The sequence below is a fragment of the Stenotrophomonas sp. NPDC077421 genome, from assembly GCF_049545505.1.
Classification (GTDB): domain Bacteria; phylum Pseudomonadota; class Gammaproteobacteria; order Xanthomonadales; family Xanthomonadaceae; genus Stenotrophomonas; species Stenotrophomonas nematodicola.
Map to the genome: position 1 here is coordinate 1 of NZ_JBMWDP010000015.1, position 56,185 is coordinate 56,185.

The window sequence follows — 56,185 nt, forward strand, 5'->3', positions numbered from 1 at the left end:
CAGCTCTACAACGGCGAGGTCGCCCCGCCCTTCGGCGGCGGCCTGGACGACACCGCCCAGCACCCCGGCGTGCTCAGCGGCCTGCACACCCAGTCCCACGATGGCAGCGGCACCCAGCAGTGGGTGATCGACGACACCACCGGCCAGCTGCGCACGCGCCTGCACACCTCGTTGGCCGACAGCCGGCTGGAGCTGGGCTACCTGATCGACCACAGCGACACCCGCCGGGGCGCGCTGCGCGGCCAGGGCTTCGAGCTGGCTACCCACGGCTGGGGCAACGTGCATGCCGGCCAGGGCCTGCTGCTGTCCACCAGCGCCCGCCAGGACGCCACCTCCACGGTGCTGGACAGCCATGAGGCCATCGAGCAGCTGCGCGGTGCCGAGCGGGCGCTGGAGGCCATGCACGACACCCTGCAGAAGCAGGACGTGCCGCCGCTGGGCGCACTCACCAGCACCGCCCAGCTGCGCGCCAGGATCGACCCGAGCGCCGAGGGCAAATACGGCGGACAGGTCAACGGCCAGTCCGGCATGAAGCCCGGCAGCGGCCGCACCCCGGGCCAGGACCCGGTGGAGCGCTTCGCCGCGCCGCTGCTGCTGGCCGACTCGCCGGACCGCATCGTCTGGACCACCCCGGCCAGCGCGGTGGCCTACGCCGGCCAGAACCTGCAGATGACCGTGCAGCAGGACCTGCAGGTCAGCGCCGGAGAAACCGTGTCGGCCGTGGCCGGCGAGCATGTGGCGCTGTTTGCGCAGGCCGGGCCGGTCAAGGTGATTGCCGCCAACGGCCCGGTGAGTCTGCAGTCCAACACCGGCGAGCTGGAGCTGCTGGCCGACCAGGCCATCACCGTGACCGCCACCGACGACCGCATCGACATCCTGGCCCAGCAGAAGGTGGTGCTGCAGGCCGGCAACAGCGCGATCACGCTGGAAGGCGGCAACATCACTTTCAGCTGCCCAGGCACGTTTACCGTCAAGGCCGGGCAGCATCCGTTCATGGGTGGGGAAAGCGGTGAGGCCGGTATCGAATCGCTTCCGCAGGGACTGGTCCAGTTGAAGGGCCGCGCCCCGTTCTCGGTCTAGGGAAAGACAGCATGCTCATCAGTTACCCGATCCTCCCCGCCAATGGCGGCAATCAGAACGAGCAGCAGAAACTCGACGCCATGCTGGCGCTGGCACAAGCGGACCGCGGCCTGTATCCGGTGACCACCGGCAACCGCTGGCATGGCGGCATCCATCTGACCCCAGGCGACCAGCCGATCCGTGCGGTGGCCGATGGTGTGATCGTCGCGTACCGGCTGGCGCCGGAGACCCGTGACTATCCGGGTCTGGGCAACTACGACACCAGTTTTGTGTTGATAAAACACGAGACCGACTCGGGCGAGAACACCCGCGTGGTGTTCCATTCGCTTTACATGCACCTGCAGCCCAAGGGCGTAATGACCCCGGCGCGACGCCAGTTGCTGCTTCCCTTCCTGCGCGACGCCGCCGTCGGCACCGATGCCGTACGCGCGCCGGACAATACGCGTGTTTCGCGCAAGGACGTGATCGGCTTCGGCGGCCAGTTGTATGGGCAGTCCACCGTACATTTCGAAATTTTCGCCAGCGAGGCCGACTTCCGTGCCGCCGATACCGGCTTCTGGCGCGACCGCACTGCTATCGCGGCAGGCACCCACGGCTCACCAGATGTCTATGGCGACAGCTACTTCATCATTCCCGCCTCGCGCACTTTCAGCGCGCGTCACCCGCGCGCGACGGCTCCGCACCGTCTGACGTTCCCTGCGTTCCGCAATACCCATTACGACCTGGACGTCGGTCAGGAGGGTCAGAACGCCACCCGTCTGCTGGTGAAAGTCGCCTTCGGTGGCGGCAACCGCGTCTCCACCACGTACGCGCTGGATGACCAGGGCGAGGTGGTCGCCCAGGTGGGCCAGCCTGTGCAGCAGGCCGGCTATGAGTACGAGATGTACCGCATCGCGAACCTTCTGTACGACGACTGTACCAGCGCAGGCTTCGACTACCTGCGTTTCGGTCGCCTGCTGGGCGCGGACACCACCACCCACGTAGAGAACTGGCAGCTGGTCCGCTATGCAGATGCCAGCGCGGGTTACATCAATCTGGCCGATCCCGCCCAACAGATCAGCGTTCTCTCCGATGCTGATTTTCCGCTGCACTGGCGTGCGGTGGTGGAGGGCGACGCGGCCAGCCCGGAAGATGGCATTGCCAATGTCGATCGCCTGACCGAGCTGCTCGGCCTGGCCACTCCGTCGCCGGTCCCATCGCTGTCGGCACCTGCGGAGTTTGCCGCCCGGGCCAATGCGGCCGGCGCGGCCGAGCAGCTTCGCCACCTGATCTGCAAACACCCCAGCGAATGGGACGCCAGCGATCTGGAGGCCCGCTACGCCGTGTATCGTCAGCCAGGCGCGGTGTTGCACACCGATGAGTCCTGGCAGAACTTCAAGACCCACGTGGAAGCGCTCGCCTTCTGGCCGCAGAGCGGGCTGCCGGAACGCCAGGTCTGGCACTTCCACCCGCTTCAGTTCATCCACCACTACCGCAAGTGCCTGTGGCTCAGCCGCGACGAGCTCAAGAAGGTCTACCCCGACAGCAAGTACCCGATCACCGCGCTGGCTACCGAAGGCCGTGGACGAACACCGGACAGCATCCGGGACGACTACCGCGTCCAGATCAACCAGGTCACACGCAAGTATCTGGTCACCACCCAGATCCGGATGGCGCACTTCTTCGGCCAGGGCGCCGTGGAATCGATGTATCTGGCGCTGATGCTGGAAGGCTCGGCGAACTACTCGCGCAACCCGCGGCACCAGAGTTTCCAGCCGGAAACCAATGGTTTCTACGCGCCAGCGCAGCCCAATTACCTGTTCTACCTGGAAAACCGGCTGGGCAACATCACCACCGGCGATGGCCCCAAGTACCGCGGTCGGGGCATGAAGCAGCTCACCGGCCGGGAAAACTACTCCAAGTACTGGGTGTATCGCGGCTGGCTGGATGCGAGCACATTCACCTCGCCGTGGTGGAACCCGGCGCGGCCCGCACGGGCGCCGACCATCAATGATCCGCAACGCCTGTCCACCGACGCCTACGCCGCCATCGATGCCGGCGGCTGGTACTGGGAGGCTGGCTCGGCGCAGAATCAGTTCCGCACCATCAACAATGCCATCACCGGCAACGTCATCGACCGCGCCAGCGTGCGTACCGTTGCCGTCGCCATCAACGGGGTCAACCGCAGCACGGGCGATCCCAATGGCCTGGCCGAACGACTTCGGGAAACCGAATCGGCGGGCCGTGTACTTACGGATCAGATATGACCCTTACCCGCTCCCTGCAGCTCACTGCGTTGTTCCTGCTGACCGCCTGCAGCACGGTGGGCAGCGCCCTGGAACCGGTCGCGTCCAAAGCGCCCGCGTACACGCTCTCGGCCAACACCGGCCTGGGTGCGGGGCAACCCGATACGGTGTGCCGGAACGTGCAGGTAAAGCGTCGGACCGTCGGCGTGTACTGCCGATCCAGCAGCACGGCCCTGCTGCAGGAGCTCGGAGTGTCGGTCACCCCGGCAGACCCCGGCGACGCCAGCCCCGCGCGCAACGTGGATTTCGCCACAGGCATGAGCCAGTACAGCGGTACGCCGCGCAGGCTGCATGGCCGCGATGGATTCACCGCGGAGGTCGACTGCGACACCGGCACAGGCGAGGTATACCGCGCCACGGGGACCTGCCTTGCCGCCGTCTCGTTCGATGACGCCCGCCGGTTCCACTACACGCAATTGACCCTGCGCGATGAAGCCGCCGGCAAACAGATCCTGTCGCCGGACGACGCGCTTGCCATTGCCGACGCACTGGATTGACCTGCGCCTGACCATGCCGGCGCAGGTGTGCGGCAGGTGAACGGATCCCAGTCTGTCCTATCGGGTACTAGGCGATGAAATATGTTTCGTGGGCGCTGCTCGCACTGGTCGCCAGCACCGCCGCCGCGTGCGCGCGGACGCCCGCCGGCGCCATCCGGATCAAGGGCGACCATTTCGTCTACCCGTCGCAGCAGGCCGAAGCGAGCATCGGGCTGGGGCCGTCGCTGGACGCCTGGAACGTCAGCTGCGACAAGCGCCACGCATTGGTATGGGGCCGCGCATGGGACCAGATCCAGCCGGGCGACGCACCCTACTCCAACCTCTATCTGCTTGACCTCGACAAGGGTGAGATCGTTGCCCATGTCACTGTCAGCAGTGGCCCCTACGAAACAGAATTCAGCCAGGACCAGACCCTGGTCCGCATTGACGAGCGGATTCTGCGCCAGGCCGACGGCACGGAGGTCGATCCTCCGCCGGCGTTTCACCCGGAAACGTGCGCGCCATTCGCGGGCAAGAACAGCGCGTGAAATGTCACGTCGCAACGCGCCGCTGTACCGGGCCACGGCAGCCTGGTCTGGCCACCGATGCGGTGCTGGCCATCATCGACGTCTTGGAACAAGGCAAAACACCCGGATCAATGGACTGACCATGAGACTGCGTACCCCCCTGCTGCCGGCGCTCGCCTGCGTTGCGCTGCTGGCCGCCTGCAAGGGCCCGCCGACCGACCCTGCGACACCGGCACCGCTCCCGGCTGCAGGCGCGGCAACGCCGTCGGCGCCCGCCGCGACCCCCCTGGTCCATCTCGCCGAGATCGACGCCGCCACGCTCCAGGCGCTGGGCGTGAGCGCCCCGCTGAAGACTGTGCACTTCCGCGACAGGGACGGCGAAGGCCTGCTGGTGCTGGACCGGATCGACAGCCAGGCGCCCGATGCCGACAGCGGCGAGGCGATGGACGTGGCGCTGCTGACCGCCACGCTCTACCGGCGTGCCGACACCGCCACGTCGTTCGTCGAGCGCTGGCGCAGCGAACACCGCACCGAGTGCCCGGGTCTTGACCTGGAAGCCGCCTATTTCCTCGACAACGCCGAGGCCACCGACCTCGACGGCGATGGTGTGGCCGAACTGACCCTGCCCAGCCACGCCTTCTGCGGCGGCGGTGTGGACCCGCATCAGATCGTGATCGAGCTGCGACGCGGCGATGATCGCTACCGGGTCGAGGGCGAGTCGCTGGTGGTCATCGATGGCGAAGCGCCGTTTGGCGGTGAACGTGCCGACAGCCCGTCCTACGCCGCCGCACCGGCAGCGTTCCGCCAGCACCTGGATACGGTCTGGCAGGCGGTGCACACCCTGCCCGGCCGCGAATCGGACGGCGGGCCGTAGCCCGTGCCGCGCCCTGCGCTGTCAGCCGATCACGATGTAGTCGCTGACCAGCGCCGTGCCCTTGTGCGGACCCGGTGCCAGGTGGACGTAGCGCCCGCCGACCTGGTCGATGGCGATGCAGTCGTCCACGTCCAGCACCGCGTCGGTGTGCGGCTTGAACCAGGCCGCATCGCGCAGCGCCTTGGCTTTCTGACGTGCCTGCGCGGTATCGGTGGCTACCAGCAACCGGTAATCGTGCGCCTCGCCCAGCGAGCGTGCGACGTAGCCACCGAGATTGATGAAGAACAGCCGCGGTGCATCCGCTGCCGGTGCCGCCTCGACAAAGGTCACCTTGTAGCCGTCTACGCCATCCACCGCGAGCCAGCCATCGATGTGCAGACCCTTGGCTGCGCCGAACCAGTCCTGGCGCAGCTGCGGGTAGGCGTCTTCGATGCGCGCAACGTTGGCGAAGGCCACGTCGTGGACCTCGATGCGGGCGCGGTCATGGCGGCCGCCCAGCATGAATACATGCAACATGTCCGATCTGCTCCTGCGTCCCACCCTCGCGGCGGGCGGCCATTGTACCTGCGCTGTGGACCCGCCCCCGCGCGGCGCGTCATCGTGTCGCGCCCGCCCACGACACGAAACTCGCGGCGGCAGTGGTATCGTCGGCGCCCGAACCTGCAGGAGCCATCCCCATGCCATCCCTCGCCCGTCGCGCCGCCCTTCCGCTGCTTGCGCTGTGCAGCGCCGCGGCACTGAGCGCCTGCGTCAGCTCCCCCGGCCCGGCCATCACCGGTCCCGGCCTCTGCGATGCCAGTGGCCTGGGCTGGTCGGTCGGCCACGTCGCCGATGAAGCCACCCTGCGCCGCCTGCTGCGTGAGAGCGGCGCGGGCCTGATCAATCCGATCGGCCCGGCCACCATCACCTCCAAAGACCTGCGCAAGGACCGCCTGCGGGTGTTCATCGACAAGGACAACATCATCACTGCAGCACGCTGCGAGTGATGCGCCCGCTGCGGGCGCTCAGTGGCGCCCGCAGTCGTGCCCGCCCCAGTGCGCCCCGCGCGGAGTCTGACCAATGCCGGGGTTGAAGGCGTTGCTGGGGTCCAGCGTGCGGTAGAACGCTGCCAGCGGCGGTTTGGCCGGGTAGAGATGGCCCACGTTGTGCTCGGCCGGATACTCGGCCCCGCGCTGGTCCAGCAGCGCCCACATCGCATGTTCGATCGCCAGCGGATCTTCGCCCTTGCGCACGATGTAGTCCTGGTGGAATACATGGCACAGGAAGTGCCCGTAGTAGAGCTTGCCGGCCAGGCGTGCATCGAGGTCCGGCGGCAGCTGCTCCACCCAGTGGCGATCGTCGCGACGCAGCGCAACGTCCAGGGCCACGATGTCCTCGACGTCACGTCGGTGGACCTCGCGGTACCGCACGGCGGCGCCCGCCACGGCGAAGCGATGCAGGAAGGCCTTGCGCCCCTCCTCGGCCGTGCACTGGAAGTAATCGCCCTCCCCGCTCGCAAAGTGATCGCGCAGGAAGGTCGCGGTCGCCGCGGCATCCACCGCCGACACCTTGAGCAGCAGATGGTGCTCGTAGCGCGCACGGAACTGCCCCATGCGCGCCGGCAGGTGGCCAGGCAGGCAGCGCATGACCAGTTGGATCGCGCGGTCGGTGACGCCGCGCAGGCCCAGGCTTTCGAACCAGCCATCGATGCGGCTCTTCAACGCGAATGCGGCGGGCACCCGCCCCGTGCCGAAGCGGTCGATCAGCAGGAAGGTGTCCTTGCCATAGCGCTCGCCGATGTCATACGCCTCGCGGTGCAGATATTCGCCGGAGATGGGCAGGCGCTCGAACGCGGTCAACAGGTGGCGCCGGATCGCCGTGAGATCCTCCATCGCATTGCTGCCGATGTAGAACACTTCGCCCGCCTCGCGCGCGAAGGTGTCCAGGCGCACCGCGAAGACCGCCAGCTTGCCGGCCGAACCGGAGGCTTCGTAGTGACGCGAGGGATCGGCATTGTAGCGTGCGGGGGTGGCAGCATCGACCTGACGGACCTGCTCGGCGTAGCGCGGGTCCGACGCGGCGCGATCGCCACCGTTGTCGACGTCGCCCGGCGAGTAGTCGCCGCGTTGCAGCCGTTCCAGAATCTGCTCGGGGGTGTCTCCCAGCGCGATGCCAAGATGGTTGACCAGGTGCAGTTGCCCATCCGCGTCGACCTGGGCGAACAGCGCCATTTCGGTGTAGGCCGGTCCGCGGCGGACCAGCGAGCCGCCGGAATTGTTGCAGACACCGCCCAGCACCGATGCCCCGATGCACGATGACCCGATCACCGAGTGCGGTTCGCGGTCCAGCGGCGCCAGCGCCTGCTCCAGCCGATCCAGCGTGGCACCGGGCAGGCAGACCACCTGGCGCCCGTCGTTGAGCAGCTGGATGCCGGTGAGCCGCAGCGTGTTGACGATCACCACCGGGCGGTCGTAGTCCGCGCCATCGGGCGTGGAGCCGCCGGTCAGGCCGGTGTTGGCCGCCTGCATGATGACGATGGCGTTGGCCGCCACGATTGCCTGCAGGGCGCGCCATTGTTCGAGCAGCGTGCCGGGACGCACCACCGCCAGTACCGGCCCGTCGCCGAAGCGATAGCCCTTGCGGAAGCGCCGGGTCGGCTTGTCGCCGCACAGCACGTGCGCATCGCCGACGATGCCGCGCAGCTGCGCCAGCAGCGCCGCCGTGTTCCCGGGCGCGCCGCTCACGGGGCGACCGCGAGGTGACGGGTGGCGTCCACCAGCGAATCGCGACTGATGTCGGCGATGGTTCTGGCGCCGGTCAGCGTCATCGCCACGCGCATTTCCCTGGCGACCAGGTCCAGCAGGTTGGCCACGCCGGCCTCGCCGTGCGCCGCCAGCGCGTACACGAACGCGCGGCCGAGCAGCACGCTGTCAGCGCCCAGCGCGATCATGCGGACCACATCCAGGCCGTTGCGGATGCCAGAATCGGCCAGGATCTTCAGCTCGCCCTTGACCGCGTCGGCGATGGCCGGCAACGCCCGTGCGGTGGACAGCACGCCATCCAGCTGGCGTCCGCCGTGGTTGGAGACCACGATGCCGTCGGCACCGAAGCGCACCGCATCCCGCGCGTCCTCTGCATCGAGAATGCCCTTGATCACCATCGGCCCGGTCCAGAACTCACGGATCCATTCCAGGTCCTTCCAGGAAATGGAGGGATCGAAATTGTTGGCCAGCCAGCCGATGTAGTCGGCCAGGCCGGTGGGATGGCCGCGGTAGGTGGAAATGTTGCCCAGATCATGGGGGCGGCCAAGCAGACCCACATCCCATGCCCATCGCGGATGGGTGGCGGCCTGCAGCATGCGCCGTGCCGGCGCGTGGGGGCCACTCATGCCCGAGTGCGCATCACGGTAGCGCGCACCGGGCGTCGGCATGTCCACCGTGAATACCAGCGTGGTCACGCCTGCCGCCTTGGCCCGCTCCAGCGCGTTGCGCATGAAACCGCGGTCCTTGAGCACGTAGAGCTGGAACCACATGGGCCGGTCGATGGCCGGCGCCACCTCTTCGATCGGGCACACCGACACCGTGGACAGGGTGAACGGAATGCCGCGGCTGGCCGCCGCCTTCGCCGCCTGCACCTCGCCGCGGCGTGCGTACATGCCGGTCAGGCCAACCGGGGCCAGCGCCACCGGCATCGCCAGCCGCTCGCCGAACAACTCGGTCTCCAGGCTCAGCTCGGCCATGTTGCGCAGCACGCGCTGGCGGAGGGCGACGTCGGCCAGGTCGGCGACATTGCGTTTGAGGGTGTGCTCGGCATACGCGCCGCCATCGATGTAATGGAACAGGAACGGCGGCAGCCGCCGCTGGGCGGCCGCGCGGTAATCGGTGGAGGCGGAGATGATCATGGGTCAACCGTGGGAAGAAGGAAGCCGCGACGCGCGTGTGCGCCGGGCTTCGTTGTCGTCGAGCGTGCGCAGTGAGGTGTGCACGAATTCCAGGTGCGCGTGCGCGGCAGCGCGCGCACGTTCGGGATCGCCGGAGAGCACGCCCTCCATCATTTCGCGGTGCTGGACCGACAGCGGCTCGAACGTGCGTGGCGAGGTGTAGAGCTTTTCGCGGCTCTGGGAGATGTTGGTCTGCAGCAGTTCGAACAGGCCGCGCATGACCTGCAGCAGTACCAGGTTGTGCGAGGCCTCGGCGATGGCCAGGTGGAAGGCGGCATCGGCACGCGCCTCGCCGGCGGGATCATCCTTGCCGTGTGCGTCCATCATGGTGTCGAATGCCTGGCGGATCTTCGCGCGGTCCGCGTCGGTCGCGCGCAGGGCTGCGTGCCATGCCGTGGCGCCTTCCAGTGCGTGGCGGATCTCCAGCACGTCGAAGCGGTACTCCGGGTCGCCCTGGAACAGCGGCAGGTAGGGCATCAGCGGTTCGTCGATGGCCTGTCGCGCGCGTGCGGCCGGCTCGGCCACGAAGGTGCCGCCGCCCACGCGCGCGGTCAGCAGCCCCTGGCTGGACAGCTGCGCGATCGCTTCGCGCAGCGCGGTGCGCGACACCCCCAGCTGCACCGACAGCGGGCGCTCGGCCGGCAACCGGTCGCCGGGCTGCAGGTTCTCGGTCTGGATCAGGTCGCGCAACTGCGCGGCCACCTTGTCGGAGAGGCGTTCGTTCTTCATGCCGCCATTGTCGCCCGCGTGGCGGGCAATGGGGTTGATGCCGGGAGCCGGTGCCGCGCGCATGGGGTCAGGGAATCATCCAGGTCAGCCAGTACGCCTGCAGCGTGGTGATGATGCCCACCATCACGGTGAAGATCAGGCTGTGCTTGACCGTGAAGCGGAACAGATCCGATTCCCTGCCGGCCAGACCAACCGCCGCGCAGGCGATGGCGATCGATTGCGGGGAGATCATCTTGCCGGTCACCCCGCCGGTGGTGTTGGCCGCCACCAGCAGCACCTCGGACACGCCGATCTGCTGCGCCGTGGTTGCCTGCAGCGCCGAGAACAGCGCGTTGGACGAAGTGTCCGAACCGGTCAGGAACACGCCCAGCCAGCCCAGGAACGGCGAGAAGAAGGTGAACGCCTTGCCGGTGTGCGCCAGGGCCAGGGCCAGCGTCGCCGACAGCCCCGAGTAGTTGGCGATGAAGGCGAACGCCAGCACCATGCCGATGGAGTAGATCGGCACTTTCAGTTCATTGGCGGTTTCGGCGAAGGTGCGCAGGGCTGCGGCCGGACGCATCTTCAGCAGCACGATGGCCAGCACCGCGCCGAGCATGATCGCCGTGCCGGTGGCCGACACCGCATCGAACGTGTAGACCGCGCCATAGGCGGTGGGGGCCGGCACGATCGGCGGCATCTTCTGCACCAGTTGATCCAGTGATGGCACGGGCAGTTTGAGCACCCAGTGGTCCAGCGCCCCGCCGGCGGCGAACAGCGCCTTGAACGGCTTGATGCTCCACACCGTCACCATCGCGGTCAGGATCAGGAACGGCGACCATGCCTTCAGTATCTGCCCGCGGCTGTACTGCGGTGCTTCCAGTGCCTGGGCGGCAGCCTGCGCGCTGGCCTCGGTGTCGAAGCGGAAGATGCGCACCGGCGTCCAGCGGCGCAGGAACAGGGTCAGACACACCAGCGAGGCCAGCGAGGCCGTGATGTCCGGCAGTTCGGGACCGATGAAGTTGGAGGTCAGGTACTGGGCGATGGCGAAAGAGCCACCGGCCACCAGAACCGCCGGCCAGGTCTCCTTCACGCCGCGCCAGCCATCCATGATCGCCATGATCCAGAACAGCACGATGATGGTCAGGAACGGCAGCTGGCGACCGGCCATCTGACCGATTTCGAACGCATCCAGGCCGGTCACCTGCCCCGCCACGATGATCGGAATGCCCATCGCGCCGAACGCCACCGGCGCGGTGTTGACGATCAGGCACAGTCCGGCCGCGTACAGCGGCTTGAAGCCGAGCCCGACCAGCAGTGCGGCGGTGATCGCCACCGGCGCGCCGAAACCGGCGGCGCCTTCCAGAAACGCGCCGAAGGCGAAGCCGACCATGAGCATCTGCAGCCGCTGGTCCTCGGTCACCGACAGGATCGACGCACGGATGATGTCGAACTGCCCGGTCTTGACCGACACCTTGTACAGGAACACCGCCCCCAGGATGATCCAGGCGATGGGCCACAGCCCGTAGATGAACCCGTAGGCGCCGGCGGCGACGGCCTGCTGCAGCGGCATCCGGTAGAACAGCAGCGCCACCCCCAGGGCAATGGCCACGGTCAGCGTGCCGGCCAGCCAGCCTTTCATGCGCAGCACGGCCAGGGCAACGAAGAAGAAGGCGATCGGCAGCAGCGCGATCAGGCTGGACACCCAGAGGTTGCCAGCGGGGTCATACAGTTGTGGCCAGGCCTGCATCGACGGATCTCATCAAGAACGGACAGGGGTCCGCGCGGTCACCACCGCGCGAACCGGGGAAATCCACGAGTGTCATGCGCCCGATTAATGGTCCTACCACTTATCCGGCGATCTCTCGGAACTGTCCGCATTGAAGCGTCAAATGCGCGACCGGCCTATTAGACCATAGGTTTACGCTGGTATATTGGTCCTACCATTATCAACGTCCGCACTCACTGGCCGGACCCTTCAGCTCGACCCCGTTGCCATCGGGATCGCGCACGTAGAGCGAGCGCCCGTCGCCTTCGGCACCGAAGTTGCTTTCCACGGGCCCCTCGACCGCCACATCGTGCATCTCCAGGTGGGCGCGCAGGGTGGCCTCGTTGAACGGGTCCACGCGCAGGCACAGGTGATCGACATTGCGCCCCTTCGCCCCGGCGGCGGGTCCACCCGGTCTGCCAAGCGCGCCGTCAATGCTGACCAGATCGATCATCGACGCCCCGGCGCGCAGATGGACCATGCCCAGCGAGGGGCGCTCGCGCGCCACCGTGCAGCCCAGCACGTCGCAGTAGAAGCGCAGCGCCCGCGGCAGATCGGACACGCGCAGTACCACATGATCGATGCGTTGGATCTCGAACGGTCGCATGCGCTGACTCCTCACCAGATAGGCCTCAAGAATGACGTGGGCACCGTGAGGGTGGCCTCGACAATCGAAGAACGCGCCGATAGCGACACAACACGACGCCTGCAGCCTGCGTACACAGAACCTTGACGCACGTGCTGGCAACGGCCGCCGGCCGAACACATCGTGCAGGCAGGTGCCGGCGTGGACGATATGCAGACAATCAATTGGGCGGATCGCGGACAGAACCTGACGATCGACCTCCAGAGCGACATCACACGCGGATGCATCGGCGTATCACGCATGTCGTCGGTACAGGTCGGCAGCGGGGCATTCACCCTGTGGCTGCAGGTGCGTGGCTGCAGCCGGATGGAGTCCAGCGAGGGTCGCTTCCACCTGCACGCCGGACACTGGATCGTGCTGGACCGCAACTCGCAGCCGCGCCTTCAGGCCGACCGTCGCGGCCTCTGCATCGGCGTGGCATTGCAGGGCAACGCGCTTGAGCTGCTGAACGCCGATGCGTGCCGGCTCTATCCCGGCTGTGGCGCGATGACCCGGTGCGACCTGCAGATTGCCATTCGTCTCTGGCGTCAGCTGGTCCGCAGACCTGCGCACGATCGCGTCAGTGGCGATGCGATGTTGCGGGCGCTGCTGCGCCACGTCGTCCATCTGCAGCGATCGATGGGGCTGCAGGAAGATCGCTGTCCGGGCCGCTCGCTGCATCGCAGGCGCCATGTTCTGGGCCGGCTGTGCCGCGCTCATCTGACGCTGCAGGGAAACGTCGACCGGGTAGTCAGCATCGGGGAGCTGGCGGAATTGTCCAGCCTGTCCTACTGGTACTTCTCCAAGGCTTACCAGGGCGTGTTCGGCGAGAGCCCGCAGGCCGCTGGCGTGCGGCTGCGCATGGAGCGCGCCGCCGAACTGCTGCTGGACAGCGACCTGATCGTCGGTGAGGTGGGAGCGGCCTGCGGATTCGAAAGCGGTTGCAGCTTCGCGCGGGCCTTCCGCGCGCACTTCGGCGTCACGGCATCGGCGTACCGCTGTCAGATGCGCGCGTTGCGCACTAAAGCTCAAGTCGCACATATCCACCGCGCATCGCGTACAGGCTGAGCGGAAACGAAACAGTAACGTTTGGATCGCGCTTTTCGCACACCCGGATCCCCTGGAGAGATTGATGCTCAACCTGACGTTGCCCGTCGTACGCCCCGCAAAGCTGCTGCCCGTCGCGATCTGCGCTGCCCTTGTTCCGGCCGTGGCGTCCGCCGATGAACCCACCACACTTGACCAGGTCAAGGTCACCGGTTCACGCCTTCGGGCCGCCGATGCCGAGACCCGCCAGCCGATCCTCGTGGTCAGCCGCGACGACATCGCACGACAGGGCTTCACCAGCGTCGCCGATGTCCTCCAGAACCTCAGCTCGGCCGGTGCACCGGCGATCTCCCGCGCCGACGCGTTGGCCTCCGGCGAAAACGTCGGTGGCTACTATGTGAACATCCGCAATCTGGGGGCGGCGCGCACGCTGGTCCTCCTCAATGGACGCCGCCTGGGCGCCACCACCGCCGGGCTGCAGGATCTGGGTCAGATTCCGATGAGCATGGTCCAGCGCATCGAGGTGCTGAAGGACGGTGCGTCGGCGGTCTACGGCTCCGACGCGATTGCCGCGGTGGTCAACGTCATCACCGATGCCGGCTTCGACGGCCTGGAGGTGAATGTGTCGAGTGGCCAGTTCAGTCAGGGGGACGGCGGCAATCAGCAGCTCTCCCTGCGTATGGGCGCACAAGGCCCGCACAGCGGCATCACCGTCGCGTTGGAGCATGCCAAGGACGACCCGGTCTGGGCAAAGGACCGCTGGTTCAGCCGCGATGGCAATGCCGGCCCCGACTATCGCGGATCGGGCTGGAGCGCGATCGGCAGGAACGGATCGCACTGCAACCCCTGCAGCAGTACGCCTGGTGATGGCATCACGCCGGCCTGGTGGACCCTGAAAGACGGCGGCGACCCGGCCCGTCCGGGCGACTATCGCCGCACCGATGACAGCGACCGGGTCAATGCCAACGAGCAGATGATGGTGCAGACCGGCGTCGAACGCCGTTCGCTGTTCGCCACGGGCTGGTACGACCTCAGCGATACCGTCCGGCTGGAAGGCGAGGCAATGTACAACCAGCGCATCACCGACCAGCAGGTTGCCGGCTACCCGCTGCAGTACACCCTTCCCGCCGACAGCCCGTTCAACCCCTATGGCGTCGACACGACGTTCAACCGGCGCCTGTGGGAGGTCCCGCGCACCACGCGCAGCGACCTGCAGACCTTCCGCGTGAGCGGTGCATTGAAGGGCAGCGTGCAGCTGGCCGGACGTGTCGTCGACTGGGACGTGGGCGGGCTGCACAACCGGAACCAGCTGAACAAGACCGGCCACGGCGATGCCAGCTATCTGGCGATGGCGCGTGCGCTGAGCCCGGACTGCGGAACTGCCAAGGACATCCACTGCACGCCGTGGAATCCATTGTTGCCTGCGGGGGCCAGCGGCCCGGGCTCGCTCTCCGCCCCGGGCCTGCAGAACTTCCTGTTCCCGTTCTTCACCGATACCGGAACCACCTCCACCACCAGCTACACCGCCAACCTGGTCAGCACCCTGTTCGACCTGCCGGCCGGCGAAGTCGGCGTTGCGGTGGGCTATGAGCATCGGCGCGAGCAGGGCCGTTTCGTGCCCGATGCATTCAGGCAGTCCGGTGAGAGCACCGGCCTCGCCGCCACCACGACCCAGGGCCGCTATTCGCTCGACGAGTTCTATGCCGAGCTGAATGTGCCGATCCTGAAGGACCTGCCCTTCGCCCGTGAACTGAGCTTGAGCCTGGCAGCTCGTCATTCGGATTACAGCAATTTCGGGCAGACCCTGAATACCAAGTTCGGCCTGACCTGGCGCCCGCTGGAAGAGCTGCTGGTGCGTGGCACGGTCGCCACCGGCTTCCGCGCGCCGACCATCGACGACCTGCACGGAGGTGCCGGCTCCAGCTTCGAGTCGTACACCGATCCCTGCGGTGTCGGCGCGACCAACAGCGTCAACGGCAACGCGGCGTGCAACGCCGCCGGCGTTCCCATCGGCTACACACAGCAGGGCCAAGGGGGCAAGGACTGCACCGGTTACCCCTGCCAGACACCGGACGTATTCACCAACCAGTCCAACCCCAACCTGAAACCGGAAACCTCGACCAGCCGTACCGTGGGTCTGGTCTGGAGTCCGCGCTGGGTGGAAGGTCTCGACATCTCGCTGGACTGGTACCAGTACAGGATCGACAACCTGATCATCCAGGACAGCGTGGACCGCATCCTGCGCGACTGCTACGTCCTCGGGAACGCCAGCCGGTGCGACGGCATCTCGCGCGCCCCCGATGGACACATCGACGGCATCGTCTACGGCCTCGCCAACCTCGGCAGGCTGGAGACCGAGGGTTACGACCTCGGGGTCAACTACCGCCTCCCGGAACTGGCGGTCGGCCAGATCCGGCTGGACTGGCAGAGCAGCTATGTCAGCCGGTACGACGAACAGGGCAACAACGCCGCCGGCGAGACCATCATGATCGGGATGGTCGGTACGCCGGGCATCTTCCGCGTGCGCTCCACGCTCGGCGTGGATTGGGAGAAGGGCGACTGGGGACTGCGCTACGGAGTACGGTACTACTCCGGCATGAAAGAGAGCTGCGTCCCCAATCGCCCGTGTACGGCGCCCGACCACCATGCCAACGGGGAACCGGATGCCATCCGTAAAGTAGGCAGCAACACCTTCCATGACCTGCAGGTGCGCTGGAGTGCGCCGTGGAACGCGACCGTATCGCTGGGCGCCAACAACCTGTTCAATCACCGGGGGCCGATCATGTTCTCCAGTCCGGAAAGCGCGTTCCCCTACTACGGCGGGTTCGATATCGGGCGCATGGTGTACATGAAGTATCAGCAGCGGTTCTGATGGACCGTGTCGTACCCAACGGGGTCGCCTGCCGGCCCCGTTCCGACCCATCGCGGACGGGCGACTCGATCAACTGGACGTGAGGCGTGCCGTCACGGTGTCGGTTCGATCTTCCTGGCGATCCTGCGGAACACCGCCAACACGATCAGGCACAGCAGGGTCACCCCGATGGCGATCACGTACTCGCCGATGCCCACCGCGATCCCGATCGCGGCGGCCATGATCAGCGAACTGGCTGTCGTCAGCCCGCTGACCTGATCCTCGTGCGAACCACGCAGGATGGTACCGGCCGCGACGAAGCCCACGCAGGCCACCACTGCTTCGATCAGACGCACCGGATCGACCTGCAGCAGGTCGCGATAACGCTCCTGCTGGAAGTGCTCGGCGATGCTGTCACCCAAGCCAACGATCAGCGCCGCCGCACCGGCGATCAGCATGTGCGTGCGCAGCCCGGCCGCATGCCGGCCCATCTCGCGCTCGATGCCGATCAGCCCGCCGAACAGCATCGCCGCAGCGATGCGCAACAGAATCGACAGATCTTGTTCCAGTCCCATCATTGACGTCGCCCGGCAGTAGAGATGCCGAGCGTTGCAGAGGATGGCGTCTGGGGACCGTGAAGCCGCCCGCATGCCCCGCCGCACCGGCCGTCAGGCCGCCTACTGGGCCAGGTAGCCACCATCGATGGCGTAGTAGGTCCCCGTAGCGAAGGAGGCATCGTCGCTGGCCAGCCAGGCCACCAGCGCTGCCACTTCGTCGGCCTTGCCCAGCCGGCCCAGCGCGTGTTTGGCCTCCAGCGCCTTGCGCACTGCCGGGTCCATCTTGTCCAGCAACGGTGTGGCGATGAAGCCGGGGCCGACCGCATTGACCCGGATACGGTCGGCGGCATGCTCCCACGCGGCGGTCTGGGTCAGCCCGACCACGCCGTGCTTGGCCGCTACGTAAGCGGCCGAGTTGTTGAAACCGACCTGCCCCAGGATCGAGGCCATGTTGATGATGCTGCCGCCCTTCCCCGCCGCACGCATCGCCTGGATCTGCGCCCGCTGGCACAGGAAGACACTGGTGAGATTGACGTCGATGACCCGCTTCCAGCCGTCCACGGGGTAGTCGCCACTGAGCGCCGACGGGCCGCCGATGCCCGCGTTGTTGATTGCGATGTCCAGCCCACCCAGGGCCTCCACAGTCCGGTGCACCGCCGCCTCCACGGCCGCTTCATCGGTCACGTCCAACGCGATCCCGATGGCATTGACATCCTTGCGACGCAGCGCTTCGGCGGTTTTCTCGACCGCATCCGCCTTCAGGTCCCAGACCGCCACCGCTGCACCGGAGGCAGCCAGCAGTTCGGCCGCGGCCAGGCCGATACCGGAGACGCCGCCGGTCACAATGGCCACCTTGCCCTTGAGCTTGTAATCGATCATCACGTTGTACCTCGGGTTGGAAAACAGCGGCAGGCCGTGCCTGCATGACATCCACCCTACGCCCCGGCTGCGTTACAGAACGTGCACGCAGGCACCCGCAACAATGCTTCCCATCGCTGCAACGCACTGCCCCCTATGCTGGCGGTCGTACGTCCACATCTCGTCTGTTCACGCTGCCCGATGGCAGCGCCCTCCCCCAAGGCATGCACATGACATCTTCCACCGACGGCCCCCTGTTCACCCCCACCCGACTGGGCGCGATCGAGGCGCGCAACCGCATCGCGATGGCCCCGCTGACGCGCAACCGCGCCATCGACGGCCGCGTGCCCAACCCGCTGGCCATCGAGTACTACCAGCAGCGCGCCAGCGCCGGCCTGATCATTGCCGAGGCCACCCAGATCAGCCCGATGGGTCAGGGCTACCTGGACACCCCCGGCATCTACAGCCAGGCACAGATCGAGGCCTGGCGCGGCGTGACCGCCGCCGTGCATGCGCGCGGTGGCCGGATCGTGCTGCAGCTCTGGCACGTCGGCCGCATCTCACATACCAGCCTGCTGCCTGATGGGCAGGCGCCGGTAGCCCCCAGCGCGCTCACCGCCAACGCCAAGACGTTCACCGCCAACGGGTTTGAGGATGTGTCGGCACCGCGCGCTCTGGCGCTCGATGAGATTCCCGGCATCATCCAGGACTACCGCCAGGCGGCGCGCAATGCGATCACCGCCGGCTTCGACGGCGTGGAAGTGCATGCGGCCAACGGTTACCTGATCGACCAGTTCCTGCGCGATGGCAGCAACCAGCGTACCGACGCCTACGGCGGCAGCATCGAGAACCGCACCCGCCTGCTGGATGAGGTGGTGCGCGCGGTGGCGGCCGAGATCGGCGCCGAGCGTACCGGCGTACGCCTGTCGCCGGTCACCCCCGCCAACGACGCACACGACAGCCAGCCGCAGCCGCTGTTCGAGCGCGCGGTCGAACGCCTGGACGCGATTGGCGGGCTGGCCTTCATCCATGTCATCGAAGGCGCCACCGGCGGTCCGCGCGACAACATCGCCTTTGATTACGCAACGCTGCGTGCGAAGTTCCGTGGCCCGTGGATCGCCAACAACGGCTATACCAAGGACACCGCCTCGGCGGCGATCGCATCCGGGTACGCCGACATGATCGCCTTCGGCCGTGCGTTCATCGCCAACCCGGACCTGGTCGAGCGCCTGCGGCTGGGCGTGGCCCTGTCCGAGCTGGACCCGAACACGCTGTACGGGGGCGGCTCGCAGGGGTACACCGACTACCCGAGCGTGTCCGGCTGATGCGTTGCGCGCGTGGCCCGCTACATGGCGGGCCACGCGTTCGCAGGATCACCACATGGATGTACCTGTCTGGCAGGGCGGCTGCCTCTGCGGCGCCATTCGTTTCGAGGCCCGCGGCATCTCGTCCGCGCACTCCACCCGCGCCTTCTGCGCCCAGTGCGGCAGCACACTGGGCGCGATCGACGACGCGCCGGTGATTGCCCTGCTCACGGGCGCATTCGATGCATCGCACGCGCCGGCACTGGCCCCGCGCGGGCAGTCGTTCGTCGACGGCCAGCCGGACTGGCTGGCCGCGACGCCCGTGGTCAATACACCGGCAGCGAAATGAAGCTGGCCTGCTGCGGCGCGTGCCAGATCTGCTGGGTCGCCTTCTGGTAGTCGCCCGGCTTGGCCAGGTAGATGTTCGGCACGAAGGTCTGCGGGTTGCGGTCGTACAGCGGAAAGAGGCTGGACTGCACCTGCACCATCACCCGGTGGCCCGGCTGGAACACGTGGTTGGCGGTGGGCAGCCCGAACCGGTAGTCGAGCACCTGGTTGGCGGCAATCGCCTGGGGCGTGCTGAAGCTCTCGCGGTAACGGCCGCGGAAGATCGCCATCGACACCGCCAGCTCGTAGCCCCCCATTTCCGGCGTGGACGGGGTCTGGTCGGGGTACACATCGATCAGCTTCACCACCCAGTCGCTGTCAGTGCCGCTGGTGGCCGCCTGCAGGTTCACCTGCGGTGCGCCGCCGATGCGCAGCGGTTCGGTCAGCGGTTCACTGATGAAGGTCAGCACGTCGGGACGACCATCGACAAACCGCTGGTCCTTGACCAGCCAGCTGGTCCACATGTCGCGATCGGCGAAGCGCACCGGGCGCGGCACGAACGGGACCGGCTTGGCCGGGTCGGACACGTAGGCTTCATACGTTGCCTCGCCGGGCTGCGGCGCCTCGAAGGACAGTCTGCCGCCGGCACGCAGGTAGAGCGGCCTGTTCTGCGCGGCGGTGCGTGGCCACTGCGGCAGGCGATCCCAGTGGTTCTCGCCGGTGTTGTAGATCAGCACCGGGGGTGTATCGGCCTTGGCCGCGCCATCCACCAGATACTGGTCGAAGAACGGTTTAAGCACGTCGCGGCGGAACTGCAGCGCGGTGTCGCCATCGAACTTCAACGCGCCCAGCGTCGAACCGTCATAGTTGACCTGGCTGTGCCGCCACGGGCCCATCACCAGGTAGTTGAGCGTATTGCCGGTGTCGCGTGGCTCCATCGCCGCATAGCTGTGCACCGCGCCCCACATGTCCTCCTGGTCCCACAGGCCCTGCAGCCACATCGTCGGTACCTTCAACGGCGTCTTGGCCATGCGCGCGTCCAGCGCCTGCTCCTGCCAGAACGCATCGTAGGCCGGGTGCTCGATCAGCTTGTGCCACCACGGCAGCTGATCCAGGCCGTTGGCCGTGGCGTAGTCGCCGGCCGAGCCGGCACGCAGGAACGTGGTGTAGTCGTCGTAGCCGACGCTGGGAATCGTCGGCCCCTTGCCGCGCTTGGCCAGCTGACCGGTGAAGTAGCCGAAATTGACCTGGCGGAAGGCGCCGTAGTTGAGCCAGTCGTCGCCCATCCAGCCGTCGATCATCGGGCTTTGCGGCGCGGCCACCTTCAACGCCGGATGCGGGTCGGTCAAGGCCATCACCACGGTGAACCCTTCGTAGGACGAGCCCAGCATGCCGACCTTGCCATTGCTTTCCGGCACATGCTTGACCAGCCAGTCGATGGTGTCCCACGCATCGGTGGCATGGTCCACCCGGGTTGGATTGAGTGGTCCACGCAGCGGCCGCGTCATCACGTAATCGCCTTCGGAACCGTACTTGCCGCGGATGTCCTGGAACACGCGGATGTAGCCGCCATCGACGAACACCTCGTCGCCCTGCGGCAGGATGTCGCGCATGTGCGGAGAGTCGATCCGTCTGGCACGGTTGGCGGCGTCATATGGCGTGCGCGTCAGCAGGATGGGCGCGTTGTGGGCGCCCTTGGGCACCACGATCACGGTGTACAGCTTCGTACCGTCGCGCATCGGTACCATCACCACGCGCTTGTCGTAGTCGTTGCGGGCCGTCGGCGTCACGAACCCCTTGGCCGGGATATCCGGCGTCATCGGCGAGGTCTGCGCCGACACACTGGCCGCAACCAGGACACTCAACAGCACGACAGGCACGACACGGACACGCATGGGCTCTCTCCCGGCAGGTTGGCGACGAACGTCCGCAGCCTAGCGTCGAGCCGGCCGGGAACGTAAGTGCCGGCGGTCGTCCGGCACCGTCCCCGGCTCGCATTCAGCCGCCAACCGACGTTTCGTGCAAAGCCTGCCAGCGCAGCGCGCCGTCGGCGTCGGCGCGCAACAGCGCCAGCGCCTCGCGCCGCGTGCGGCCCTGCGCGTCGGCCTGGTCTTCCCGGTAGCGCACACCGCAGACATTGCCCGCCACCGCCAGGAAGGCGACGTCGTCCAGCGCGATGCGCAGACCGGGGCGACCACCGTGCATGGCGGCGAAGAACCGGGCAAGGGCCGGCTTGTCCAGGCGCACGCCACCAATGCCGACCATGCTGAAGTCGTCGGTGAAGCGGGCCAGCAGGGTGTCCAGCGCGTCGACCGGCAGACGGGCGTTGAACCAGTCCTCGATCAGCACGTGCAGCGCGCGCACCTCGTCGAAGGCGGCCAGGGCAGAGATAGGGGGACTATTCATGGTGAGCTCGCTGATGCGGAAAGGGACGCCGCCGGCAGCCGCCAGAGGGGCAGCAGCGGCAGCAGGGTCATGCTGCTGGCCAGCAGCAGCGTCAGGGCGAAGGCGCGCTCGGGCAGCACGGCAGACAGCGCGCCGAGCACGCAGGCCAGCAGTGCGGCGGCCAGACAGAAACTCAGTTGGCGGTTGAGGTTCCACAACGCGCTGCCCGGCAGCAGGTCCGTATCCGCCAAGCCCTGGAACGCGAGCGTCTGCGCGCTGCTGCTGCACAGGCTGCCGCCGAGGCCCATCAGCGCGAAGGCCACCACGGGCAGCACCGGATGACCGCTCTGCGCGCCGGTCAGCAGCGCGATGCCGACCGCCTGGCAGCCCATGCCCGCGCTCAACAGCGGCCGCGCCCCGATGCGTGTCAGCCCGTGCCGGGCAGTGGCGATCGCGCAGGCCGAGGCGATGGCCCAGGGCAGCATGAAACCGCCGATGGCCGCAGGACCGTAGCCCTGTCGGTGCAGCAGCAGCGTGGCCACCAGCTGGACGCCGATGAAAGTACCCGGCACCAGCAGATAGACCAGCATCGCCACGCGCAGCCCGGCATGGCGCAGCAGCGACCAGTGGAGCACCGGATGCGTGGTGCGGCGCGCACTGCGGGCGTAGCCGGACAGCACCAGCGCAGCGCCGACCAGCAGCGCGGCGCCGGACATCCGCTGCGCCGGTTCGGCCAGCAGGCTCAGTGCGACCAGCAACAGGCTCAGACCCACGCCGCCCAGCAGCAGCCCGCGCCGGTCCAACGCGGGTGCGGACGCCGGCACCGAAGGGTGGAGCCAGCACGCTGCCAGCACCAGCGCCACCACGGCCAGCGGTACGCTGATCAGCAGCACGCCCCGCCACGAGCCCCACTCCACCAGCAGCCCGCCCAGGGTGGGCGACAGCGCGGGCACCAGCAGCGCCACCGCCATGATGCGGGTGGTCAGGCGCGCGCGATCGGCCGGAGGACATTCGCGGTAGGCCGCCGCCTGCCCCACCGGAATCAACAACCCGCCGCCCAACCCCTGCAGCAGCCGCCAGGCGATCAGCCACGCAATGCTGGGGGCGGTCCCGGCCAGCAGCGCACCCACGGTGAACAGCGCCAGCGACAGGCACAGCACCCGGCGCTCGCCGACGCGCGCGGCCAGCCAGTGGCCAAGCGGAATGACCAGCGTCAGGCCAAGCATGTAGGCGTTGCCGATCCATGCCAGTTGCGACACCGAGGCATGCAGCTCTGCGGCGATGGCCGGATAGGCGACGGTGCCGATGAACATGTTGACCAGGTCCAGCGAGAATCCCAGCAGGTACAGCAGCTCCACCCTGGCTCGATACACCATCACGCACTCCCGGAAACGAGGCGGCAGCATGCGCGTTCAAGCGTGCTGGATAAACAGAACCTTCGATGCAAAACTGTCAAACCGTTTTTGACAGCCAGAGAGCGCGATGGTCAGCCTGGACCGCTTCGATACCTTCAAGGCCGTGGTCGATGCCGGCAGCCTGACCGCAGCGGCCCAACGGTTGGGCCAGAGCAAGGCAGTGGTGAGCTTCAACCTGAAACGGCTGGAGCAGGAGCTGGGCGTGACCCTGCTGGTGCGCAACACGCGCAGCCTGGCACTGACCGAAGCGGGCGAGCGCTTCCACCAGCATTGCACTGCGATGCTCGCCAGCGCCGAGCTGGCCATCGAGGAAGCCCGCAGCGAACAGCAGCATCTGCGTGGCACGCTGCGCCTGACCACCACGCCCGAATATGCGATCGCCCGGGTGGTGCCGCTGCTGGAGCGCTTCCGTGCCCTGCACCCGCAGCTGCGCCTGCATCTGTCGACCTCGCCGGCGCACGCCGACCTGATTCCGGAACGGTTCGACCTGGCGATCCGGTTGGGGCGCATGGCCGATTCCCGGCTGCGCGCCACCCTGCTCGACGAGCATGCGTTGTGCGCGGTGGCCGCGCCGTCGGTGCTGTCCCCGCTGCCGGACGAGGCCGCGCGCGATGATCCGGACTGGGTGCGGACGCTGCCGCGGTTGGGCTATCCGCGCCTGGCGGACCTGCCGTTGATCGCCCCCGATGGCAGCGATCAGATCTTTGCCTGCAACCCAGCCGATGCGGTGGTCACGGTGGACAACGCGTCCACACTGCGCGCCTTCGCGCTGGCCGGGGCCGGGGCGACGGTGCTGCCGAGGTGGTTGATCGACGAGGATCTTGCCTGCGGTCGGCTGCTGCCGATCCTGCGCAGGCACCGCTTCCCGCGCCAGGGCGTCTATGCGGTGTTTCCGGACACGGCCCAGCCCTCGCGGCGGGTGCAGCTGCTGCTGGCGCACCTGCGCCAGCACCTGCCGGAGTGAGCGGCAGGCACGACGCAGCGTCGTGCCTGCCGGTGGTCCTCAGCGTACGACGGTTGCGTCCAGCACGACATCCACGTGCTGCACCGGATCGGTGGCCGAACGCGCCACCTGCACCTGGTAACGGCCGGCGGCGATCTTCCACTGCTTGTCGGCGGTATCGAAGCTGGCCAGGGTCTTCGGCTCGGCCTCGATGCGGATGCGGCGGCGCTCGCCCGGCTGCAGCATCACCTTCTGGAAGCCGATCAGGCGGATCGGGGTGACGCTGCCTTCGGGCAGGGTGAGATACAGCTGCGCCACGTCCGCGCCGGCCACCTTGCCGGTGTTGCGCACGTCCACGGTGGCCACCAGCCGCTGGCCTTCCACGGTCACCGCCAGGTTGTCGTAGCCGAACTGCGTGTAGGACAGGCCGTGGCCGAACGCGAACTGCGGCACCAGACCCTTGGCGGCGAACCACTTGTAGCCCACGTTGGCGCCTTCGATGTCGTAGTCGATGGTGTCGTCGGGCTTCTGCTTGGGCGTGAAGCCCAGTCCGTTCACGTGCGGACGCGGCAACTGGCTGGCATCCACCGGCCAGGTCACCGGCAGGCGGCCGGACGGATTGACCTTGCCGGTCAGCAGCGCGGCGATGCCTTCACCGCCACGGATGCCCGGGTACCAGGCCTGCAGAACGGACGGCACCTGCTGCAGCCACGGCAGCTCGACCGGACCATTGGTTTCCAACACCACCACGGTCTTCGGGTTGGCCTTGGCCACGCCGGCAATCAGCGCGTCCTGGTTGTCAGGCAGCTGCATGTGCGGCAGATCGACCGACTCGGCCGACCACTGCGTGGCAAAGACGATGGCGACGTCGGCAGCGGCGGCAGCGCGCGCGGCAGCGGCCACATCACGCCCATCGACATAGCTGATCTGCGCATCCGGACGCTCTGCACGCAGGGCCTCCAGCGGTGAGGACGGGTGGAAGATCACCGGACCCGGCCAGGTGGTCGGCAGCACGCCTGGCACGGCGTTGGTGCCGCGTGCGGTCCAGCCCACCATCGACGAACCGCCGCCACCGATCACGCCCTTGTCGGCATGGCCACCAATGATCACGATGCGCTGCACGTCCTTGCCCAGCGGCAGCAGGTCGCCGGCATTGCGCAGCAGCACGCTGCCCTCTTCCACGGTGCGCTGCGCGGCCAGGAAGCCGGCCTCGTCGTCGATCGGCTGGTGCTGCGGCGGCAGGTCGAAGTTGCCGTGCGCGAACATGGTGCGCAGGATGCGGGCGACCATGTCGTCCAGGCGTGCCTGCGGCACAACGCCACCGGCCACGGCCAGGCGCAGCGGTTCATCGAAATACACCGCCTTGTCGAACACCTCGCCGGCCGACTGCTGGTCCAGACCGGCCAGGGCCGCCTTGGAACCGCTGTGCACGCCGCCCCAGTCGGACATCACGAAACCGGGGAACTTCCACTCCTGCTTGAGCACCTGGTTCATCAGGTAGTTGTGCTCGCAGCCGTAGATGCCGTTGATGCGGTTGTAGGAGCACATCACCGAACCGGGCTTGCCCGTTTCCAGTGCGATCTCGAAGGCCAGCAGGTCCGACTCGCGCATCGCCTGCTCGCCGATCTCGGCGCTGTGGAAATTGCGCGAGGTTTCCATGTCGTTGAGCGCGAAGTGCTTCATCGTGGAGATGACATGCTGGCTCTGCACGCCACGGATCGACTCGCCGACCAGGCGGCCGGCCAGCAGCGGATCTTCACCGGCGTACTCGAAGTTGCGGCCGTTGCGCGGATCGCGCTGCAGGTTGACGCTGCCGGCCAGCAGGATGTTGAAGCGCTGCTGCCAGGCTTCGCGGCCCATCGTGGCGCCGCCGGCAAAGGCGATCTGCGGGTTCCAGCTCGAGGCGGTGGACGGACCGGACGGCATGGCCGTGGCATGGTCGCCCTTGCGCAGGCCGCCCGGGTTGGTCACGCCGACGCCGGCATCGGCCGACTGCTGCGCCGGAATGCCCAGACGCGGAACGCCGGGCACGAAGCCGGCCGAGCCGACCGCGCCTTCCGGCAACGGGCCACCATCCTTGCCCAGCCCGAAGTAGCTGTGCAGCATCTGGAATTTCTCATCGACGGTCATCTGCGCGACGAGCAGCGCCGCGCGAGCGTCGGCGCTCAGGCCGGTGTCCATCCACGGCTGTTCCCCGCCCACCGGGGCGGCGTAGCCGAGGGTCAGCAGCGTGCCGGCAACGCCCTGCTTGCCGGTATCGGTACGCAGCTTCACCGACGTGCTGGTGGCCGATTCGAAGCCCTGGCTGAAGTACGAACCGGTGGCGGCCGAGTCGAAGCCGGCGGCAGTGGCGCCTTCGGCATCGACCGCGCCCAGCAGCACAGCGGGCGCGCCCAGGCGCGTGGCGTCCACCAGATTTTTGACCGGGGCTGCACCGCTCGCCGCACCCACGCTGCGGGTGTAGAGCGCGACCACATGGGCACCATCGTTCAGGCGCAGGTAGTTCAGGTCGCCGGACGCGCTGTCCAGTTCGGCTTCCACGGGCAGGCGCGAGATCACGATGCTGCCGCGGCGTTCTGCCGCGTCGGCCGCACCGGTCACGAAGCGGTACGAGTAACCCAGCCGGTCAGCCAGGACCTGAAGCGGGTCGGCGGCGGGGCCGGCATCGGCCGCGCGCACCACATTGCCGATGGTCAGGGCGTCCACCTGCAGGGCCTGCAGCTGGTCGGCCAGTACCGTGGCGTCGATGCGCTCGGGCGCCTGTTCCAGGCTCAACACGGTGAAGGCATCGCCAGTGGCGACAGCCTTGGGCAGCGCGGCCAAGGCCGGGGCGGACAGCGAGAGTGCGATGGCGGCCGTCAGGGCCAGGGGCTTTGAAATCGTTTTCATGAGCGGGCGAAACACCTTTGCTTGCGCAATAAATCCAGGGAGTCTTGCCGCAGAAGGGTGCAGCGCCGTACGGGCGGGCCGCGGGCCGCAAGGGCCCGGACCGGGGTGATGCAGGTCAGTGTCGGCTACGCCCGGGCCCCTCCGCCCGACGTGACAGCCGCACTGCCGGAAGCCGCAGCGAAACCGATGCTCCCAGGCGAAGAGTGGGCGAGCCTGTTCATCGCTGTCAACACCGCATTCACATCCGGGGCGGATCGCGTCAGCCCACAGGCTTGATCACCACGGTCTGCGCACTGCCGACCACCCGCCCCTGCAGGTCGCGCGGAAGCAGCGGTGCCAACGGTTCCCCGCCCTCACGGGTGTGCAGGACCGAGCGCGCTTCGCCATCGGCGAAGCAGAACCCTTCGCCCCACTGGCGCAGCGCCACCACCAGCGGAAACAGGGCCTGGCCCTGGTCGGTCAGCGCGTAGTGGAGGTAGCGACCGCCATCGGGAGACGGCTGCTGGACCAGGATGCCGGCATCGGCCAGCGCCTGCAGGCGCTGGCTCAGCATGCTGCGCGACATCCCCAGGCTGCGCTGGAAATCGCTGAAGCGCTGCACGCCATCGAAGGCGTCGCGCACGATCAGCAGCGACCAGCGGTCGCCCACCACGTCCAGCGCACGGGCCACCGGGCAGGTCGGATTGGGAGTGTGCATGGCGGTGCTCCGATTTGATGGTTTCATTTTAGAACCATAAGACCCAGAATCAACTGGTTCTATTTTGAGACCAAAAGATGTCCGCTTCTGCAACCTGTCCCCGTACCGCCTCGCCGCTGATCCTGCTGTTCGCGTGCGCTGCCGGCCTGAGCGTCGCCAATGTCTATTACGCGCAGCCGCTGCTGGACGCGCTCGCCGCCGACCTGGGCATCGGCACCGCCCGGATCGGCGCGGTGATCGCCGCCACCCAGCTGGGGTCCGTGGCCGCATTGCTGTGGCTGGTGCCGCTGGGCGACCGCCTCCGCCGTCATCGGCTGCTGGCCGTCCAGAACGTTGCGCTGGTGATGGCCCTGCTCGGTGTGGCGGTGGCCGGCAGCGCGACGACGCTGCTGCTGGGCATGCTTGCGGTGGGCCTGCTCGGTACGGCCATGACCCAGGGTCTGATCGCCTACGCCGCGGCTGCCGCTTCGCCACACGAACGGGGCCGCGTGGTGGGTGCGGCGCAGGCCGGCGTGGTGATCGGGCTGCTGCTGGCGCGCGTGGTGGCCGGTGCGGTGGCCGACATCGGCGGCTGGCGCGCCGTGTATGGGCTGTCGGCCGGGTTGATGGTGATCACCGGCGTGCTGGTGTGGCTGCGCCTGCCGCGGCTGGCCGTGCCCGCAGCGGTGCCGCGTGTGTCGCTGCCCGCGCTGCTGCGCACGCAGCCGGTCCTGCGCAGGCGCGGCATGCTGGGACTGCTGATGTTCATCGCATTCGGACTGTTCTGGAGCACCGTGGCGCTGCCCTTGAGCGCACCGCCACATGCGCTGGGCCATACCGCCATCGGCGCCTTCGCACTGGTCGGCCTGGTCGGCGCGCTGGCCGCGGCACGCAGCGGCCACTGGAGCGACCAGGGCCACGCCGGGCGCGTGTCGGGCGCGGCGTTGCTGCTGTTGCTGGTCAGCTGGATACCGCTGGCCGCGCTGCCCGTGCACCTGGGCTGGCTGGTGCTTGGCGTGCTGCTGCTGGATCTGGCGGTGCAGGCGCTGCATGTGACCAACCAGAGCCTGATCCTGGCGGCCGCCCCGCAGGCCCAGGCACAGGCGATCGCAGCCTACATGCTGTTCTATGCGGCCGGCAGCGGCATCGGCGCCGTGGCCGGCAGCGCGTTGTATGCCGCGCACGGCTGGAGCGCGGTCTGCGGTGCCGGCGCCGTGGTATCGGGGGGGGCGCTGATGCTGTGGGCGCGCGCCCGGCGCAGTCCATAAGCGCTTCGCGCTACGCTGTACAACGATGAGAACGAGAGCTGTCGTGGATTCCTTCACCCTGATGCGCGCCTTCCGGCGGATCGTCGAACGCGGTGGCCTGGCGCGCGCCGCCGAGGATCTGGGCATGTCGGCGGCCGGTCTGAGCAAGCAGCTGCGCACGCTGGAAAGCCACCTGGGCGTGGTGCTGCTGCAGCGCACGACCCGCCGCATGAGCCTGACCGACACCGGCCATGCCTACTACGCCGAATGCTGTCGCCTGCTCGATGCGCTGGACGCACTGGAGCGCGGCATCGCCGAACAGCATGGCCAGGTCGGCGGCCGCCTGCGGGTCAATGCCCCGCTCTCGTTCGCGGTGAGCACGCTGTCGCCGCTGCTGCCGCGTTTCCTTGCCCTGCATCCGCAACTGGCGCTGGACCTGGTGATGGAAGACCGGGTGGTCGATGCCGTCGGTGAAGGCTTCGATGTGTCGCTGCGGCTGCGCGCGGACCTGGACGACTCCCGCCTGGTCGCGCGCCGGCTGGCCTCGCTGCAGCAGGTGCTGTGCGCGGCACCGGCCTACCTGCGGCACCACCCGGCGCCCACCACCGTCGAACAGTTGCGCGAGCATGCGCTGCTGGCCTACAGCCTGTCCGACTCGCCCGGCAGCTGGCCGTTGCAGGGGCCCGATGGGCGCATCAGCGTCCCTCTGCCAACCCGCGTCAGCGCCAACAACAGCCTGCTGCTGCGCGAGCTGCTGGTGGCCGGGATGGGCATCGGCGCACTGCCCTCGTTCCTGGCGGCGCCCTTGCTCGCCAACGGCCAGCTCCAGCAGGTGCTGCCCGACCACCGGTATCCGCCGCGCGTGGTCCACGCGATCTATCCCACCCAGCGCCACCTGCAACCCAAGGTGCGCGCCTTCATCGATTTCCTGCTTGAGGCACTCCCTCAGGCCGAGGGACTGGATTACTGACACCCGGCGAAAACTGAGCTGCCTGGCCACGGCTGTTTCGCCTGCCGTGCGCTGCCTAACCTGCGTTCTCCCCCGCTGAACCAGGTTCTGCCATGTCTTCTTCCCTTCCCCCCGCCACCGCATCGCGGCCGGTGGTCGAGTTCTTCCACGACGTGGTCTGCGGCTGGTGCTTCGTGCTCGCGCCACGGTTGGCCCGGGTCGCGGCCGAACTGGACATCCAGGTACGGCACCGCAGCTTCGTCCTGCAGGACTCGCGCACGGAGATGATCCGGGTGTTCGGTTCGATGGCCGATGCCAAACGGATCATCCTGACCCATTGGGAGGAGTGCGCCGCGCAGGAGGACATCCCGCGCATCGACGTGGGCGGCATGCGCGCGACCTCGTTCGACTACCCCTCCGGCTGGCAGGGTGCGCTGGCCTGCCAGGCCGCCGCGCTGCTGGGCGGCAACACCGCACACGGCACGATGTTCGATGCCATCCAGTGGGCGCACCTGCACCAGCACCGCAACATCGGCGATGTCGAGGTGCTGCTGGACATCGCCGAAGCGCTGGGCCATGCACGCGGCCGTTTCGCCGGGTACATGCGCGGCCCCGTCGCCCATGAACGCGTGCAGTCCGACCGTGCCCGGGCACGCGATCTCGGCATCCGCTCCATTCCCACCGTGATCGGCGCCGACGCGCTGCGCCTGCAGACCCTGCCATTGCCGCAGCTGCGCCAGGCGTTGGCCGCGCTGGTCCACGCCTGAGTTTTTCCGCCCCACTGCAAGGAGTTTTCCCATGTCGCTTCACCCTCTCGCCGCCGCACTGGGCCTGCTGCTCGGCGCGCTCGCGCTGCCCGCTGGCGCCCACCCGTCGGTGCCGACCGAACGCGTGCCATCCGGGCAACAGGTCGGCATCAGCCCCTGGGGGCCCACCGATGAGATCGGCCGGCTCAACCTGATCACCGACGCCTCGCGTGCGGCGATCCTGTCGCGCGTCACGGGCGGCAAGGTCTATGACCTGGCGACCGACTACTACGTCGGTATGCCCAGCTGGCAGGACGCCGGCGACCCGCACTACCAGTTCTGGATGACCCACACCCCGCAGGGCACGGTCATCGACGATCCGATGGGGGTGGGCGAAACGATGAACAGCACGCGCAGCTACACCGGCACGGCGTTCTCGATGTACAGCCACACCGGTACGCATATCGATGCGCTCAACCACTTCGGCATCCACGGCCGTATCTGGAACGGCTTCGAGGCCAGCCGGCATCTCGGGGACCGCGGCTGGAAAGTGACCGGCGTAGAGAAATTCCCTCCGCTGGTGGCGCGGGGCGTGCTGATCGACGTCGCCGGTGCCAAGGGCGTGGCGATGCTGCCGGACAACTACCGGGTCACCCGCCAGGATCTCCAGCAGGCCCTGCGCCGGCAGAAGATCGACCTGCGCCAGGGCGACATCGTGCTGATCCGCACCGGGCGCATGCAGCTGTTCGACCAGCCCCGGGCCTATATGGCCAACCCGCCGGGCATGAGCCTGGATGCAGCCCGCTTCCTGGTGGAGGACGGCGGGGCGATGGTGGTGGGCGCCGACAACCTCAGCTTCGAGACCTTCCCCTCCGAAGTGGCCGATGACTACGTGCCGTTGCACACCTATCTGCTGGCCCAGCAGGGCGCCCCGATCATCGAGCTGGTCGCGCTGGATGCGCTGGCCCGCGACCGGGTCTACGAGTTCGCCTTCATCGGCGGGCCGCTGAAGATCCGGGGCGGTGACGCCGCGCCGCTGCGCCCCGTCGCGCTGCCGGTGCGCCCGGACGAAATTCATTAGCAATTTGACTCATTGGCGGTAGGATTGTCGGTATCAGCCCTTGACACCGTCCTTCCCGATACTCGCCGCCATGCCCCTGTTCCGTGCCCGCCCGCGCCTGTTCCAGCCCTTCCGGGAGGCCCGCTGATGGGCGCGGCCCGGGCCCTGGAAGACCTGCTGGCCAGCCGCCAGGTCTGGCGCGGGCAGCCGCGCACGGCGCCGGTCGAGGCCCCCCACCCCACCGGCCATCCGGCGCTGGACGCCCGCCTGCCGGGCGGCGGCTGGCCCCCCTCGGCCCTGTCCGAGATCCTGCTGTCCAGCCCGGGCCAGGGCGAGCTGGGGCTGGTCTGGCCGACCCTCGCGCGGCTGAGCCAGCAGCAGGCGGTGGTGCTGGTCGCCCCGCCGTGGCAACCGCATGCCCCGGCCTGGGCCGGCGCCGGGCTGGCGCTGGACCAGGTCCATATCGTCCGGGCCACCCCGCGCGAGGCGCTGTGGGCAGCTGAACAATGCCTGCGCTCGGCCGCCTGTGCGGCCGTGCTGTGCTGGCCACAGGGCGATGACCGTGCCCTGCGCCGGCTGCAGGTGGCCGCCGAAACCGGCCAGTGCCTGGGCTTCGCCTTCCGTGATGCCCGCCAGGCCCGCAATCCGTCCCCGGCCGCCCTGCGCCTGCAGGTCGACGATGGCCAGGTGCAGGTCCTCAAGTGCCGTGGCGGACGGGCACCGGCCCACCCGCTGCCGCTGTCGCTGGCGCATTGAGCCGCCGCCATGCAGTGGGCCTGCCTGTTGCTGCCGCAGTTGGCGCTGGATACCGCGTTGCGCCAGCAGCCCGATCCGTCGCTCGCGCTGGTGCTGGTCAGCGGACCGGCACAGCGGCGCATGCTGCATGCGGTCAGCCCACGCGCGCGGCAGCTCGGGCTGCGCCGCGGCATGCTGCTGTCGGCCGCGCAGGTACTGACCGGCGAGCTGGTCTGCGTCGAGTACGATCCACGCGCCGAACAGGCCACCCGTCAACTGCTGGCCAGTTGGCTGTACGGCATCAGCTCGCAGGTGAGTCTGGATTTTCCGCATGCGCTGGCCCTGGAGGTCGGTGCCAGCCGCGCGCTGTTCGGCGATTGGCCGGCGATTGAGCAGCGCCTGCACGAAGGCCTGCAGGAACTCGGTTTCCGCCATCGTCTGGTGGCCGCGCCCAATCCCTACGCCGCCTGCGTGCTCACCCACCTGCACCCGCGCCTGGGCGTGGACGACAGCCACCTGCTGGCCGCCCTGGACCCGGTGCCGATCGAACGCAGCGGCCTGCCCGCCGATGCCGTCACGGTATTGACCCGCTCGGGCCTGCGTACGCTCGGGGCCGCCTTCGCGGTGCCGCGTGACAGCCTGGCGCGGCGTTTCGCACCGCAGGTGCTGGCCCATCTGGATGCCCTGCGCGGCCTGCAGTCTCCGCTGCTGCGCTACTTCCAGCCCCCCGACCGGTTCGATGCGCGGATCGAGTTCGAGTACGAGATCGACTCCACCCAGGCCCTGCTGTTCCCGCTGCGTCGCCTGACCGCCGACCTGGCCGCCTTCCTGTGCTCGCGCGATGGCGGCGTGCAGCAGTTCGACCTGTGGTTCGAGCACGACGGCCAGCCCGACACCCGCCTGTCGATCGGTCTGCTGGCACCGGAGCGCGACCCGGCGATGCTGTTCGAGCTGGCGCGCAACCGGGTGGATCACCTGGCACTGCCCGCCGGCAGCCGCGGCCTGCGCCTGCAGGCCGAGCGCCTGCCACCGTTCGTACCGGCCGCCCGTGACCTGTTCGACCCGCGCCCGCAGCAGGCCATGCCGTGGGAGCAGGTGCGCGAACGCCTGCGTGCACGGCTGGGCGACGACGCCGTGCAGGGCTTGGGGCTACGCGCCGACCACCGCCCGGAACGCGCCAGCGGCGATGCCGACGCCACCGGCAAGGCATCGCCGCCGGTGGCGTTGCCCCTGCGCCCCGGCTGGCTGCTGCCGCAACCGCAGCCGCTGCATGATCCCCATCTGCGCGTGCTCTCCGGGCCGGAGCGGATCGAGTCGGGCTGGTGGGACGCGGGCGATGTGCGCCGCGACTATTACGTGGTGGAAACCGCGCAGGGCCAACGCGGCTGGGCCTACACCGCGCCCGACGCCAGCGCCGGCCCATTCATGCTGCACGGCTGGTTCGCATGAACCTGCCTCTGCCCGACTATGCCGAGCTGCATTGCCTGTCGGCCTTCAGTTTCCAGCGCGGTGCCTCCACCGCCGAGGAACTGTTCGCGCGCGCCCGGGACCAGGGCTACCGGGCCCTGGCAATCACCGACGAATGCTCGCTGGCCGGCATCGTGCGCGCCTGGCAGGCCGCGCGCCGCCACGGCGTGGCGTTGATCACCGGCGCCGAGTTTCAATTGGAGGATGGCCCGCGCCTGGTGCTGCTGTGCACCGACCTGGCCAGCTATGCCGCGCTGTGCCAACTGATCACCACCTGCCGCCGGCGCGCGACCAAGGGCACCTATCGCTGCCTGCGCGACGACATCCAGGGGCTGTCCGCCAACCTGCTGTGCCTGTGGGTCGACCGCAGCCCCGATCCGGCCGATGCCGGCTGGCTGCAGGCCTGCTTCCCGCAGCGGCTGTGGCTGGCAGTGGAGCTGCACCGCGAGGCCGACGATGAAGCGCGCCTGCGCGTGCTGCAGCAGTTCGGCCAGACCCACCGGATTCCGCTGGTGGCCAGCGGCGATGCGCACATGCATGTGCGCCGCCGCCGCGCCCTGCAGGACACCCTCACTGCCATCCGCCACCATTGCACACTGGCCGACGCCGGCTGGCGCCTGTTCCCCAATGGCGAACGCCACCTGCGCAGCCGCCAGGCGCTGGCCCTGCTGTACCCCACCGCGCTGCTGGAGGAAACCCTGCGCATCGCCGCCCGCTGCCACTTCGACCTGTCGCAGCTGCGCTATACCTATCCGCGCGAACTGGTGCCAGCCGGGCACGATCCGGGGAGCTGGCTGCGCGCGCTGGTCGAGGACGGCATGCAATGGCGCTGGGGCGAGCGCACCACACCGGCCCAGCGGGCACAGATCGAACACGAACTGGACCTGATCGCAACCAAGCAGTACGCGTCCTACTTCCTCACCGTGCACGACATCGTGCGCTTCGCGCGCAGCCAGGAGATCCTGTGCCAGGGCCGGGGGTCGGCCGCCAATTCCTCGGTGTGCTACGTGCTGGGCATCACCGAGATCGATCCCAGCCACATGGAGCTGCTGTTCGAACGCTTCATTTCCGCCGAACGCGACGAACCGCCGGACATCGACATCGATTTCGAACACGAGCGCCGCGAGGAAGTGCTGCAGTACGTGTTCAACCGCTACGGCCGCGAGCGCGCCGCGCTGACCGCCGTGGCAATCAGCTACCGCGGGCGCAGCGCCGTGCGCGATGTGGCCCGCGCGCTCGGCCTGCCACCGGACCAGGTCAACGAGCTGGCCGCCTGCCTGGACCGCTGGAGCAGCCACGAACCGCTGCCCGACGCGCTGCGCGAACGCGGTTTCGACCCGGACACGCCGCTGATGCGGCGGGTGGTGGCGCTGACCGCCGAACTGGTCGATTTCCCCCGCCATCTGTCCCAGCATCCCGGCGGCTTTGTGATCTCCGAACATCCGCTGTCCACGCTCGTGCCGGTGGAGAACGCGGCCATGCCCGGGCGCACCGTGATCCAGTGGGACAAGGACGATCTGGATGCCACCGGGCTGATGAAAGTGGACTGTCTGGCACTGGGCATGCTCACCGCCGTGCGCAAATGCCTGGCACTGCTGCAGGCGCATGGCGAACCGCCGATGAGCATGGCCACCATCCCGCCCGACGACGTCGCCACCTACGACATGATCTGCCGCGCCGACACCCTGGGCGTGTTCCAGATCGAATCGCGCGCACAGATGGCGATGCTGCCACGGATGCAACCGCGCTGTTTCTACGACCTGGTGATCGAAGTGGCAATCGTTCGCCCCGGTCCGATCCAGGGCGACATGGTGCATCCGTATCTGAACCGGCGGAAGCAGCTCAAGGAAAGCGGCGTCGAAGAAATCGACTACCCGCCGGCGCTGCACAAGGTATTCAAACGCACCCTGGGCGTGCCGCTGTTCCAGGAGCAGGTGATGCAGCTGGCCGTCGCCGCAGGCGGTTTCAGTCCCGGCGAGGCCGATGCGCTGCGCCGCTCGATGGCGGCCTGGAAACGCCACGGCGGGTTGGAACCGCATCGGGACAAGCTGCTCGCCGGCATGATCGGCAACGGCTACAGCCGCGACTACGGCGAGCGCCTGTTCGAACAGATCAAGGGCTTCGGCAGCTACGGCTTCCCGGAAAGCCATGCCGCCAGCTTTGCGCTGATCACCTATGTCAGCTGCTGGCTCAAATGCCACCACCCGGCCGCGTTCGCCGCCAGCCTGGTCAACAGCCAGCCGCTGGGGTTCTATACGCCCGACCAGATCCTGCAGGACGCGCGCCGCCACGGCGTACCGGTACTGCCCGTGGATGCCTGCCACAGCGCATGGGACTGCACGCTGGTGCCGCCGGCCGTGGCCGGTGCCGGGTTCGGCATCCGCCTGGGCCTGCGCATGATCGACGGCTTCAGCGAAGCGGTCGCCACCGCACTGGTGCAGGCACGCCAACGCGGGCCGTTCGAGAGCGTCGCCGACCTCAGCCAGCGCGCCCGCCTCGATCGGCGCCACCAGGGCCTGCTGGCCGATGCCGGCGCGCTCAAGGCACTCAGTGGCCATCGCCATCGCGCGCGCTGGGAGGTCTCCGGCGTTGAGAAACCGCTGCCGCTGTTCGCGCAGGCGCGCGCCACCGCCGAAGCCGAGGTGGCGCTGCCCGCTCCCACCGCGTTCGACGACATGCAGGCCGACTACAACAGCACCGGCACCACACTGGGCCGCCACATGGTGTCCTTCGTCCGCCCGCAGCTGCAGCAGCAGCGCTGCCTGCGCTCGGATGAACTGGCCGCGCTGCCACACGGCCGCAACGTGCGCTTTGCCGGGCTGGTGCGCATGCGGCAGCGTCCGCAGACAGCCAGCGGGGTCACCTTCCTGACGCTCGAAGACGAATGCGGCATGGTCAATGCCGTGGTCTGGCGGCGCATCGCCGACCGCCAGCACCGCGTGCTGGTGGAAGCGCGCCTGATGCAGATCGATGGCCGGCTCGAACGCGTGGACGGCGTGCAGCACCTGATCGTGCGGCAGATGCAGGACATCGGCGGCCTCATCGACGGTGTGCGCACGCACAGTCGCGACTTCCACTGACGCCTCCATGCGGCATGCTGTGATGTATCGCGATGCATTCGTTCATAACGTGACGTGCATCGCTTCGATGCGGCATTTTCCGACTGGTCGCCGCGCGAAGCTTTCGGTATCGTCGGCGCTTTCCAAGGACTCGGAGAAACCATGTCGCGCGCGCTCACCCTCACCACCCTGGTGGTTGCCAGCCTCGCGCTGGTCGTGTCCAGCTGGACCGCGTTGGCGCTGCACCAGAGCCAGGCGCGCGATCGCGTGATCACCGCGCGCGGGTTGATCATCGAAGATGGCTCCGGCCAGGCCCGCGTGATCCTTGGCGCACCGGTGCCCGATCCGCTCAGCAAAGGTGTCTCGCAGGGACCGCGCGCCTCGCCGCTGTCCGGCCTGATCCTGATCGGCGCGGACGGTTCCGAGCGCGGCGGCTACGGCACGGCCGATGTCGGCGACGAAGCCATCCTGACTCTGGACGACGCCACCGGCACCACCGAAGTGTTCAAGGTCACCGCCAATCCCGACCGTGGTGCCACGCTGGTGATCAAACACCAGAACAGCACCGGCGCGATGCTGACCTCATGGCAGGGCAAACCCGAACTGATCTTCGTGGGCGACAACGGCCAATCGCACTACGTGCGGCCGAGCACTCCCAGCGCGCCCTGAGCCTGCAACGCCTGCTGCAGGTCCACCGCCAGACGCCGCGCATCGGCCGCGCTCAGGCTGGCCGTGGTGATGCGCACGCCATGCACACCCGGCTGCACCGCGAATACCTCGCCGGCGCGCAACTGCCAGCCGCGCTGGGCCATCGCCAGTACCAGCGGCTGGCTGTCCTGTGCCAACGGCAACCACAGATTCAGGCCATCCATCACCGCCGGTGTCGCGATGCCGCGCTCGCGCAGCGCGGCCTGTACCCTCTGGCACCGCTGGGCGTAATCGCGCCCGGCCTTGGCCACGCGGGCCAGCACCCGGGCCGAGCCCAGCGCCGCCGCCGCCGCGTCCTGCAGCAGATGGCTCACCCAACCGGTCCCCGGTGCCAACCGCAGGCGCAGCCGGGCCGCGGTATCGGCATCGCACCCCAGCAGCGCCAGCCGCAGGTCCGGCCCCAGTGACTTGGACAGCGAGCGCACCAGCGCCCAGCGCTGTGTGCCCGGCGGCAGCACCGAGTGATATGGCTGCTGCGACAGGCCGGCGAAATGATCGTCGATCAGTACCAGCACCTGCGGATACCGCTCCAGCACCTGGCGCAGCGCGCGGGCGCGACGCGCGCTGATGCAGGCGCCGGTAGGATTGTGCGCACGCGGGGTCAGCAGCACCGCGCGGGCGCCCGCCTCCAGCGCGGCGGCCAGCGACACCGGCTGCATGCCTTCCTCATCGATCGACACCGCAACCGTGGCGTGCCCGGCCGCCCGCAGCGTATTGAGGCTGCCGAGGAAGCACGGATTCTCCACCGCCACGCGGTCGCCGGGCAGCAGCCAGCCGGCCAGCACGCGCTCGATGGCGTCCACCGCGCCGTGGCTGAGCTCCAGCGCATAGCCGGCCGGGCAATCCGGGTCCAGCTGCGCCCGTGCCAGCAGCGCCAAGGTGGGGTCGAGCGTCGGTGTGCCGTACAACCGCGGCGCACGCGCAGGCAGCAGCGCGCGCAGATCCGGCAGCCACTGCGGATCGGGATTGCCGCTGGACAGGTCGAACAGTGTCGTCCCCGCCGCACTGCCTTCCTGTGCCGACGCTACAGGACGTGCGGCCACCACGGTGCCACGGCGACCCTGGGTCACGGCCAGTCCCGCGGCATCCAGCCGCTTGTAGGCGGCCGCCACCGTGTTGCGGTTGATCGCCAGCTGCGCGGCCAGTTCACGCACCGGCGGCAGGCTGCTGCCTGGCGGCAATGCCCCGCTGAGGATCTGCTGGCGGATGCTCTCGAAGACCGCAGCGGCGGTCTGGCCCGTGATTTTCATTTTGTCCTATGCCAATATACGGTTCGTCCCGTGACAGTGTTGCACACCGGAGTCCCCCATGCCCCTTGCCCCACCCGACTGGCCGCAGGCCACCACCGTCGACGAGATCGCGCACAACCTCGACGTGGTCCGTCAACGCATCGCCCGCGCCTGCGCCCGCGCCGGGCGCGACCCGGCGGGCGTCCGGCTCCTGCCGGTGAGCAAAACCGTCGATGAAGCCCGCCTGCGCCTTGCGTGGCAGGCCGGCTGCCATGAGCTGGGCGAGAACAAGGTGCAGGAGGCGCAGCGCAAAGCCGCTGCGATGGCCGACCTCGCCGGTCTGCGCTGGTCGGTGATCGGCCATCTGCAGACCAACAAGGCGCGCGACGTGGCACGCTTCGCCAGCGAGTTCCAGGCGCTGGACAGCCTGCGCGTTGCCCAGGCGCTGGACCAGCGTCTGGCGCTGGAACAGCGCACGCTGGACGTGTTCGTGCAGGTCAATACGTCCGGTGAGGCCAGCAAGTACGGGCTGGACCCGATCGCGGTCGCCGATTTCGTGCAGCAGTTGCCCGCCTTCCCGCACCTGCGCGTGCGCGGGTTGATGACTCTGGCCGTGTTCTCCCCCGACCCCGCACAGGTGCGCCCCTGCTTCGTGCGCCTGCGCGAACTGCGCGATCGCCTGTCGCCGCAGCTCCCGGCCGGGGTGAGCCTGGATGCCCTGTCGATGGGCATGTCCGGGGATGTCGAGATCGCCATCGAGGAAGGTGCCACGGTGGTCCGCGTCGGCCAGGCCATCTTCGGCGCGCGCAGCACTCCGGACAGCCTTTACTGGCCCGCCCCCGCAGCAGCAGGGCCTGCGCCATGATGGCGGCGCCACAGCGCCGCGCCGTCGCCATCCGGCACGTCGCGTTCGAAGACTGCGGCACGCTGGGCACCGTACTGGCCGGACGGGGCTGGGAGCTGCAGACCCTGCAGGCCGGCATCGATCCGCTGGACGCCGCTGACACCGCCGATCTGCTGATCGTGCTGGGCGGACCCATCAGTGCCAACGACACCGATACCTACCCGTTCCTGCGCCTGCAGCTGGCACTGCTGGAGCGCCGCCTGCGGCAGCAGCGGCCGATCCTCGGCATCTGCCTGGGTGCGCAGCTGATCGCGCGCGCGCTCGGTGGGCGGGTCGCGCCGATGGGCGCCCGGGAAATCGGCTTCGCCCCGCTTTCACTCACCGATGCCGGCATGGCCTCGCCCCTGCGTGCGTTGGCCGGCATTCCGGTGCTGCACTGGCATGGCGAGACGTTCACGTTGCCACCCGGCGCACAGCGTCTGGCAGCCACAGCGGCATGTGCGCAGCAGGCGTTCGCCCTCGGCACGCACGTGCTTGGCCTGCAATGCCATCCGGAACTGGATGCGCGCCGCACCGAGGCCTGGTTGATCGGCCATGCCCACGAGCTGCACGCTGCCGGCATCGATCCGCGCGTGCTCCGCGATCAGGCGGCACGCTACGGCGCACCGCTCGCTGCCGCCGCACGCGACCTGTTCACCACGTGGCTGGAGGCATGCGCATGAGTGGCTACCGGCTGATCATCCATTGCCACGGTGTGCGCTGGGGCCAGTTCGACAGCGACGGCCCGGGCGCGCGCGACCACCTGGTGGCGCTGGCCGGTCGCCTGCCCGCGCAGGATGGCTTTCACCTGCAGTGGCAGCAGGCCGTGGGCGAACAACGGGTGCTGCACAGTGGTCCGGACGGACTGAAGGTCCTGAGCAGCGCGCCGGTGTACCGGGACATGACGGCCCCCTGAGCTCCATCGCCGGTCGCGGGGCACGCAACCGCGCACCGTCGCGCGCACCCAGCGCGTCCGCAGCCGGCGCGCTAGGGCGCCGGTGCGGTCGCCGGCAACACGCGCGGCTGCTGCTCGTACCATTCACGGGCGCCGGCCAGGTGCCACTTGCGCTGCTGGCCATCCAGCTCGATTCCTGCCCCGAGCACGCCCCACCGCAGGTACAGGTTGCCGCGCCGCTGCGCGCGGGCCAGGTCCAGCCGCGCGCGCAGCGACAGCCGTTCGTTCTCGGCCTGCAGGTCATCCACCCACAACTCGCCGCTGCGCCAGCGCAGTTGGCCACTGGCCTGGACCTCGCCGGAATCGAGCAGGCCCAGTACCCAGCGCGGATACGCACTGCGTTCGGCGAACACCCCCAGCAGCGGCCCCGCATCACGCAGCCGCAGATCGGCCTGTGCGGTGACCTCGAACGGTGCGGCCGCATCGATGTGGCCCTGGCGCAATGCCACGGTGCCCCACCAGTTGGCCGGTGCGGTGGCATCACCGACGCGGATGTTGCGCAGATCCACCGTGGTGCCGGCCAGGTCGAACTGCCGGGCGTCGAAGTCGGCCCGACGTACCCGTGCCTTCAACTGCGCGTCGCCACGCATCGCCAGGCCGGCCACCTGCAACTGCGCACCTCGACCGCGCAGGTCGGCGCGACCGGTACCCACCCGGCCGGCCGAATCCAGTTCGACATCGCCGCTGAGCAGGCCGGTGCCACCGAGCAGACGCACATTGTCGCCCTCCAGGTAGCGGTTGTAGGCGGTCAAGTCCGGCACCCGCGCATCGTTGAAGCGCAGGTGCGCACGCATGCCGTCACGCAACTGCTGCAGCCGCGCATCGCCACGCAGCGTCAACGCCATGTCGCGACCGTCGAACAGCAGCGCCTTCGGCGTGGCCGCCGGTGCCGCGCGGAACCGGGGAATCTCAACGTCCAACTGCGCCTGCGCGGGTGCACCTGCGACGATGCGGCCGTGCGCGTTGGCGTCGCCCTGCAGACGGACCCCGGCCACTTCGGCCACCGCGGCCACCTGCGGAATATCCAGCGTACTGCCCGGCGCGAGCTGACCTTCGGCAATCTTCAGGTCGCCTTCCAGCAGCCCTCCCCCGTCCAGATGGAACCACGGCTTGCGCACGAACAGGTCGGCGATCCAGTTCAGGGACTGGAACTGCCAGGCGCCACTGACCTGCCCGGACAGCCGCGGCAGCAGGTCCGCCGGCGCCTGGAACGGAATGCGCCGCCCGGTCACGCGCAGATCGGCGTGCAGTTCACTGCCGGCCTCCGGGTCACGCGGCAGCCGCGCCTGCACGCGCATGTCCTGCGCCACATCCAGCTGCAGCGACAGCAGACCGCGATCGGTGGCATGCACGCCGGCATGCACCGGCACCCGCCAGACCACCCGGCTGCCCGGCTGCAGCACGCCACGATCCATCGTCACGTCGGCGTTGAGCCGGGCATTGGAGGGCATGCTGCCGACCTTGATGTGCGCACCGGCCGTATCCAGACGCAGCCCCTGGCTGCGCGCATCGATCCTGAGCTGCGCCCAGGTAATGTCGAACTTGCGCAGCCCCGGTGCCTCGTCGCGGTAATGACGCGGGTAACGGAACCGCGCCTCCAGGTGCGCGTCGTCCAGCACCTTGACGCCATCGAAGGTCACTGCGGCCCGGTCGAATGCCGCGGTGGAATCGAACAGTTCCGACGGACCGCCGCGCAGCTGCTTGAGGAAACCGACCGTGCCACTGCCCTGGCCGGTGACCAGCAGCTTGCCGAAGCGCCCGCTGCGGATGCTGTCGCTGTGGATCGCGTCGAAGCGCAGGGTCCAGCCGCGATCACTGCGTGGCGGCGGCGGAATCGCCGCGCCAACACGTTCCACCTCCGATTCCACGCCGCTGGCGTCGATCCGCGGGATGCGCACTTCGCGGCGGAACAGCGCCGGCAGCGCGATCCAGGCGCTGGCCCGGTCGGCGCGGAAGATGTACACGGTGCGGTTGGCCTGGCCGCGCATGCGCACGTTCCAGACGATGGCGTGTCCCGGCACCAGGGTCAGCGCCGCGCCGGTCTGCATGGCGAACTTCTCCGGCTTGCGGTTGGTGACCGCGTCGAACAAGGGCGTGTTGAGGAAGACATTGCCGGCCACTAGATAAAGGGCATACGCCACCAGCAGCGACAACAGCGCCACGCGCCACGGACGGGGCCAGCGGCGTACGCGCTCGGGAATCAATGGCATGGGCAACGGCAACCGGCAGCAGGAACAGCCCCTACTATCGGCACCGGGCCTGCGGCGGCACGTGAAGGTGCGCTGTGGCTGCCCAACGTCATGGCTGCCCGGCATGGGGCCACGGGCGACCTGGTGCGCCTGTTTCCCGAGTGACGGATCGACCCGATGCCGATGCATGCCGCCTCCCCCGAGCGGGCACGTGAGCGCCAGACTGCGCGCCTTCATTGAATGCGTCGCCGGACGGATGGGACACTGGGCGCCGGTCGATCGCCCGGGTGCATCCTGACCGCGCCCGCCACGACCCACCTCGACAGGAACCCTCCATGCATCCCCGCCTCCGCATCGCACTGCTCGCCCTGTTGGGCACCGTACCGGCCCTTGCACAGGCACAGCACGCCGAACCTGCGCAGGACCTGCCGCTGACAGCGCTGCTCGGCTGCCATTTCGGCTACGCGCAGCAGCACCATCGAAGCACCGCCAGCGCCACCGAGATCGCGCTGGCGGCGGCCTCGCACTGCGACGCCGCACTGCAGGCGGCCGGTCTGGATACCTACCGGCGCGCGCTGGAAGCAGGCCTCCCGGTTGACGATGCGGAGGCCTCCCGCCAGGCGATGATCGAGGAAATGCGCGCGATGCTGCCCGGCTTCACCATCGACAAGGTCATCCAGGCCCGCGCCGCGGCCGGCGATCCCTGAGCGTGCTCAGCGTGGCAGTGGGCGATGACCGGCGTATCGCCCCAGCGTGTCCCGCTCGTCGCTACGCAACGTCAGCACCTCTACCCCGTCGGCGGTCACCAGCACAGTGTGTTCGGCCTGGGCCGACAACCGGCCGTCGCGCGTGGTCACCGTCCAGCCGTCCTCGCTGATGTCGATGCCCGCCCGGCCCTGGTTGATCATCGGTTCGATGGTAAAGGCCATGCCTTCCTCCAGCGCCAGGCCGTCGCCACGGCGGCCGTAGTGCAGCACCTGCGGCTCTTCATGCATCTCGCGCCCGATGCCGTGGCCGCAGAACTCGCGCACCACGCTGTAGCCGTGCGCCTTGGCGTGCTGTTGGATGGCAAAACCGATATCGCCCAGCGTCGCGCCCGGCCGTACCACGCCGATGCCTTTCCACATCGCCTCGCGGGTCACCCGCACAAGCCGACGAGCCGCGTAGTCCACCTCGCCGATCAGATAGGTCTTGCTGGAATCGGCGATGTACCCGCCTTTCTCCAGGGTGATGTCCAGGTTGACGATACTGCCGGCACGCAGCACGTCCGCAGCCGATGGCACGCCGTGGCAGACCACGTTGTCGATCGAGCTGTTGAGCACATACGCGAAGCCGTACTGGCCCTTGCTGGCCGGGCGCGCGTGCAGCCGGTCAACAATGAAGTGTTCCACCCAGTCGTTGACCTGCAGCGTGCTCATGCCTTCCAGCGGCAACCGGTCCAGCGCCTCGAACACCGATGCCAGCAGCCGACCCGCTTCGCGCATCCGCTGTTGTTCGTCGGGCGTCTTGATCATGCCGGCACCGCCGGCAGCAGGCCGGGATCGACCCCGGCGGCGCGCAGCTCGCGGCTGACGATCTCCTGATAGCTCAGGCCGGGGTTCATCTCGCACAGCATGCCGATACGGATCCAGAACCCGGCCTGGGCGTTGATCGAGCGGCCGGACACGCCGCTGGCGCGGCGCAGGTTGTCGTGCAGCGCGTCGTCGATGTTGACGATGCCCATACAGGCGCTCCAATACGAATAGGATATACACCATATATGCTCCATATATGCCGTGCAATACCGCAGCCGATGCGGTCGCCACCGCCACCGGTCCGTGCGAGGATGCCGCCGACGGAAACGCCCCGAACGGAGGAACGCAATGCGCAGGATGCTCCTGGTGTCATCGGCCGCCGTGGCGGCGCTGGCGGCGGGCGTGGCGCTGGTCGGCTATTCGCCATCGGCCTGCGGCTGCGTGAGCCCGATCGACACGCTCACCCACAGCGCCGGGCTGGACCTGCCCGGCATTCCCGTGCCTGCGGCAACGATAGAGGCCGGCCTCAACCGCACCATGCGCGGCCGCCCGGCCGATCCGGCATCCACCGACTTCCTCTATTACCGCTGCCGGTCACCGTCGGCGGATCGCCTCGTGTGCAGGGTGCCTGTCGATGAATCCCCCCTGCTCACGCGCGGATTGGACGTGACCTATCACACCGTCCAGGGCCGCATCAGCCACGTCAGCGTGCGCCGTTCGATCTGGCTGTAGCAGTCGCTGTACCCGCTCCCCTTCAGGTCCACGCCGGGTCGGCGGTGAAATCGATGGTCAGCCAGAATTCGCTGCCGCGAGCGTCCAGGCGCGCGGCGATCTCGTCGCGCAGCGCGTCCACGCTGCCGATGGTGCCGATGACCGTGTCCGGATGGGTCAGGATGTGGATCTCGACAAACCGCATGCGCCCCATCTTGGCGACGTGGCTGGTGAAATCCAGATAGCCGTGTTCGGCCACGAAGTCCTTCATCACCGCCTGCACGCGCGCGTCCAGGGTGTCCGGCGCCACCTGCAGCACCTCGCGCATGGCCTTCCAGGCACTGCGCAGCGGCACCGGCAGCACCGCCAGGCTGATTGCCGCCAGCACCAGCGGGTCCAGATAGGGAATCCAATGCGCATGGTCGCCGCCGCGCAGCAGCAGCGCCAGCGCGAACGCCAGCACCACGGCCAGGCTCATCAGGCCGCTCAGCAGCCAGGCGCGCACGTCCAGCCACAACAGCGCCGACTGCAGCCGCATCGCCCGGGTGCGCACGAACGCAGCCATGCCCAGGTTGCTCACGCACAGCACGGCCGCCCACACCAGGGCAGGCCCGGCTTTCACCTCGTGGCCGCCGGTGGTCACGCCGATCACCGCATTGGCCAGTGCGTAAATGCATGCCAGCGACAGGATCGCCCCGCCGAGGGCCTCCACCATCGGCTCCAGGTGCCAGTAGCCGTACTGGAAGCGCGGGCTTTCCTCCCGCGCCACCAGCCGCAGCACCGACAGCGCCACCAGCGTCAGCGCCACATCCACCAGGCTGTAGACCCCGTCGAACAGGATGGCCTGCGATCCCACCAGCAGGCCACCGCCGAAGCCGACGGCGCTGACGGCCATCGTCATCCCGATGGAGAGTTTGAGGACCCGCTGCTCGCGTGCTGTATCCATCGCTTGCCGAGGGTCCGTCGCGCAGGCGTCAGACCTTCAGCACCTCCACCTTGTAGCTCGGCGTATCACCGTCACGATCGATGATAAGCCCGTGCACGTCCGACTCGAAGCCCGGGAACCGCGCATTCTGTTCGCGGGCGATGCGCAGCGACTGGATGATCGGCTCGTCGGTGGCACCGAAACGCTCACCCGGCATGATCGTCGGGATGCCCGGCGGGTACGGCACCAGCATGGTGCCGGCGATGCGGCCGCTGATCGCCTCGATATCGACCCGCTCGATCTGCCCGCGCACCAGGTGGTCGTAGGCCTCGGCCGGCGTCAGCACCGGCTCGGGCAGGTCCACGTACATCTCGCGCATCACCTGTGGCACGGCGAACTCGCCATTGAAGGCATGCAACGCCTGGCACAGGTCGCGCAGTCCCCAGCCCGCGTACGCCTGCGGGTAGTCAGCGACCAACTGCGGCAGGGCGCGGCTGAGCGGCGCATTGCTGTCGTAGAGCTCCTTGAACGCCATCAGTTCGGTCACCAGCGTGCTCCACTTGCCCTTGGTGATGCCCATCGAGAACAGGAACAGCACCGAGTACAGGTTGGTCTTCTCCACCGTAATGCCGCGCGTCCACAGGAACTTGCTCAGCACCGCGGCCGGAATGCCGCGCTGCCCCATCTCGCCGTCCATCGACAACCCGGGGGTCAGCAACGTCACCTTGATCGGGTCGATCAGCACATAGTCCTCGACCAGGCCATCGAAGCCGTGCCAGTGCGCGCCAGGCTGCAGATACCACTCCTCGCGCTTGGCCACCATCGGCGCCGGGGCGTCGCCCTTGGCCAACGAACGCTCCAGCTTGTCCGGCTGCCACACACTGAACCACCAGTCGTCGCGACCGAGGTCTTCTCGCACGTGCAGCATGGCGCGCCGGAAGGCGATGGCCTCATCGTGCATTTCCTGCACCAGGGACTCGCCGGCCGCCCCTTCCATCATCTTCGAGGCCACGTCGCATGCGGCAATCACCCCGTAATGCGGGCTGGTGGTGGTGTGCATCATGAACGCTTCGTTGAAGCGCTCGGCGTCGAGTTCGCGGCTGGCCGCATTGCGGACATGGATCATTGACGCCTGTGAGAAGGCAGCCAGCAGCTTGTGCGTGGAATGCGTGGTGAAAATGATCGCATCCTGCTCGCGCGGCTTGCCCTTGGCCATGCCGTAATGGTTCTCGTAGAACGGATGGAACGCCGCATAGGCGTACCAGGCCTCATCGAAATGCAGGAAGTCCACCGCGCTGCCGATCTCCTCGGCAATCTTCTCGGCGTTGTAGCACAGCCCGTCGTAGGTGGAATTGGTAACCACCGCGATGCGCGGCTTGGAGCCGGCCTTGTAGGCCTTGCTCGCCAGCGGGTTGGCGGCAATCGACTGCTGCAGCGCTTCAGGCGTGAACTGGTCCAGGCTGATCGGCCCGATGATGCCGTGCGCATTGCGGCTGGGGGTGAAATAGACCGGGATGCCACCGGTCATGATCAGCGAGTGCAGCAACGACTTGTGGCAGTTGCGGTCCACGAACACCACGTCGCCCCGGCCAACGGTACCGTGCCAGACGATCTTGTTCGCGGTAGAGGTGCCATTGGTGACGAAGAACGTGTGGTCGGCGCCGAAGTTGCGCGCGGCCTCGTTCTCTGCGGCCTTGATCGGGCCGCTGTGATCGAGCAGCGAACCCAGTTCGGGAACCGAGATCGACAGATCGCTGCGCAGGGTGTTCTCACCATAGAACTGGTGGAAGGCCCGACCCACCGGCGACTTGGTGAAGGCCACGCCACCGGCATGGCCTGGCGTGTGCCAGGAGTAGTTCGACTCGGCGGCGTGGTGGATCAGCGCCTTGAAGAACGGCGGCAGCAGATTCTGCATGTAATCTTCGGCCGCGCGCATCACCTGCCGCGAGATGAAGCTCTTGGTGTCCTCGAACAGGAACACGTAGCCGTGCACATACTTGAGCAGCTTGCTGGGTACCTTCTCGATGGTGCGCCGCTCGCCATACAGGAACACCGGCAGGTTGCCGCGCCGCGCGCTCTGCTCGCGCAGGAAGCCGAGCAGCCGCTGGAACTGCTCGGGCTTGTCCTCGGTACCGTCAATGGAAATCAGCACCGCCGAAGCGGCCACATACGTGCGCGCACCGGCCTGTGCATCGGCCAGGGTCAGGCCGCACAGCACGCGCTGGTCGTTCTTGCGCAGCTCGTCAACCAGCGCGCGGATCAGGATGCCACCGATGCGCGGAGACTCGTAATCGTCGTCGATGACGATGATGGGGTAATCAAGCGACTTGAAGTACACAGGCATTCTCCTGGGGCAATGTCACGAAATCCTGGGGTTGCTCACCGCGTCCAGCGCCGGCAGCTGGCCGCGCTGGCGGCGGCGCTCCTCGCTGAAGAACGGATAGAACACGGTGATGAACAGCACGAACAGGAAGGCGTACTGCACGATGCTGCCCGACGAGCCGAAGATCGCCCACAGGCAGTACACGACGGTAATGCTGGTCAGCGCCCAGAACGCGCCGGTATGGACCAGCGTGTGCGAGCGCTCGACCACGAAATAGCAGGCCACGCAGGAATAGATGTAAGGCAGCAGGGTCAGCACGACGGCAGCGGAGGTGATCACATCGAACTGTGCCGATGCGGTGGCCGAAGTGGAGGTCACCAGCACCGCCAGGGTCATCAGCACTGCCACGATCAGCACGCCCTTGACCGGTACGTCATCCTTGTTGGTCCGGCTGAAGATACGGGGGAACAGGCCATCGTCCGATGCCGCCTTTGCGCTCTGCGCGGTCAGCAGGATCCAACCGCCGAGCGAACCGGCCGCGCCGATGAAGGCGCACAGGCTCACCGCCGCACCGCCCCACCCGCCCACCGCGTTGGCTGCGGCCAGCGCGAACGGCGCGTCGGACACCTGCAGTTCGCCGTTGGGCACCATGCCCATGATCACCGACGAGCTGGCGATATAGGCCACCGCCGCCAGGAACACGCCGGCCAGCGTGGCGCGGGCAACGTTCTTTTCCGGGTTCTCCACCACGCCGGCGGTGACCGACGCCGACTCCACGCCGATGAACGCCCACAGCGTCAACGCCGCCGCGCTGGACACCGCGCCGAAGTTGGACTCACCCGACACATTGTAGGCGCCCTTGAAAATGGCCGGATCGAAGAAGAACCAGCCGAAGATCGCGATGCCCAGAATCGGCACCAGCGCGAAACTGGTGGTCACGGTCTGCAACCGGCTGACAAAGGACGGCCCGATCACGTTGGCAAAGCTCAGCGCCCACACCAGTGCGAGTACCGCGATGCAACGCGGCAGCGGCTCGGACAGGATCGGGAAGAAATAGCTGAAGTAGCCCACCGCCGCAATCGGAATGGCCACATTGCCGATCCAGTTGGCGAACCAGTAAATGGTGTTGGTCTGGAAGCCCATGTACGGGCCGAACCAGTCGCGCGCGTAGGCGTACGGACCGCCGGCCTTGGGCGCCAGCTTGCCGAGTTTGGCGAACACGAACGCCAGCAGCAGCGCGCCGGCGGTGGTGATCAGCCAGCCCCAGATCGACGCCGTGCCGATTTTGGCCAGGCTGGAGGGCAGCAGGAACACTCCCGAACCCATCATGTTGCCGGCCACCAGGAAGGTGGCGCCGACCACCCCGATTTTCTTCGCTTCTGCCATGACGGTTTCTCCTTTGCCAGGCATGGGCCCGGTCGCGCCGGGCATGAGGGTTTACTTGATGAAGTTGTATTGCAGGCTGCCCTGCAGCCGCACCGTGTCCGCGCGTTGTCCGTTCTGCTGTTCCAGTTGGCCGTACAGCAGCTCCATGCCCATCGTCCAGGACGGAGCCGGACTCCACAGCAGGTTGAAGACCCCGTAGCGGCTCTGCCGGAAGGCGTCGGCCGCCAGCGCGTCATTGCGACCGCTGGTGAGCTGGCCATAGATCAGGTTCGACCGCCACAGCGGGGTCCAATAGTGCGTATAGCCGACGAAGCCGCCATAGAGCGACAGCGCCTCCAGGCGGCCATCGGCGGTGACCACGGCGTCCATGCCCGACCCGGTGAGGTCGGCGGTATAGCGTCCCAGGCCTTTGCCGCCCAATGCACCGAACAGCAGCAGATCCTGCTCGCCCACCGACGCCGATCCACTCAACTGCACGCCACCGCCGAAACGACGCCCATCGCCGTCATCGCCGTCGTAGCCCAGGCTGCGCGCCACCGCGCCGAGCTGCAGATGGCCCCAGTCGCGCTCCATGCGGGCGGTGACGGTGACATCGGGCAGCCGGTCCACCGCCATCATCCCCTCTGCCGGCGCGCTGAGCTGTGTGTCCGGGTCTTCGGCGGCCACGGTCAGGGTATTGCCCTTGCCCATCGCGATGCTGTGGTGGATACCGGCTACCAGCAGATAGCCCGCGCCACCCGGCCCGGCGAAATCGAGGGTATCGGGCAGGCTGTCGGCGTCCATGAAGGTGGAATAGCCATACCCGGCGTAGGTGTTGCCCAGCTGGCCGTAGGCGTGGCGCAGCCGGAACTGGTAACTGTCGCTGCTGCCGAAGAAGTCGTTCTCCAGGTAGAAGCGCAGATTGCCGTGCGTGGTGGGTCGCCGTGCTTCGAAGCTGAAACGGGTCTGCTTGGCATGCAGCGTGAAGTTGGACACATCGCGGTGCGCGCTGCCCACCGGGATGGACGAGGTGACAAACTGTTCCTGGTCACCGGCCGCACGCGCATCGGCGATCGCATCCAGTTTGGCGTAGCCGCCAATGCGGATCAGCGTATCGGTGCCTGGTACCGCGAAGAAGCCTTTCAGATCGGGGTCCGTCGGTCCGGCCGCACTGTCCGGGCGCGAGGCGGCACTGGACGGATCGGCCACCGAATCGCGCTGCGGCAGAATCGCCTGCCCGCTGCCGGGGACATGCGTTGCGCCGCCGGTCGGCGCGGGCAAGGAAGCCACCGTGCCTGCGTCAGGCACCACACGTGAGGATGTCACTGCGGCGGGGGCCGCCGGGGTCTGCGTCGACTCGATCGCATTCAGGCGCTTTTCCATCGCGTCCAGGGTCTGCCGCAGCGACCGGATCTCCTGGCGCAGCGTCTCGGCCGAATCCTGTGCGTGGGCCGGGACAGCCACCAGCGCGAGCGTACCTGCCAACGTCAACACACCCAGGCGCATTGCGTCCTCCATGAATCACAGACAGTGCTGCCCGTCGACGTCGCCAGGCGACGAAGCAGGGTCCGGCGCGGGATTCCCTCCTCATCCCGGATCGCATGTCGCGTTCGGCACGAATGCCAGCGGCTTGAGTACCAGCCGCTGGGTGAGGAGCTCGTGAATGGTTGCCGACGCGTCGATGACAGTCGCGCCGTGCGACGCACAGCACGCAAAACGTCTGAGGAATACCGCATGCGCTACAGACTAGTGCGCGCCGGATTTTTTACCTTGATCCAGATCAACCGGCGCCGGCGATACCACGGCGCGGCGGTCCGGCGCGCCGGCATTGCACCGGCGCGCGATACGCAGTGGGCCTGGCGCGACTCAGCGCGGGCCCATCACCACGTCCATGTCCTGGCCCTGCGGCATGCCGGCACGACGCTGCAGCATGCCCTTGTCGTCCTTGAACAGAATGCCCGGCGTGCCCTGGAAACCCATCTCGATCATCAACACCTGGTTGGCATCGAGCTTGTTGGCCACCTCCGCGGTGAGATTCGCCGCTGGCTTGATGCCGCCCTGGTCAAATCGATGCTCGTTCTCCAGCAGCGCCGCACTTGGGTTCGGCGCGGTGAGGATCGCCGCCGCCTTGGCCGGGCTGTCCTCGCGGATCACGCCGACCATCACATGGCGCAGCTGCACCTTGCCACTGTCGACCCACGGCCGCGCCGCTTCCCAGAAGCGATGGCAGTACGGGCAGTTGGCGTCGCTGAAGGTGTACACCACCCGCGGCGCGTCGGCGCGGCCATCGCGCACCCAGGCGCTGGCATCGAGCTTGGCCCACTGCCGCGCGGACATCGGCGCGGCCACCAGACGCTCGACCGGCTCGGTACCGATATCCTTGCCCTGCGCGTCGAACAGGCTGCCGACCAGTACGTGCTTGCCATCGGCAGTGACGTACGCCGCGGCCGGCTGCTGCCCGCCGACCACCCCTGCGAACCCGCGCAGGCCACCGGGCGCGTCGAACTCGCCCATCACCTCGAAACCCTGCTGTTCGATGCTCTTGAGCACGGCCGGCCGCTCGCCCGTCTTGCCGGCGGTGGCGGTGGGTGCCTTCGGTGCCTGGGCCTGGCTGCAGCCGGACAGGCTCAACAGCAGCGCGGCGCTCAATACAGTACCCAGCGCAGGGAAGGATGTGGACAGCATGGCAACTCCCGGAATTGAAAGACAGAAGAACCCGCGCGGCTATCGCAGCCGCGCGAGCTTGGATTCCAGACTGGCGGCACTGAGTTCCCCCAGGTGCACCTCCTGCAGCCGCCCGTCACGATCGAAGAACAGGGTAGTCGGATACGCCTGTACATGCAGCGCCGCGGCAGCGTGCATGGGCTCGTCCAGCAGCACATTGTGCAGCGACAGCCTTTCGGCCGTGAGGAAGGCCTGAACCTCTTCAGCGGTCTCGCCCTGGTTGGCGAACACAAAGCGCAGGTCGGAATGGCGTTGCTGGGCACGGGCCAGCACCGGCATCTCGCGCCGGCACGGTCCGCACCAGGTGGCCCAGAGATTGACGATCGTCGGCTGCGCGTGTGCGCCGCCCAGCGTGTCGGGCACCCCGTCCAGACGGGTGAGTGCAAGTGTGGGCAGCGCGATGCGATCGCGCTGCAGCCAGCCACTGCCCAGCGACAGCGCGGCCCAGCACAGCACGCCGGCCAACGCGCCGGCCGCCACGGAGCGGCGCAGATGCGGCCAGCGCCGCAGGCGCCATGCGCCCCAGCCCAGGCCGACCAGGATGGCCACCCAAGGCAGGAACCCCCCATCACCCAGGCGCAACACAGCCCAGCCATCGTGGCGGTAGTCGGTCCAGTAGCGCAGGATGAACCCGAGTCGGCCGGCCAGCAGGCCGATCAGCAGCATGTCGAACAATACACTGCGCGGCGTGGGCGCCTTTTCTTTCGGCTCGGCACGCACCATGCGCGCCACCAGCATCGCCACACCCATCGCAACAAGCACCCACACCACCACCAACGGCACCGGGCCGACACTGCTTATCATCGTTTCGCTTTCGGTATCGGGCCTTCCCGCATGGTCCCAGCATGCACCGCTGCGATCAAGCCGCAGCGCCGCACGTCATGCCGCGCGCATGCTCTCCACCGCGCGCACCGTAGTTGCCGCGGCACGCTCGCGACGCTGGCTGACGATCTGACGCCGATAGCGCGCCGGTGTCGTCCCGACGATGCGCAGGAACAGCCGTCGGAAGGCGCTCTGGTCTGAGTAGCCCACGTGGCAGGAGACTTCGTCGATCGCCCCACCCGCCTGGAACAGCATCTGCGCCTTGGCGATGCGCAGCCGCTGGCAGTACTCGATGGGCCGCATCCCGGTCGCACGCAGGAAACGGCGCTGGAGGGTGCGCGGCTCCAATCCCGCCGAATCGCAGATGTCCTGCAGGCTCACTCCACGCGCAGCGATGCCGTGCAACCAGCGCTGCGCTTTAAGGATGCAGCGGTCGCCGTGCGCGAAGTTCGGGCTGAAGCGCTCCAGATCATCCTGCACGGTCCGCGGAATCACCAGTTGCAGCTGCTGGGACACAGACGACATCACGCTGTGCCCGTACACCCGGGCGAGCAGACGCAGGCTCAGGTACTTCCAGGCATCGGTGCCGGCGGCGGTGAGCAGGTCGCCATCGTCCACCAGCGTGCGCTCGCTCGGCAGCCAGCTGGGCACAACCGCCTTCAGCGCGGCACAGCGGTCCAGGCTGGGCAGCCGCACCGGCCGCCCGGCCAGGACGCCGGCACGGGCCAGCAGCAGCGCGCCCTCCTCGCACCCGGCCAGCAGGCTGCCGGCGTCATGGCAGTCACGCAGCCATGCCAGCAGCGCCTCGCCGGCGACCGACATCGCCCAGCCCGGCTCGTTGCCGGGCAGCACCACGACCGCCGGCAATGCTTCGCCGAACAGTGTGGCACCGGCCATGCGCTGCATTCCGCCGCCGCGTGGGCACAGGGTCCAGCGGGTGACGAGCATGCGCGCGCCGGGCCGCCGACTGGCCGCCGCAACCCGGTTGGAGAGCTGCGCGAGCTCGGAAAGCACCGTCGCAGCGCCGCGGATGCTGCCGGCGTACTCGACCACGGCCACTTCCATCAGCGTTGGCGCAGCCGGCTTGCGCCGCGGCGGAAGGGAGTTCAACGAGGTGTTCATGCGACCTAGCTCCAGCAGCGTTACCCGTCATCGGGGGGGCCGGGAGGCGCCTGCGCGCACGCCCGATCAACAGTTCGCTGGAGGTTACGGACGGCCTCGAGGGCCATCCATGAAACTAATTGCATCTTTGCAGCCAACCTTGCACAGGGCCGCCCAACGGCCAGACCCTTGACCCTCGACCCGGCTCCAGGGTTCACAATGAGGGCGATCTTCTTCCGAGGTGGTCATGAACATTGGACAGCTCGCGCGCCAGGCCGGCGTGCCCATCGACACCGTGCGCTACTACGAGCGGCAGCACCTGCTGCCGACCGCGCGCCGCAGCGCCGGGGGCTACCGGGTCTTCAGCGAAGACGACCTGACGCGGCTGCAGTTCATCCGTCGCGCCAAGGCGCTGGGTTTCAGCCTGGAGGAAATCGGCGAACTGCTGTCGCTCAGCGACCAGCATGGACAGGACATGGCGCAGGTCCGCAGTACCGCCGTGCAGAAACTGCAGGACATCCAACAGCGCATCGGCGAACTGCAGCGCATGCACGGTGCACTGAAGCAGTTGGTGGATGCGTGCCCCGGCCACGGCGAACGCGGCGAGTGCCCGATCCTGGCCGCGTTGACAGCACCGCACCGATAGCCACGCTGCCGTTGTGCACGACACAGGTCACGTATCGCGTTATCGACGCGGCCGCGTGAATGCAGTTGAGGCAATGGATGAGAAATTTCGTGCAGTTTTCTCTTGCCAATCGAAAACGCCGTCGCTATGATTTCGCTCCTCACGACGTGGGGCCATAGCTCAGCTGGGAGAGCGCCTGCATGGCATGCAGGAGGTCGGCGGTTCGATCCCGCCTGGCTCCACCACTTCAATCATTAGGCCGATTGAAGCAACGTGGGAAAAATTCGGTTTTCGTGCGTCCCCATCGTCTAGAGGCCTAGGACATCACCCTTTCACGGTGGCGACCGGGGTTCGAATCCCCGTGGGGACGCCAATTGAAACGCAGAACGCCCCGGTCTTGGCCGGGGCGTTTTGTTTGACACGGTCACTGTCCCGATCCGGTTTTTTTCAGGGTTGTGTCAGAGAAAAGACTTGGCGAATGCAACGCACACGCGTAGAATTCCGCCTCCAGCATCGTGGGGCCATAGCTCAGCTGGGAGAGCGCCTGCATGGCATGCAGGAGGTCGGCGGTTCGATCCCGCCTGGCTCCACCACTCCGGACATTAGGCCGTCAGGAGCGCTGAAAACATTGATGAGTTCATGCGTCCCCATCGTCTAGAGGCCTAGGACATCACCCTTTCACGGTGGCGACCGGGGTTCGAATCCCCGTGGGGACGCCACTCATCAACGAATACCGAGGCCCGGCACGCCGGGTCTTTTTATTCACCGCCCCCTGCGGGCTTCGAATGTGGTCTTCCACAAACGTGAACACGCAGGTATACTAGGCGGCTCGCGGTACAACGTGGGGCCATAGCTCAGCTGGGAGAGCGCCTGCATGGCATGCAGGAGGTCGGCGGTTCGATCCCGCCTGGCTCCACCACTTCTCCGGACACAGGCCGTCCGACAGAAGCAAAATCCGGTTCAACGCGTCCCCATCGTCTAGAGGCCTAGGACATCACCCTTTCACGGTGGCGACCGGGGTTCGAATCCCCGTGGGGACGCCAGCTTCAACAGACAGCCCCGACTTCGGTCGGGGCTTTTTGTTGGTGCCCCAGAAAAAGCTTCCCATCCAGCAAAAGCGCCGCTATGATAGGCGGCTCGCAGCATCAACGTGGGGCCATAGCTCAGCTGGGAGAGCGCCTGCATGGCATGCAGGAGGTCGGCGGTTCGATCCCGCCTGGCTCCACCACTTCTCCGGGCACAGGCCGTCCGACAGAAGCAAAATCCGGTTCAACGCGTCCCCATCGTCTAGAGGCCTAGGACATCACCCTTTCACGGTGGCGACCGGGGTTCGAATC

49 protein-coding genes and 8 tRNA genes (1 of these 57 cut by a window edge) are annotated in these 56,185 nt (G+C 68.0%); 33 read left to right on the forward strand and 24 right to left on the reverse strand.

Translation table 11 applies throughout. The features are described from left to right. The 5 genes from ACPEH1_RS09935 to ACPEH1_RS09955 form a co-directional block, all read left to right on the forward strand. On the forward strand, positions 1–1,080 hold a 1,080-nt coding region (locus tag ACPEH1_RS09935), incomplete at its 5' end, for a DUF2345 domain-containing protein (protein ID WP_423715722.1). Positions 1,081–1,091: 11 nt separating this feature from the next. Further along, on the forward strand, positions 1,092–3,326 hold the full coding sequence (locus tag ACPEH1_RS09940; RefSeq protein WP_423715723.1) for a hypothetical protein: 2,235 nt from the start codon (positions 1,092–1,094) through the stop codon (positions 3,324–3,326). Next, positions 3,323–3,862: a hypothetical protein gene (locus ACPEH1_RS09945; RefSeq protein ID WP_026070586.1), complete on the forward strand. Its 540-nt coding sequence runs from the start codon at positions 3,323–3,325 to the stop codon at positions 3,860–3,862. Before ACPEH1_RS09940 ends, ACPEH1_RS09945 begins: the two co-directional genes overlap by 4 nt. 74 nt (positions 3,863–3,936) lie before the next feature. After that, positions 3,937–4,389 (forward strand): hypothetical protein, encoded by a 453-nt coding sequence (locus tag ACPEH1_RS09950; protein ID WP_312707884.1) that lies wholly within the window; start codon positions 3,937–3,939, stop codon positions 4,387–4,389. Positions 4,390–4,510: 121 nt separating this feature from the next. After that, complete coding sequence (locus ACPEH1_RS09955) at positions 4,511–5,242, forward strand: M949_RS01915 family surface polysaccharide biosynthesis protein (protein WP_136006898.1); 732 nt, start codon at positions 4,511–4,513, stop codon at positions 5,240–5,242. A 21-nt stretch (positions 5,243–5,263) separates the two neighbouring features. Here the strand turns inward: ACPEH1_RS09955 and ACPEH1_RS09960 are convergent, their stop codons facing one another. Continuing rightward, positions 5,264–5,758, reverse strand: a complete 495-nt coding sequence (locus ACPEH1_RS09960; protein WP_153165245.1) for a DUF1543 domain-containing protein — start codon at positions 5,756–5,758, stop codon at positions 5,264–5,266. 161 nt (positions 5,759–5,919) lie between these two features. Between ACPEH1_RS09960 and ACPEH1_RS09965 the strand changes: the two genes are divergently transcribed. After that, the gene (locus ACPEH1_RS09965) at positions 5,920–6,228 is read left to right on the forward strand and encodes a hypothetical protein (protein ID WP_017354896.1); all 309 of its coding nucleotides are present in this window, start codon (positions 5,920–5,922) and stop codon (positions 6,226–6,228) included. Positions 6,229–6,246: 18 nt separating this feature from the next. Here ACPEH1_RS09965 and dld read toward each other — a convergent pair whose 3' ends face one another. The 5 genes from dld to ACPEH1_RS09990 form a co-directional block, all read right to left on the reverse strand. After that, positions 6,247–7,965: a D-lactate dehydrogenase gene (gene dld, locus ACPEH1_RS09970; protein WP_423715724.1), complete on the reverse strand. Its 1,719-nt coding sequence runs from the start codon at positions 7,963–7,965 to the stop codon at positions 6,247–6,249. Continuing rightward, the gene (gene lldD, locus ACPEH1_RS09975; protein WP_017354898.1) at positions 7,962–9,122 is read right to left on the reverse strand and encodes an FMN-dependent L-lactate dehydrogenase LldD; all 1,161 of its coding nucleotides are present in this window, start codon (positions 9,120–9,122) and stop codon (positions 7,962–7,964) included. The genes dld and lldD overlap by 4 nt, the downstream gene beginning before the upstream one ends. A 3-nt stretch (positions 9,123–9,125) precedes the next feature. After that, entirely contained in the window at positions 9,126–9,890 is a 765-nt protein-coding gene (lldR, locus tag ACPEH1_RS09980) for a transcriptional regulator LldR (RefSeq protein ID WP_136006908.1), read from the reverse strand. Positions 9,891–9,957: 67 nt separating this feature from the next. Beyond that, complete coding sequence (gene lldP, locus ACPEH1_RS09985; protein WP_136006911.1) at positions 9,958–11,616, reverse strand: L-lactate permease; 1,659 nt, start codon at positions 11,614–11,616, stop codon at positions 9,958–9,960. 199 nt (positions 11,617–11,815) lie between these two features. Then, positions 11,816–12,241, reverse strand: a complete 426-nt coding sequence (locus tag ACPEH1_RS09990) for a VOC family protein (RefSeq protein WP_017354901.1) — start codon at positions 12,239–12,241, stop codon at positions 11,816–11,818. A 189-nt stretch (positions 12,242–12,430) separates the two neighbouring features. On the opposite strand from ACPEH1_RS09990, the gene ACPEH1_RS09995 reads away from it, so the two are divergent. Continuing rightward, a complete protein-coding gene (locus tag ACPEH1_RS09995) occupies positions 12,431–13,327 on the forward strand; it encodes a helix-turn-helix domain-containing protein (RefSeq protein WP_037590807.1) in 897 nt (298 codons plus the stop codon). Positions 13,328–13,391: 64 nt separating this feature from the next. Continuing rightward, the gene (locus ACPEH1_RS10000; RefSeq protein ID WP_312707877.1) at positions 13,392–16,178 is read left to right on the forward strand and encodes a TonB-dependent receptor plug domain-containing protein; all 2,787 of its coding nucleotides are present in this window, start codon (positions 13,392–13,394) and stop codon (positions 16,176–16,178) included. Positions 16,179–16,270: 92 nt separating this feature from the next. On the opposite strand, the gene ACPEH1_RS10005 is transcribed toward ACPEH1_RS10000, so the two are convergent. Continuing rightward, positions 16,271–16,732: an MgtC/SapB family protein gene (locus ACPEH1_RS10005; protein WP_026070590.1), complete on the reverse strand. Its 462-nt coding sequence runs from the start codon at positions 16,730–16,732 to the stop codon at positions 16,271–16,273. A gap of 102 nt (positions 16,733–16,834) precedes the next feature. Then, complete coding sequence (locus tag ACPEH1_RS10010; protein WP_262072198.1) at positions 16,835–17,593, reverse strand: SDR family NAD(P)-dependent oxidoreductase; 759 nt, start codon at positions 17,591–17,593, stop codon at positions 16,835–16,837. A gap of 209 nt (positions 17,594–17,802) precedes the next feature. Here ACPEH1_RS10010 and ACPEH1_RS10015 point away from each other — a divergent pair, with 209 nt between their 5' ends. Then, positions 17,803–18,897 (forward strand): alkene reductase, encoded by a 1,095-nt coding sequence (locus ACPEH1_RS10015; RefSeq protein WP_423715725.1) that lies wholly within the window; start codon positions 17,803–17,805, stop codon positions 18,895–18,897. A 55-nt stretch (positions 18,898–18,952) separates the two neighbouring features. Next, a complete protein-coding gene (locus ACPEH1_RS10020; protein WP_017354907.1) occupies positions 18,953–19,225 on the forward strand; it encodes a hypothetical protein in 273 nt (90 codons plus the stop codon). On the opposite strand, the gene ACPEH1_RS10025 is transcribed toward ACPEH1_RS10020, so the two are convergent. The 3 genes from ACPEH1_RS10025 to ACPEH1_RS10035 form a co-directional block, all read right to left on the reverse strand. Continuing rightward, positions 19,203–21,098 carry a CocE/NonD family hydrolase gene (locus tag ACPEH1_RS10025; RefSeq protein ID WP_017354908.1) on the reverse strand — a complete coding sequence of 632 codons (1,896 nt, stop codon included), beginning with the start codon at positions 21,096–21,098 and terminating at the stop codon, positions 19,203–19,205. The genes ACPEH1_RS10020 and ACPEH1_RS10025 overlap by 23 nt on opposite strands. A gap of 103 nt (positions 21,099–21,201) precedes the next feature. Then, complete coding sequence (locus ACPEH1_RS10030; RefSeq protein ID WP_017354909.1) at positions 21,202–21,609, reverse strand: DUF4440 domain-containing protein; 408 nt, start codon at positions 21,607–21,609, stop codon at positions 21,202–21,204. Next, on the reverse strand, positions 21,606–22,994 hold the full coding sequence (locus ACPEH1_RS10035) for an MFS transporter (RefSeq protein ID WP_423715726.1): 1,389 nt from the start codon (positions 22,992–22,994) through the stop codon (positions 21,606–21,608). Before ACPEH1_RS10035 ends, ACPEH1_RS10030 begins: the two co-directional genes overlap by 4 nt. Positions 22,995–23,070: 76 nt before the next feature. On the opposite strand from ACPEH1_RS10035, the gene ACPEH1_RS10040 reads away from it, so the two are divergent. Beyond that, positions 23,071–23,967, forward strand: coding sequence for a LysR family transcriptional regulator (locus tag ACPEH1_RS10040; protein ID WP_017354911.1), 897 nt, complete (start codon positions 23,071–23,073; stop codon positions 23,965–23,967). A gap of 39 nt (positions 23,968–24,006) precedes the next feature. On the opposite strand, the gene ACPEH1_RS10045 is transcribed toward ACPEH1_RS10040, so the two are convergent. Together ACPEH1_RS10045 and ACPEH1_RS10050 are read right to left on the reverse strand one after the other, a co-directional pair. Then, complete coding sequence (locus ACPEH1_RS10045) at positions 24,007–26,835, reverse strand: beta-glucosidase family protein (RefSeq protein ID WP_423715727.1); 2,829 nt, start codon at positions 26,833–26,835, stop codon at positions 24,007–24,009. Between the two features lie 259 nt (positions 26,836–27,094). Continuing rightward, positions 27,095–27,532 (reverse strand): winged helix-turn-helix transcriptional regulator, encoded by a 438-nt coding sequence (locus ACPEH1_RS10050; protein WP_313243129.1) that lies wholly within the window; start codon positions 27,530–27,532, stop codon positions 27,095–27,097. 77 nt (positions 27,533–27,609) lie between these two features. On the opposite strand from ACPEH1_RS10050, the gene ACPEH1_RS10055 reads away from it, so the two are divergent. The 8 genes from ACPEH1_RS10055 (at position 27,610) to ACPEH1_RS10090 (ending at position 37,443) form a co-directional block, all read left to right on the forward strand. Next, complete coding sequence (locus tag ACPEH1_RS10055; protein WP_153165256.1) at positions 27,610–28,779, forward strand: MFS transporter; 1,170 nt, start codon at positions 27,610–27,612, stop codon at positions 28,777–28,779. Between the two features lie 43 nt (positions 28,780–28,822). After that, positions 28,823–29,728, forward strand: a complete 906-nt coding sequence (locus ACPEH1_RS10060) for a LysR family transcriptional regulator (protein ID WP_136006931.1) — start codon at positions 28,823–28,825, stop codon at positions 29,726–29,728. Positions 29,729–29,820: 92 nt separating this feature from the next. Continuing rightward, complete coding sequence (locus ACPEH1_RS10065) at positions 29,821–30,474, forward strand: DsbA family oxidoreductase (protein WP_423715728.1); 654 nt, start codon at positions 29,821–29,823, stop codon at positions 30,472–30,474. A 31-nt stretch (positions 30,475–30,505) separates the two neighbouring features. Then, positions 30,506–31,534 carry a cyclase family protein gene (locus ACPEH1_RS10070; RefSeq protein WP_017356861.1) on the forward strand — a complete coding sequence of 343 codons (1,029 nt, stop codon included), beginning with the start codon at positions 30,506–30,508 and terminating at the stop codon, positions 31,532–31,534. A gap of 126 nt (positions 31,535–31,660) precedes the next feature. After that, a complete protein-coding gene (imuA, locus tag ACPEH1_RS10075) occupies positions 31,661–32,269 on the forward strand; it encodes a translesion DNA synthesis-associated protein ImuA (RefSeq protein WP_153165258.1) in 609 nt (202 codons plus the stop codon). Between the two features lie 9 nt (positions 32,270–32,278). Then, positions 32,279–33,697: a Y-family DNA polymerase gene (locus ACPEH1_RS10080; RefSeq protein WP_136006939.1), complete on the forward strand. Its 1,419-nt coding sequence runs from the start codon at positions 32,279–32,281 to the stop codon at positions 33,695–33,697. Continuing rightward, the gene (locus ACPEH1_RS10085) at positions 33,694–36,795 is read left to right on the forward strand and encodes an error-prone DNA polymerase (RefSeq protein ID WP_136006941.1); all 3,102 of its coding nucleotides are present in this window, start codon (positions 33,694–33,696) and stop codon (positions 36,793–36,795) included. The genes ACPEH1_RS10080 and ACPEH1_RS10085 overlap by 4 nt, the downstream gene beginning before the upstream one ends. A 141-nt stretch (positions 36,796–36,936) precedes the next feature. Further along, positions 36,937–37,443: a hypothetical protein gene (locus ACPEH1_RS10090; RefSeq protein ID WP_136006943.1), complete on the forward strand. Its 507-nt coding sequence runs from the start codon at positions 36,937–36,939 to the stop codon at positions 37,441–37,443. Here ACPEH1_RS10090 and ptsJ read toward each other — a convergent pair. Beyond that, positions 37,410–38,732: a transcriptional regulator PtsJ gene (ptsJ, locus tag ACPEH1_RS10095; protein WP_153165261.1), complete on the reverse strand. Its 1,323-nt coding sequence runs from the start codon at positions 38,730–38,732 to the stop codon at positions 37,410–37,412. The two genes, ACPEH1_RS10090 and ptsJ, sit on opposite strands and share 34 nt — an antisense overlap. Before the next feature lie 58 nt (positions 38,733–38,790). Between ptsJ and ACPEH1_RS10100 the strand changes: the two genes are divergently transcribed. From ACPEH1_RS10100 to ACPEH1_RS10110, 3 genes are read left to right on the forward strand one after another with little or no spacing between them, the layout of a single operon-like run. Next, positions 38,791–39,576: a YggS family pyridoxal phosphate-dependent enzyme gene (locus ACPEH1_RS10100; RefSeq protein ID WP_136006947.1), complete on the forward strand. Its 786-nt coding sequence runs from the start codon at positions 38,791–38,793 to the stop codon at positions 39,574–39,576. Continuing rightward, positions 39,573–40,277, forward strand: a complete 705-nt coding sequence (locus ACPEH1_RS10105; RefSeq protein WP_262072203.1) for a glutamine amidotransferase — start codon at positions 39,573–39,575, stop codon at positions 40,275–40,277. The genes ACPEH1_RS10100 and ACPEH1_RS10105 overlap by 4 nt, the downstream gene beginning before the upstream one ends. Further along, positions 40,274–40,510, forward strand: a complete 237-nt coding sequence (locus tag ACPEH1_RS10110) for a hypothetical protein (RefSeq protein ID WP_026070944.1) — start codon at positions 40,274–40,276, stop codon at positions 40,508–40,510. The genes ACPEH1_RS10105 and ACPEH1_RS10110 overlap by 4 nt, the downstream gene beginning before the upstream one ends. A 71-nt stretch (positions 40,511–40,581) precedes the next feature. Here the strand turns inward: ACPEH1_RS10110 and ACPEH1_RS10115 are convergent, their stop codons facing one another. Further along, a complete protein-coding gene (locus tag ACPEH1_RS10115; protein WP_423715729.1) occupies positions 40,582–42,759 on the reverse strand; it encodes a hypothetical protein in 2,178 nt (725 codons plus the stop codon). A 314-nt stretch (positions 42,760–43,073) separates the two neighbouring features. Here ACPEH1_RS10115 and ACPEH1_RS10120 point away from each other — a divergent pair, with 314 nt between their 5' ends. Continuing rightward, a complete protein-coding gene (locus ACPEH1_RS10120) occupies positions 43,074–43,445 on the forward strand; it encodes a hypothetical protein (protein ID WP_017357151.1) in 372 nt (123 codons plus the stop codon). A gap of 6 nt (positions 43,446–43,451) precedes the next feature. Here the strand turns inward: ACPEH1_RS10120 and map are convergent, their stop codons facing one another. Continuing rightward, on the reverse strand, positions 43,452–44,252 hold the full coding sequence (gene map, locus ACPEH1_RS10125) for a type I methionyl aminopeptidase (RefSeq protein WP_017357150.1): 801 nt from the start codon (positions 44,250–44,252) through the stop codon (positions 43,452–43,454). Further along, the gene (locus ACPEH1_RS10130; RefSeq protein WP_017357149.1) at positions 44,249–44,461 is read right to left on the reverse strand and encodes a ParD-like family protein; all 213 of its coding nucleotides are present in this window, start codon (positions 44,459–44,461) and stop codon (positions 44,249–44,251) included. The genes map and ACPEH1_RS10130 overlap by 4 nt, the downstream gene beginning before the upstream one ends. A 139-nt stretch (positions 44,462–44,600) precedes the next feature. Here ACPEH1_RS10130 and ACPEH1_RS10135 point away from each other — a divergent pair, with 139 nt between their 5' ends. Next, positions 44,601–44,984, forward strand: a complete 384-nt coding sequence (locus ACPEH1_RS10135) for a hypothetical protein (RefSeq protein ID WP_017357148.1) — start codon at positions 44,601–44,603, stop codon at positions 44,982–44,984. Positions 44,985–45,006: 22 nt separating this feature from the next. On the opposite strand, the gene ACPEH1_RS10140 is transcribed toward ACPEH1_RS10135, so the two are convergent. The 7 genes from ACPEH1_RS10140 to ACPEH1_RS10170 all read right to left on the reverse strand — a co-directional run bounded on the left by ACPEH1_RS10140 (position 45,007) and on the right by ACPEH1_RS10170 (position 54,244). Beyond that, complete coding sequence (locus tag ACPEH1_RS10140; RefSeq protein ID WP_017357147.1) at positions 45,007–45,909, reverse strand: cation diffusion facilitator family transporter; 903 nt, start codon at positions 45,907–45,909, stop codon at positions 45,007–45,009. Positions 45,910–45,937: 28 nt separating this feature from the next. Beyond that, positions 45,938–48,226 (reverse strand): Orn/Lys/Arg decarboxylase N-terminal domain-containing protein, encoded by a 2,289-nt coding sequence (locus ACPEH1_RS10145; protein ID WP_017357146.1) that lies wholly within the window; start codon positions 48,224–48,226, stop codon positions 45,938–45,940. A gap of 21 nt (positions 48,227–48,247) precedes the next feature. After that, a complete protein-coding gene (gene adiC, locus ACPEH1_RS10150; RefSeq protein ID WP_017357145.1) occupies positions 48,248–49,597 on the reverse strand; it encodes an arginine/agmatine antiporter in 1,350 nt (449 codons plus the stop codon). Between the two features lie 51 nt (positions 49,598–49,648). Continuing rightward, positions 49,649–51,082, reverse strand: a complete 1,434-nt coding sequence (locus tag ACPEH1_RS10155) for a DcaP family trimeric outer membrane transporter (protein WP_423715730.1) — start codon at positions 51,080–51,082, stop codon at positions 49,649–49,651. A 360-nt stretch (positions 51,083–51,442) separates the two neighbouring features. Beyond that, positions 51,443–52,261: a thiol:disulfide interchange protein DsbG gene (gene dsbG, locus ACPEH1_RS10160; protein WP_026070942.1), complete on the reverse strand. Its 819-nt coding sequence runs from the start codon at positions 52,259–52,261 to the stop codon at positions 51,443–51,445. A 39-nt stretch (positions 52,262–52,300) separates the two neighbouring features. Beyond that, complete coding sequence (locus ACPEH1_RS10165) at positions 52,301–53,104, reverse strand: TlpA family protein disulfide reductase (protein WP_017357142.1); 804 nt, start codon at positions 53,102–53,104, stop codon at positions 52,301–52,303. Positions 53,105–53,179: 75 nt separating this feature from the next. Then, a complete protein-coding gene (locus ACPEH1_RS10170) occupies positions 53,180–54,244 on the reverse strand; it encodes a GlxA family transcriptional regulator (protein ID WP_136006956.1) in 1,065 nt (354 codons plus the stop codon). A gap of 226 nt (positions 54,245–54,470) precedes the next feature. Between ACPEH1_RS10170 and ACPEH1_RS10175 the strand changes: the two genes are divergently transcribed. The 9 genes from ACPEH1_RS10175 to ACPEH1_RS10215 form a co-directional block, all read left to right on the forward strand. Continuing rightward, on the forward strand, positions 54,471–54,869 hold the full coding sequence (locus ACPEH1_RS10175; protein ID WP_136006959.1) for a heavy metal-responsive transcriptional regulator: 399 nt from the start codon (positions 54,471–54,473) through the stop codon (positions 54,867–54,869). 148 nt (positions 54,870–55,017) lie between these two features. Next, positions 55,018–55,093 (forward strand) — tRNA-Ala (locus ACPEH1_RS10180). Between the two features lie 52 nt (positions 55,094–55,145). Beyond that, positions 55,146–55,221, forward strand: a tRNA-Glu gene (locus ACPEH1_RS10185). Positions 55,222–55,365: 144 nt separating this feature from the next. Then, positions 55,366–55,441: transfer RNA gene (locus tag ACPEH1_RS10190), tRNA-Ala, on the forward strand. A gap of 50 nt (positions 55,442–55,491) precedes the next feature. Continuing rightward, positions 55,492–55,567, forward strand: a tRNA-Glu gene (locus ACPEH1_RS10195). Between the two features lie 124 nt (positions 55,568–55,691). Further along, positions 55,692–55,767: transfer RNA gene (locus tag ACPEH1_RS10200), tRNA-Ala, on the forward strand. A gap of 48 nt (positions 55,768–55,815) precedes the next feature. Then, positions 55,816–55,891, forward strand: a tRNA-Glu gene (locus ACPEH1_RS10205). A 109-nt stretch (positions 55,892–56,000) separates the two neighbouring features. Continuing rightward, positions 56,001–56,076: transfer RNA gene (locus ACPEH1_RS10210), tRNA-Ala, on the forward strand. Positions 56,077–56,124: 48 nt separating this feature from the next. Beyond that, positions 56,125–56,185, forward strand: a tRNA-Glu gene (locus tag ACPEH1_RS10215) (it continues 15 nt past the right edge of the window).

Bases quoted from the DNA above. Each gene is read 5' to 3' on its own strand.
- ACPEH1_RS09960 (WP_153165245.1), bottom strand. From the start codon at position 5,758: ATGTTGCATGTATTCATGCTGGGCGGCCGCCATGACCGCGCCCGCATC.
- ACPEH1_RS10175 (WP_136006959.1), top strand. From the start codon at position 54,471: ATGAACATTGGACAGCTCGCGCGCCAGGCCGGCGTGCCCATCGACACC.
- ACPEH1_RS10035 (WP_423715726.1), bottom strand. From the start codon at position 22,994: ATGCTGCCGCCTCGTTTCCGGGAGTGCGTGATGGTGTATCGAGCCAGG.
- ACPEH1_RS10165 (WP_017357142.1), bottom strand. From the start codon at position 53,104: ATGATAAGCAGTGTCGGCCCGGTGCCGTTGGTGGTGGTGTGGGTGCTT.
- ACPEH1_RS09990 (WP_017354901.1), bottom strand. From the start codon at position 12,241: ATGCGACCGTTCGAGATCCAACGCATCGATCATGTGGTACTGCGCGTG.
- ACPEH1_RS09955 (WP_136006898.1), top strand. From the start codon at position 4,511: ATGAGACTGCGTACCCCCCTGCTGCCGGCGCTCGCCTGCGTTGCGCTG.
- ACPEH1_RS10130 (WP_017357149.1), bottom strand. From the start codon at position 44,461: ATGGGCATCGTCAACATCGACGACGCGCTGCACGACAACCTGCGCCGC.
- ACPEH1_RS10080 (WP_136006939.1), top strand. From the start codon at position 32,279: ATGCAGTGGGCCTGCCTGTTGCTGCCGCAGTTGGCGCTGGATACCGCG.
- ACPEH1_RS10015 (WP_423715725.1), top strand. From the start codon at position 17,803: ATGACATCTTCCACCGACGGCCCCCTGTTCACCCCCACCCGACTGGGC.
- adiC (WP_017357145.1), bottom strand. From the start codon at position 49,597: ATGGCAGAAGCGAAGAAAATCGGGGTGGTCGGCGCCACCTTCCTGGTG.
- ACPEH1_RS10045 (WP_423715727.1), bottom strand. From the start codon at position 26,835: ATGAAAACGATTTCAAAGCCCCTGGCCCTGACGGCCGCCATCGCACTC.
- lldP (WP_136006911.1), bottom strand. From the start codon at position 11,616: ATGCAGGCCTGGCCACAACTGTATGACCCCGCTGGCAACCTCTGGGTG.
- ACPEH1_RS10070 (WP_017356861.1), top strand. From the start codon at position 30,506: ATGTCGCTTCACCCTCTCGCCGCCGCACTGGGCCTGCTGCTCGGCGCG.
- ACPEH1_RS10040 (WP_017354911.1), top strand. From the start codon at position 23,071: ATGGTCAGCCTGGACCGCTTCGATACCTTCAAGGCCGTGGTCGATGCC.
- imuA (WP_153165258.1), top strand. From the start codon at position 31,661: ATGGGCGCGGCCCGGGCCCTGGAAGACCTGCTGGCCAGCCGCCAGGTC.
- ACPEH1_RS10170 (WP_136006956.1), bottom strand. From the start codon at position 54,244: ATGAACACCTCGTTGAACTCCCTTCCGCCGCGGCGCAAGCCGGCTGCG.
- dsbG (WP_026070942.1), bottom strand. From the start codon at position 52,261: ATGCTGTCCACATCCTTCCCTGCGCTGGGTACTGTATTGAGCGCCGCG.
- ACPEH1_RS09995 (WP_037590807.1), top strand. From the start codon at position 12,431: ATGCAGACAATCAATTGGGCGGATCGCGGACAGAACCTGACGATCGAC.
- ACPEH1_RS10140 (WP_017357147.1), bottom strand. From the start codon at position 45,909: ATGGATACAGCACGCGAGCAGCGGGTCCTCAAACTCTCCATCGGGATG.
- ACPEH1_RS10005 (WP_026070590.1), bottom strand. From the start codon at position 16,732: ATGGGACTGGAACAAGATCTGTCGATTCTGTTGCGCATCGCTGCGGCG.
- ACPEH1_RS10135 (WP_017357148.1), top strand. From the start codon at position 44,601: ATGCGCAGGATGCTCCTGGTGTCATCGGCCGCCGTGGCGGCGCTGGCG.
- ACPEH1_RS10085 (WP_136006941.1), top strand. From the start codon at position 33,694: ATGAACCTGCCTCTGCCCGACTATGCCGAGCTGCATTGCCTGTCGGCC.
- ACPEH1_RS10050 (WP_313243129.1), bottom strand. From the start codon at position 27,532: ATGCACACTCCCAATCCGACCTGCCCGGTGGCCCGTGCGCTGGACGTG.
- ACPEH1_RS10010 (WP_262072198.1), bottom strand. From the start codon at position 17,593: ATGATCGATTACAAGCTCAAGGGCAAGGTGGCCATTGTGACCGGCGGC.
- ACPEH1_RS10110 (WP_026070944.1), top strand. From the start codon at position 40,274: ATGAGTGGCTACCGGCTGATCATCCATTGCCACGGTGTGCGCTGGGGC.
- ACPEH1_RS10020 (WP_017354907.1), top strand. From the start codon at position 18,953: ATGGATGTACCTGTCTGGCAGGGCGGCTGCCTCTGCGGCGCCATTCGT.
- ACPEH1_RS10025 (WP_017354908.1), bottom strand. From the start codon at position 21,098: ATGCGTGTCCGTGTCGTGCCTGTCGTGCTGTTGAGTGTCCTGGTTGCG.
- ACPEH1_RS09945 (WP_026070586.1), top strand. From the start codon at position 3,323: ATGACCCTTACCCGCTCCCTGCAGCTCACTGCGTTGTTCCTGCTGACC.
- ACPEH1_RS09940 (WP_423715723.1), top strand. From the start codon at position 1,092: ATGCTCATCAGTTACCCGATCCTCCCCGCCAATGGCGGCAATCAGAAC.
- ACPEH1_RS10055 (WP_153165256.1), top strand. From the start codon at position 27,610: ATGTCCGCTTCTGCAACCTGTCCCCGTACCGCCTCGCCGCTGATCCTG.
- ACPEH1_RS10120 (WP_017357151.1), top strand. From the start codon at position 43,074: ATGCATCCCCGCCTCCGCATCGCACTGCTCGCCCTGTTGGGCACCGTA.
- ptsJ (WP_153165261.1), bottom strand. From the start codon at position 38,732: ATGAAAATCACGGGCCAGACCGCCGCTGCGGTCTTCGAGAGCATCCGC.
- ACPEH1_RS10115 (WP_423715729.1), bottom strand. From the start codon at position 42,759: ATGCCATTGATTCCCGAGCGCGTACGCCGCTGGCCCCGTCCGTGGCGC.
- ACPEH1_RS10100 (WP_136006947.1), top strand. From the start codon at position 38,791: ATGCCCCTTGCCCCACCCGACTGGCCGCAGGCCACCACCGTCGACGAG.
- ACPEH1_RS10030 (WP_017354909.1), bottom strand. From the start codon at position 21,609: ATGAATAGTCCCCCTATCTCTGCCCTGGCCGCCTTCGACGAGGTGCGC.
- map (WP_017357150.1), bottom strand. From the start codon at position 44,252: ATGATCAAGACGCCCGACGAACAACAGCGGATGCGCGAAGCGGGTCGG.
- ACPEH1_RS10155 (WP_423715730.1), bottom strand. From the start codon at position 51,082: ATGCGCCTGGGTGTGTTGACGTTGGCAGGTACGCTCGCGCTGGTGGCT.
- ACPEH1_RS10090 (WP_136006943.1), top strand. From the start codon at position 36,937: ATGTCGCGCGCGCTCACCCTCACCACCCTGGTGGTTGCCAGCCTCGCG.
- ACPEH1_RS10105 (WP_262072203.1), top strand. From the start codon at position 39,573: ATGATGGCGGCGCCACAGCGCCGCGCCGTCGCCATCCGGCACGTCGCG.
- lldD (WP_017354898.1), bottom strand. From the start codon at position 9,122: ATGATCATCTCCGCCTCCACCGATTACCGCGCGGCCGCCCAGCGGCGG.
- ACPEH1_RS10065 (WP_423715728.1), top strand. From the start codon at position 29,821: ATGTCTTCTTCCCTTCCCCCCGCCACCGCATCGCGGCCGGTGGTCGAG.
- lldR (WP_136006908.1), bottom strand. From the start codon at position 9,890: ATGAAGAACGAACGCCTCTCCGACAAGGTGGCCGCGCAGTTGCGCGAC.
- ACPEH1_RS09950 (WP_312707884.1), top strand. From the start codon at position 3,937: ATGAAATATGTTTCGTGGGCGCTGCTCGCACTGGTCGCCAGCACCGCC.
- ACPEH1_RS09965 (WP_017354896.1), top strand. From the start codon at position 5,920: ATGCCATCCCTCGCCCGTCGCGCCGCCCTTCCGCTGCTTGCGCTGTGC.
- ACPEH1_RS10000 (WP_312707877.1), top strand. From the start codon at position 13,392: ATGCTCAACCTGACGTTGCCCGTCGTACGCCCCGCAAAGCTGCTGCCC.